The sequence below is a fragment of the Nocardiopsis endophytica genome (assembly GCF_027706725.1).
Taxonomy (GTDB): Bacteria; Actinomycetota; Actinomycetes; order Streptosporangiales; family Streptosporangiaceae; genus Nocardiopsis_A; species Nocardiopsis_A endophytica.
The window spans coordinates 1-54,367 of sequence record NZ_JAQFWQ010000040.1 but is presented as its reverse complement, the minus strand read 5'-3'; the positions used below and the strand labels follow the sequence as shown (position 1 = coordinate 54,367).

General features: G+C 72.6%; 61 protein-coding genes (1 of these 61 cut by a window edge). 38 read left to right on the top strand and 23 right to left on the bottom strand.

Annotated elements, in window-relative coordinates; genetic code table 11:
• The 7 genes from O4J56_RS15520 to O4J56_RS15490 form a co-directional block, all read left to right on the top strand.
• Positions 1-3,210, top strand: the 3' portion of a protein-coding gene (locus O4J56_RS15520) for a multifunctional oxoglutarate decarboxylase/oxoglutarate dehydrogenase thiamine pyrophosphate-binding subunit/dihydrolipoyllysine-residue succinyltransferase subunit (protein ID WP_270686494.1). 453 nt of this gene lie to the left of the window's left edge; 3,210 of the gene's 3,663 nt are visible here — the last part of the coding sequence; its start codon lies beyond the left edge, outside the window; it ends in the stop codon at positions 3,208-3,210.
• A 5-nt stretch (positions 3,211-3,215) separates the two neighbouring features.
• Positions 3,216-3,395 carry a DUF6104 family protein gene (locus O4J56_RS15515; RefSeq protein ID WP_270686493.1) on the top strand — a complete coding sequence of 60 codons (180 nt, stop codon included), beginning with the start codon at positions 3,216-3,218 and terminating at the stop codon, positions 3,393-3,395.
• A gap of 214 nt (positions 3,396-3,609) precedes the next feature.
• The gene (locus O4J56_RS15510; protein WP_270686492.1) at positions 3,610-4,464 is read left to right on the top strand and encodes a DUF4097 family beta strand repeat-containing protein; all 855 of its coding nucleotides are present in this window, start codon (positions 3,610-3,612) and stop codon (positions 4,462-4,464) included.
• Positions 4,461-5,591 carry a PadR family transcriptional regulator gene (locus O4J56_RS15505; protein ID WP_270686491.1) on the top strand — a complete coding sequence of 377 codons (1,131 nt, stop codon included), beginning with the start codon at positions 4,461-4,463 and terminating at the stop codon, positions 5,589-5,591. Before O4J56_RS15510 ends, O4J56_RS15505 begins: the two co-directional genes overlap by 4 nt.
• Positions 5,592-5,693: 102 nt before the next feature.
• The gene (locus O4J56_RS15500; RefSeq protein ID WP_270686490.1) at positions 5,694-5,894 is read left to right on the top strand and encodes a hypothetical protein; all 201 of its coding nucleotides are present in this window, start codon (positions 5,694-5,696) and stop codon (positions 5,892-5,894) included.
• A complete protein-coding gene (locus tag O4J56_RS15495) occupies positions 5,894-6,109 on the top strand; it encodes a type II toxin-antitoxin system HicB family antitoxin (protein WP_270686489.1) in 216 nt (71 codons plus the stop codon). Before O4J56_RS15500 ends, O4J56_RS15495 begins: the two co-directional genes overlap by 1 nt.
• Positions 6,106-6,294 carry a hypothetical protein gene (locus tag O4J56_RS15490; protein ID WP_270686488.1) on the top strand — a complete coding sequence of 63 codons (189 nt, stop codon included), beginning with the start codon at positions 6,106-6,108 and terminating at the stop codon, positions 6,292-6,294. The genes O4J56_RS15495 and O4J56_RS15490 overlap by 4 nt, the downstream gene beginning before the upstream one ends.
• 15 nt (positions 6,295-6,309) lie before the next feature.
• On the opposite strand, the gene O4J56_RS15485 is transcribed toward O4J56_RS15490, so the two are convergent.
• Entirely contained in the window at positions 6,310-7,275 is a 966-nt protein-coding gene (locus O4J56_RS15485; RefSeq protein ID WP_270686487.1) for a zinc-binding dehydrogenase, read from the bottom strand.
• A gap of 10 nt (positions 7,276-7,285) precedes the next feature.
• Positions 7,286-7,798: an ATP-binding protein gene (locus O4J56_RS15480; RefSeq protein WP_270686486.1), complete on the bottom strand. Its 513-nt coding sequence runs from the start codon at positions 7,796-7,798 to the stop codon at positions 7,286-7,288.
• 189 nt (positions 7,799-7,987) lie between these two features.
• On the opposite strand from O4J56_RS15480, the gene O4J56_RS15475 reads away from it, so the two are divergent.
• Both O4J56_RS15475 and O4J56_RS15470 read left to right on the top strand, forming a co-directional pair.
• Positions 7,988-8,881, top strand: a complete 894-nt coding sequence (locus O4J56_RS15475; RefSeq protein WP_270686485.1) for a helix-turn-helix domain-containing protein — start codon at positions 7,988-7,990, stop codon at positions 8,879-8,881.
• A gap of 22 nt (positions 8,882-8,903) precedes the next feature.
• Complete coding sequence (locus O4J56_RS15470; RefSeq protein WP_270686484.1) at positions 8,904-9,113, top strand: DUF397 domain-containing protein; 210 nt, start codon at positions 8,904-8,906, stop codon at positions 9,111-9,113.
• Between the two features lie 324 nt (positions 9,114-9,437).
• Here the strand turns inward: O4J56_RS15470 and O4J56_RS15465 are convergent, their stop codons facing one another.
• On the bottom strand, positions 9,438-10,628 hold the full coding sequence (locus tag O4J56_RS15465; protein WP_270686483.1) for an NAD(P)-dependent malic enzyme: 1,191 nt from the start codon (positions 10,626-10,628) through the stop codon (positions 9,438-9,440).
• Between the two features lie 387 nt (positions 10,629-11,015).
• Here O4J56_RS15465 and O4J56_RS15460 point away from each other — a divergent pair, with 387 nt between their 5' ends.
• The 6 genes from O4J56_RS15460 (at position 11,016) to O4J56_RS15435 (ending at position 15,837) form a co-directional block, all read left to right on the top strand.
• On the top strand, positions 11,016-11,930 hold the full coding sequence (locus O4J56_RS15460; RefSeq protein WP_270686482.1) for an ABC transporter substrate-binding protein: 915 nt from the start codon (positions 11,016-11,018) through the stop codon (positions 11,928-11,930).
• Positions 11,931-11,939: 9 nt separating this feature from the next.
• A complete protein-coding gene (locus O4J56_RS15455) occupies positions 11,940-12,884 on the top strand; it encodes an amino acid ABC transporter permease (RefSeq protein ID WP_270686481.1) in 945 nt (314 codons plus the stop codon).
• Positions 12,885-12,955: 71 nt separating this feature from the next.
• Positions 12,956-13,708, top strand: a complete 753-nt coding sequence (locus O4J56_RS15450; RefSeq protein WP_270686504.1) for an amino acid ABC transporter ATP-binding protein — start codon at positions 12,956-12,958, stop codon at positions 13,706-13,708.
• Between the two features lie 131 nt (positions 13,709-13,839).
• Positions 13,840-14,313, top strand: coding sequence for a GNAT family N-acetyltransferase (locus O4J56_RS15445; RefSeq protein ID WP_270686480.1), 474 nt, complete (start codon positions 13,840-13,842; stop codon positions 14,311-14,313).
• Positions 14,314-14,611: 298 nt separating this feature from the next.
• Positions 14,612-15,037 carry an ATP-binding protein gene (locus tag O4J56_RS15440; protein WP_017626979.1) on the top strand — a complete coding sequence of 142 codons (426 nt, stop codon included), beginning with the start codon at positions 14,612-14,614 and terminating at the stop codon, positions 15,035-15,037.
• A gap of 41 nt (positions 15,038-15,078) precedes the next feature.
• The gene (locus tag O4J56_RS15435) at positions 15,079-15,837 is read left to right on the top strand and encodes an RNA polymerase sigma factor SigF (RefSeq protein ID WP_270686503.1); all 759 of its coding nucleotides are present in this window, start codon (positions 15,079-15,081) and stop codon (positions 15,835-15,837) included.
• Positions 15,838-15,984: 147 nt separating this feature from the next.
• On the opposite strand, the gene O4J56_RS15430 is transcribed toward O4J56_RS15435, so the two are convergent.
• Positions 15,985-16,395 carry a hypothetical protein gene (locus O4J56_RS15430; protein WP_270686479.1) on the bottom strand — a complete coding sequence of 137 codons (411 nt, stop codon included), beginning with the start codon at positions 16,393-16,395 and terminating at the stop codon, positions 15,985-15,987.
• A 243-nt stretch (positions 16,396-16,638) separates the two neighbouring features.
• On the opposite strand from O4J56_RS15430, the gene O4J56_RS15425 reads away from it, so the two are divergent.
• Both O4J56_RS15425 and O4J56_RS15420 read left to right on the top strand, forming a co-directional pair.
• A complete protein-coding gene (locus O4J56_RS15425) occupies positions 16,639-17,574 on the top strand; it encodes a diacylglycerol/lipid kinase family protein (protein WP_270686478.1) in 936 nt (311 codons plus the stop codon).
• Positions 17,575-17,894: 320 nt separating this feature from the next.
• The gene (locus O4J56_RS15420; protein ID WP_017539926.1) at positions 17,895-18,149 is read left to right on the top strand and encodes a WhiB family transcriptional regulator; all 255 of its coding nucleotides are present in this window, start codon (positions 17,895-17,897) and stop codon (positions 18,147-18,149) included.
• A gap of 269 nt (positions 18,150-18,418) precedes the next feature.
• Here the strand turns inward: O4J56_RS15420 and O4J56_RS15415 are convergent, their stop codons facing one another.
• Complete coding sequence (locus O4J56_RS15415; protein ID WP_270686477.1) at positions 18,419-19,969, bottom strand: sensor histidine kinase; 1,551 nt, start codon at positions 19,967-19,969, stop codon at positions 18,419-18,421.
• A gap of 105 nt (positions 19,970-20,074) precedes the next feature.
• Between O4J56_RS15415 and O4J56_RS15410 the strand changes: the two genes are divergently transcribed.
• From O4J56_RS15410 to O4J56_RS15400, 3 genes are all read left to right on the top strand, one after another.
• Positions 20,075-20,818, top strand: a complete 744-nt coding sequence (locus tag O4J56_RS15410; RefSeq protein WP_270686476.1) for a GntR family transcriptional regulator — start codon at positions 20,075-20,077, stop codon at positions 20,816-20,818.
• 144 nt (positions 20,819-20,962) lie between these two features.
• A complete protein-coding gene (locus O4J56_RS15405; RefSeq protein WP_270686475.1) occupies positions 20,963-22,624 on the top strand; it encodes an acetolactate synthase in 1,662 nt (553 codons plus the stop codon).
• Between the two features lie 219 nt (positions 22,625-22,843).
• The gene (locus O4J56_RS15400) at positions 22,844-23,269 is read left to right on the top strand and encodes a thioesterase family protein (RefSeq protein WP_270686474.1); all 426 of its coding nucleotides are present in this window, start codon (positions 22,844-22,846) and stop codon (positions 23,267-23,269) included.
• 104 nt (positions 23,270-23,373) lie between these two features.
• On the opposite strand, the gene O4J56_RS15395 is transcribed toward O4J56_RS15400, so the two are convergent.
• From O4J56_RS15395 to O4J56_RS15380, 4 genes are all read right to left on the bottom strand, one after another.
• Positions 23,374-24,666, bottom strand: coding sequence for an HD-GYP domain-containing protein (locus O4J56_RS15395; RefSeq protein ID WP_408639124.1), 1,293 nt, complete (start codon positions 24,664-24,666; stop codon positions 23,374-23,376).
• A gap of 5 nt (positions 24,667-24,671) precedes the next feature.
• Positions 24,672-26,009 carry an HD-GYP domain-containing protein gene (locus O4J56_RS15390; RefSeq protein ID WP_270686500.1) on the bottom strand — a complete coding sequence of 446 codons (1,338 nt, stop codon included), beginning with the start codon at positions 26,007-26,009 and terminating at the stop codon, positions 24,672-24,674.
• Positions 26,010-26,823: 814 nt separating this feature from the next.
• Positions 26,824-27,108 carry a mycothiol system anti-sigma-R factor gene (gene rsrA / locus O4J56_RS15385; RefSeq protein WP_270686473.1) on the bottom strand — a complete coding sequence of 95 codons (285 nt, stop codon included), beginning with the start codon at positions 27,106-27,108 and terminating at the stop codon, positions 26,824-26,826.
• A complete protein-coding gene (locus tag O4J56_RS15380; RefSeq protein WP_270686472.1) occupies positions 27,105-27,737 on the bottom strand; it encodes a sigma-70 family RNA polymerase sigma factor in 633 nt (210 codons plus the stop codon). The genes rsrA and O4J56_RS15380 overlap by 4 nt, the downstream gene beginning before the upstream one ends.
• 395 nt (positions 27,738-28,132) lie before the next feature.
• Here O4J56_RS15380 and O4J56_RS15375 point away from each other — a divergent pair, with 395 nt between their 5' ends.
• Entirely contained in the window at positions 28,133-29,014 is an 882-nt protein-coding gene (locus tag O4J56_RS15375) for a class I SAM-dependent methyltransferase (RefSeq protein WP_408639122.1), read from the top strand.
• A gap of 19 nt (positions 29,015-29,033) precedes the next feature.
• Here O4J56_RS15375 and O4J56_RS15370 read toward each other — a convergent pair whose 3' ends face one another.
• From O4J56_RS15370 to O4J56_RS15340, 7 genes are all read right to left on the bottom strand, one after another.
• Positions 29,034-30,077 (bottom strand): DUF6891 domain-containing protein, encoded by a 1,044-nt coding sequence (locus tag O4J56_RS15370; protein WP_270686471.1) that lies wholly within the window; start codon positions 30,075-30,077, stop codon positions 29,034-29,036.
• A 181-nt stretch (positions 30,078-30,258) separates the two neighbouring features.
• Positions 30,259-31,869, bottom strand: a complete 1,611-nt coding sequence (gene thiC / locus O4J56_RS15365) for a phosphomethylpyrimidine synthase ThiC (protein WP_270686498.1) — start codon at positions 31,867-31,869, stop codon at positions 30,259-30,261.
• Positions 31,870-32,163: 294 nt separating this feature from the next.
• Positions 32,164-33,027, bottom strand: coding sequence for an SOS response-associated peptidase (locus O4J56_RS15360; RefSeq protein WP_270686470.1), 864 nt, complete (start codon positions 33,025-33,027; stop codon positions 32,164-32,166).
• Between the two features lie 68 nt (positions 33,028-33,095).
• Entirely contained in the window at positions 33,096-33,389 is a 294-nt protein-coding gene (locus O4J56_RS15355; protein WP_270686469.1) for a DUF397 domain-containing protein, read from the bottom strand.
• Positions 33,383-33,565, bottom strand: a complete 183-nt coding sequence (locus tag O4J56_RS15350; RefSeq protein ID WP_270686468.1) for a DUF397 domain-containing protein — start codon at positions 33,563-33,565, stop codon at positions 33,383-33,385. The genes O4J56_RS15355 and O4J56_RS15350 overlap by 7 nt, the downstream gene beginning before the upstream one ends.
• 116 nt (positions 33,566-33,681) lie before the next feature.
• Positions 33,682-33,864 carry a DUF397 domain-containing protein gene (locus tag O4J56_RS15345; RefSeq protein ID WP_270686467.1) on the bottom strand — a complete coding sequence of 61 codons (183 nt, stop codon included), beginning with the start codon at positions 33,862-33,864 and terminating at the stop codon, positions 33,682-33,684.
• Positions 33,857-34,669, bottom strand: a complete 813-nt coding sequence (locus tag O4J56_RS15340; RefSeq protein WP_270686466.1) for a helix-turn-helix domain-containing protein — start codon at positions 34,667-34,669, stop codon at positions 33,857-33,859. Before O4J56_RS15340 ends, O4J56_RS15345 begins: the two co-directional genes overlap by 8 nt.
• A 318-nt stretch (positions 34,670-34,987) precedes the next feature.
• Between O4J56_RS15340 and O4J56_RS15335 the strand changes: the two genes are divergently transcribed.
• From O4J56_RS15335 to O4J56_RS15300, 8 genes are all read left to right on the top strand, one after another.
• Positions 34,988-35,296 (top strand): hypothetical protein, encoded by a 309-nt coding sequence (locus O4J56_RS15335; protein WP_270686465.1) that lies wholly within the window; start codon positions 34,988-34,990, stop codon positions 35,294-35,296.
• Positions 35,297-35,590: 294 nt separating this feature from the next.
• The gene (locus O4J56_RS15330; RefSeq protein ID WP_270686464.1) at positions 35,591-36,247 is read left to right on the top strand and encodes a hypothetical protein; all 657 of its coding nucleotides are present in this window, start codon (positions 35,591-35,593) and stop codon (positions 36,245-36,247) included.
• Positions 36,248-36,262: 15 nt separating this feature from the next.
• A complete protein-coding gene (locus tag O4J56_RS15325) occupies positions 36,263-37,048 on the top strand; it encodes a hypothetical protein (protein ID WP_270686463.1) in 786 nt (261 codons plus the stop codon).
• Between the two features lie 167 nt (positions 37,049-37,215).
• On the top strand, positions 37,216-37,776 hold the full coding sequence (locus O4J56_RS15320; RefSeq protein WP_270686462.1) for an RNA polymerase sigma factor: 561 nt from the start codon (positions 37,216-37,218) through the stop codon (positions 37,774-37,776).
• A gap of 5 nt (positions 37,777-37,781) precedes the next feature.
• The gene (locus tag O4J56_RS15315) at positions 37,782-38,498 is read left to right on the top strand and encodes a hypothetical protein (protein ID WP_270686461.1); all 717 of its coding nucleotides are present in this window, start codon (positions 37,782-37,784) and stop codon (positions 38,496-38,498) included.
• A gap of 298 nt (positions 38,499-38,796) precedes the next feature.
• A complete protein-coding gene (locus tag O4J56_RS15310; RefSeq protein ID WP_270686460.1) occupies positions 38,797-39,792 on the top strand; it encodes an ATP-binding cassette domain-containing protein in 996 nt (331 codons plus the stop codon).
• Positions 39,789-40,604: an ABC transporter permease gene (locus O4J56_RS15305; protein WP_270686459.1), complete on the top strand. Its 816-nt coding sequence runs from the start codon at positions 39,789-39,791 to the stop codon at positions 40,602-40,604. Before O4J56_RS15310 ends, O4J56_RS15305 begins: the two co-directional genes overlap by 4 nt.
• Positions 40,605-40,675: 71 nt before the next feature.
• Entirely contained in the window at positions 40,676-41,092 is a 417-nt protein-coding gene (locus O4J56_RS15300; protein WP_270686458.1) for a TIGR03668 family PPOX class F420-dependent oxidoreductase, read from the top strand.
• An 18-nt stretch (positions 41,093-41,110) separates the two neighbouring features.
• Here O4J56_RS15300 and O4J56_RS15295 read toward each other — a convergent pair whose 3' ends face one another.
• Positions 41,111-41,347 carry a GntR family transcriptional regulator gene (locus O4J56_RS15295; protein ID WP_270686457.1) on the bottom strand — a complete coding sequence of 79 codons (237 nt, stop codon included), beginning with the start codon at positions 41,345-41,347 and terminating at the stop codon, positions 41,111-41,113.
• Between the two features lie 33 nt (positions 41,348-41,380).
• On the bottom strand, positions 41,381-41,650 hold the full coding sequence (locus O4J56_RS15290) for a GntR family transcriptional regulator (RefSeq protein ID WP_270686456.1): 270 nt from the start codon (positions 41,648-41,650) through the stop codon (positions 41,381-41,383).
• 183 nt (positions 41,651-41,833) lie between these two features.
• Here O4J56_RS15290 and O4J56_RS15285 point away from each other — a divergent pair, with 183 nt between their 5' ends.
• Positions 41,834-42,151 carry a hypothetical protein gene (locus O4J56_RS15285; RefSeq protein ID WP_270686455.1) on the top strand — a complete coding sequence of 106 codons (318 nt, stop codon included), beginning with the start codon at positions 41,834-41,836 and terminating at the stop codon, positions 42,149-42,151.
• Between the two features lie 48 nt (positions 42,152-42,199).
• Here the strand turns inward: O4J56_RS15285 and O4J56_RS15280 are convergent, their stop codons facing one another.
• The gene (locus O4J56_RS15280; RefSeq protein ID WP_270686497.1) at positions 42,200-42,940 is read right to left on the bottom strand and encodes a GIDE domain-containing protein; all 741 of its coding nucleotides are present in this window, start codon (positions 42,938-42,940) and stop codon (positions 42,200-42,202) included.
• A gap of 331 nt (positions 42,941-43,271) precedes the next feature.
• Between O4J56_RS15280 and O4J56_RS15275 the strand changes: the two genes are divergently transcribed.
• Positions 43,272-44,039, top strand: a complete 768-nt coding sequence (locus O4J56_RS15275) for a VOC family protein (RefSeq protein ID WP_270686454.1) — start codon at positions 43,272-43,274, stop codon at positions 44,037-44,039.
• A gap of 57 nt (positions 44,040-44,096) precedes the next feature.
• On the opposite strand, the gene O4J56_RS15270 is transcribed toward O4J56_RS15275, so the two are convergent.
• Positions 44,097-44,594: an OsmC family protein gene (locus O4J56_RS15270; RefSeq protein ID WP_270686453.1), complete on the bottom strand. Its 498-nt coding sequence runs from the start codon at positions 44,592-44,594 to the stop codon at positions 44,097-44,099.
• Between the two features lie 157 nt (positions 44,595-44,751).
• On the opposite strand from O4J56_RS15270, the gene aroA reads away from it, so the two are divergent.
• Complete coding sequence (gene aroA / locus O4J56_RS15265; RefSeq protein ID WP_270686452.1) at positions 44,752-46,026, top strand: 3-phosphoshikimate 1-carboxyvinyltransferase; 1,275 nt, start codon at positions 44,752-44,754, stop codon at positions 46,024-46,026.
• On the top strand, positions 46,023-47,012 hold the full coding sequence (rsgA, locus tag O4J56_RS15260) for a ribosome small subunit-dependent GTPase A (protein ID WP_270686451.1): 990 nt from the start codon (positions 46,023-46,025) through the stop codon (positions 47,010-47,012). Before aroA ends, rsgA begins: the two co-directional genes overlap by 4 nt.
• Positions 47,013-47,052: 40 nt before the next feature.
• Here rsgA and O4J56_RS15255 read toward each other — a convergent pair whose 3' ends face one another.
• The 3 genes from O4J56_RS15255 to O4J56_RS15245 all read right to left on the bottom strand — a co-directional run bounded on the left by O4J56_RS15255 (position 47,053) and on the right by O4J56_RS15245 (position 49,068).
• Positions 47,053-47,610 carry a DUF2087 domain-containing protein gene (locus tag O4J56_RS15255; RefSeq protein WP_408639121.1) on the bottom strand — a complete coding sequence of 186 codons (558 nt, stop codon included), beginning with the start codon at positions 47,608-47,610 and terminating at the stop codon, positions 47,053-47,055.
• A gap of 65 nt (positions 47,611-47,675) precedes the next feature.
• The gene (locus O4J56_RS15250) at positions 47,676-48,389 is read right to left on the bottom strand and encodes an HAD family hydrolase (RefSeq protein ID WP_270686450.1); all 714 of its coding nucleotides are present in this window, start codon (positions 48,387-48,389) and stop codon (positions 47,676-47,678) included.
• A gap of 67 nt (positions 48,390-48,456) precedes the next feature.
• Positions 48,457-49,068, bottom strand: coding sequence for a TetR/AcrR family transcriptional regulator (locus O4J56_RS15245; RefSeq protein ID WP_270686449.1), 612 nt, complete (start codon positions 49,066-49,068; stop codon positions 48,457-48,459).
• A 126-nt stretch (positions 49,069-49,194) separates the two neighbouring features.
• On the opposite strand from O4J56_RS15245, the gene hisN reads away from it, so the two are divergent.
• The 5 genes from hisN (at position 49,195) to O4J56_RS15220 (ending at position 54,215) form a co-directional block, all read left to right on the top strand.
• On the top strand, positions 49,195-50,001 hold the full coding sequence (hisN, locus tag O4J56_RS15240; protein ID WP_270686448.1) for a histidinol-phosphatase: 807 nt from the start codon (positions 49,195-49,197) through the stop codon (positions 49,999-50,001).
• 74 nt (positions 50,002-50,075) lie between these two features.
• On the top strand, positions 50,076-50,609 hold the full coding sequence (locus O4J56_RS15235) for a hypothetical protein (RefSeq protein ID WP_270686447.1): 534 nt from the start codon (positions 50,076-50,078) through the stop codon (positions 50,607-50,609).
• Positions 50,610-51,170: 561 nt separating this feature from the next.
• Complete coding sequence (locus tag O4J56_RS15230; RefSeq protein WP_270686446.1) at positions 51,171-52,403, top strand: ABC transporter permease; 1,233 nt, start codon at positions 51,171-51,173, stop codon at positions 52,401-52,403.
• A 58-nt stretch (positions 52,404-52,461) separates the two neighbouring features.
• Entirely contained in the window at positions 52,462-53,526 is a 1,065-nt protein-coding gene (locus tag O4J56_RS15225) for an efflux RND transporter periplasmic adaptor subunit (protein WP_270686445.1), read from the top strand.
• A complete protein-coding gene (locus tag O4J56_RS15220; RefSeq protein ID WP_270686444.1) occupies positions 53,526-54,215 on the top strand; it encodes an ABC transporter ATP-binding protein in 690 nt (229 codons plus the stop codon). The genes O4J56_RS15225 and O4J56_RS15220 overlap by 1 nt, the downstream gene beginning before the upstream one ends.
• Positions 54,216-54,367: the final 152 nt, after the last annotated feature.

Genomic DNA, 54,367 nt, shown 5'->3' with positions numbered 1-54,367 from the left:
CGCGCGCGCGGGGGCAAGGTGTCGTTCACCCACATCATCGGCTACGCCATGGTCAAGGCCCTGGAGTCGATGCCGGAGATGAACCACTCCTACGTCGAGGTCGACGGCAAGCCCGGGGTGGCCAAGCCCGAGCACGTCAATTTCGGCCTCGCGATCGACCTGCAGAAGCCGGACGGCTCCCGGCAGCTCGTCGTGCCCTCGGTCAAGGCCGCCGACACCCTGGACTTCAAGGGGTTCTGGAGCGCCTACGAGGAGCTGGTCCGCAAGGCCCGCAACAACAAGCTGGGCGTGCCCGACTTCCAGGGCACCACGATCAGCCTGACCAACCCGGGCGGCATCGGCACCGTGCACTCGGTGCCGCGGCTGATGCCGGGCCAGGGCACCATCATCGGCGTCGGGTCGATGGAGTACCCGGCCGAGTTCCAGGGCGCCTCCCCCGAGACGCTGAACCGGCTGGCCATCAGCAAGGTCATGACGCTGACCTCCACCTACGACCACCGGATCATCCAGGGCGCGCAGTCCGGGGAGTTCCTGAAGCGCATCCACCAGCTCCTGCTGGGCGAGGACGGCTTCTACGACGAGATCTTCGCCTCCCTGCGGCTCCCCTACGAGCCGGTCCGCTGGACGCAGGACATCTCGGTCGACACCTCCCAGCAGCTGGACAAGACCAGCCGGGTGCAGGAGCTGATCCACGCCTACCGGGTCCGCGGCCACCTCATGGCCGACACCGACCCGCTGGAGTACAAGCAGCGCCGCCACCCCGACCTGGACGTGCTGCAGCACGGGCTGACCCTGTGGGACCTGGAGCGCGAGTTCCCCACCGGCGGCTTCGGCGGCAAGCCGGTGATGAAGCTCCGCGACATCCTGGGCGTGCTGCGCGACACCTACTGCCGCACGGTCGGCATCGAGTACATGCACATCCAGTCCCCCGAAGAGCGGGAGTGGATCCAGGCGCACATCGAGCGCGAGCACGAGAAGCTCGACCGCGACGAGCAGCTGCACATCCTGCGCCGCCTCAACAGCGCCGAGGCCTTCGAGACCTTCCTGCAGACCAAGTACGTCGGGCAGAAGCGGTTCTCGCTGGAGGGCGGCGAGTCGCTCATCCCGCTGCTGGACGGCGTGATCTCCCAGGCGGCCGGCGCCGAGCTGGACGAGGTCGTCATCGGCATGGCCCACCGCGGCCGCCTCAACGTTCTCGCCAACATCTGCGGCAAGTCCTACGGCCAGATCTTCGGCGAGTTCGAGGGCAACCTGGACCCGCGCTCGGCGCACGGCTCCGGCGACGTCAAGTACCACCTGGGCACCGCGGGCACCTTCGAGACCCCCGACGGGCAGAAGATCGCGATCTCCCTGGCGGCCAACCCGAGCCACCTGGAGACGGTCGACCCGGTGCTGGAGGGCATCGTCCGCGCCAAGCAGGACGTGCTCGACAAGGGGCCGCACGGCTTCACGGTGCTGCCGCTGCTCATCCACGGCGACGCCGCGTTCGCCGGGCAGGGCGTGGTGGCCGAGACGCTCAACCTGTCGCAGCTGCGGGGCTACCGCACCGGCGGCACGGTGCACGTCATCGTCAACAACCAGGTCGGGTTCACCACCTCCCCGGCCGACAGCCGCTCCAGCATCTACGCCACCGACGTGGCGCGGATGGTGCAGGCGCCGATCTTCCACGTCAACGGGGACGACCCGGAGGCCGTGGTGCGGGTGGCGCGGCTGGCCTTCGCCTACCGCCAGGCGTTCAACAAGGACGTCGTCGTCGACATGGTGTGCTACCGCCGCCGCGGGCACAACGAGTCGGACAACCCGCACTTCACCCAGCCGCTGATGTACGAGCTGATCGACTCCAAGCGGTCCACCCGCAAGCTCTACACCGAGGCGCTGGTCGGCCGCGGCGACATCACCATGGAGGAGGCCGAGCAGGCGCTGCGCGAGTACCAGCAGGAGCTGGAGCGCGCCTTCTCCGAGACCCGCGAGGCCGACAAGAAGCCGGTCGAGCCCGGCTCGGTCGTCAAGCCGGAGGTCTTCGACGAGGGGCGCCTGGACCACACCCAGGTCCCCACCGCCATCTCCGAGCAGGCGGTCAAGGAGATCATCGCGACCCAGACCGACCTGCCCGAGGGCTTCACCGCCCACCCGCGCCTGCTGCCGCAGCTGCAGCGCCGCGCCAAGGTGGTCGAGGACGGCACCATCGACTGGGCCACCGGCGAGCTGCTCGCCTTCGGCTCGCTGCTGATGGACGAGCACCCGGTGCGCCTGGTGGGCCAGGACAGCCGCCGCGGCACCTTCGGCCAGCGGCACGCCTCCCTGGTGGACAAGGCCACCGGCGAGGTGCACACCCCGCTCAAGCGGTTCGACCGGGGCACCTCCAAGTTCTACGTGCACGACTCGCTGCTCAGCGAGTACGCGGCGCTGGGCTTCGAGTACGGCTACTCGGTGGAGCGCCCGGACGCGCTCGTGTGCTGGGAGGCCCAGTTCGGCGACTTCGTCAACGGCGCGCAGAGCGTCATCGACGAGTACATCTCCTCCAGCGAGCAGAAGTGGGGCCAGCGCTCCAGCGTGACCCTGCTGCTGCCGCACGGCTACGAGGGCCAGGGCCCGGACCACTCCTCGGCCCGGGTCGAGCGGTTCCTGCAGCAGTGCGCGCAGGAGAACATGACCGTGGCGATGCCGACCACCCCGGCCAGCTACTTCCACCTGCTCCGGTGGCAGGGCCTGTCGGGCTACCGGCGCCCGCTGGTGGTGTTCACCCCCAAGTGGATGCTGCGCGCCAAGCAGGCCACCTCCACGGCCGCCGAGTTCACCTCGGGGTCGTTCGAGCCGGTCATCGACGACCGCAAGGTCGACCCGGCCAAGGTGCGCCGGGTGGTGCTGTGCTCCGGCAAGGTCTACTACGACCTGGACGGCGCCCGGGACCGCACCGGCGACGAGCACACCGCGATCATCCGCGTGGAGCGGCTCTACCCGCTCCCCGTGGAGGAGATCCGGCGGCGCCTGGCGGCGTTCCCCAACGCCGGCGAGGTGCTGTGGGTGCAGGAGGAGCCGGCGAACATGGGCCCCTGGCCGTTCGTGGCGCTGGTCTTCTCCGAGCAGCTGGACCGGCCCTTCACCCGGGTCTCGCGCCCGGCCTCCTCCTCGCCGGCGGTCGGCTCGGCCAAGCGGCATGAGGTGGAGCAGCAGGCCGTGGTCAACACGGTGTTCCCGCCGGTCGAGTAGGCGCCATGTACTACACGGACCGCGGGATCGAGGAGCTGGAGCGGCGCCGGGGCGAGGAGGAGGTCTCCTTCGCCTGGCTCTCCGAGCAGCTGCGCACGTTCACCGACCTGAACCCGGAGTTCGAGACGGCCGTCGAGCGGCTCGCCACCTGGCTGGCCCGGCTCGACGACGACGAGGACGAGTGAGGCGGGCCGGGTCCGCGCGCCGGTGATGGGGGACCCCCGACAGCGTCGGGGGTCCCCTGCGGCGTTCGGGGCCGGGGGCGCCGCCCGGGGCCGGCCTCGGGGCCGGACTCGGGGTCTCCCCCGACACGCCCCGGATGTTTCGCGACATATCTTGAAGCGCCCGCGAACGCGACATATCGTGATTGCAGAAGCGTTCGAGTCGAAAGGTGTCGCGATGGCGCGTTGGACCATCGACCAGCCGACGACGCGGGTCCTCGACGGGATCGTGGCGCTGCGCGTCCGTGTCATCGGCGGTCATGTCAACATCCTGCCCACCGACGATCCGGCGACCTTCGAGGTCGCCGACATCAAGGGGGAGCCCGTCCTCGTCACGCACGAGGCCGGGATCCTCACCATCACCTACGAGGACCTGACCGGCGGCGGGCTGCTGGAGCGGCTCAAGCCGGTGCAGCTGTCCGGCTACAAGGACGTGGGGCGCCGCTCGGCCTCGGTCGACCTGCGGGTCCCCCGCGACTGCCCGGTGGAGGTCACCACCCTGTCGGCGCCGATCGTGGCCGCGGGGCTGGCCGGGCGGGTGCAGCTGCGCACCGCCTCGGGCGACGTCACCCTGGACGAGCTGACCGGGGACGTGGAGGTCTCCACGGTCAGCGGCGACCTGGCCGCGCGCGGCCTGCAGGGCGGCCTGTCCTTCAACAGCGTCGGCGGCCAGGCCGCGGTGGCCGGGGGGCGGCTGTCCTCCTTCGCCGCCAAGACCGCCTCGGGCAAGGTCCTGGCCGACGTGGAGCTGGCCGCCTCCGCCAAGGTGCGGCTGGGCTCCATCTCCGGCGGGGTGGCGCTGCGGGTGCCCGCCGAGACCTCCGCCGACGTCGACCTGCGCTCGGCCACCGGCGCCCTGGACTCGGAGTTCGGGCTGGAGCGCAAGGCCCTGCGCGGCCGCTCCCGGCTGGGCGGCACGATCGGGAACGGCCCCGATCCGGCCGCCATCAGCACCACCACGGTCTCGGGGGCGGTCTCCCTGCTGCGCCGCGCCGCCGACGCCCCGGCCGAGATCCCGAGGGGGAACGCATGAGCACCATCTTCGGCCACGGCCGGCTCCGGCTCTACCTGCTGAAGCTGCTGGACGAGAGCCCCAAGCACGGCTACGAGATCATCAGCCTGCTGCGCGACCGGTTCCTGGGGGTGTACTCGCCCTCGCCGGGGACGATCTACCCGCGCCTGGCCCGCCTGGAGGAGGAGGGGCTGGTCACCCATGAGGAGGTCAACGGCCGCAAGGTCTACCGGCTGACCGACAAGGGGCGCGAGGAGCTGAACAGCCGCAGCGCGGACCTGAACGACCTGGAGCGCGAGATCACCGAGTCGGTGCGGGACGTGGCCCGCGCGGTCAAGGAGGACGTGCGCGACACCATCAGCTCACTGCGCGAGGAGCTGAAGTACGCCGCCTCCGGCGGGCGCCGCGCCCGGGAGGCCTCCTCCGGCACGGAGGGCTCGGCCGGTTCCGGCGACACCGCCGACGCCGCCGATGCCGCCGGCGAGGAGGGCGCGGACCGCGAGCGCGCGGGGCAGGGCGCCCAGGGCGGCCACGGCGGCTGGTGGGGGCGCGACTGGGAGCGCCTCGCCAAGGACGTCGGCGAGTCCTGGAAGGGCTCGTGGGGCGGCGCGTGGGGCACCTGGGGGTCGTGGGGCTCCGGCCGCACCGCCGAGGACGAGGAGGCCTCCGGGGCCTCGGGCGAGGGCGACTCCGCGTCCGGCGGGGAGCACCGCGGCGGCCGTTCGGAGTTCGAGCGGACGCTGCACGAGTTCGCCGACCGGGTCCGCGACGTGGTCCGCGAGGGCGGCGCCGTGGGCGAGTCGGCGGCGCGCGACCTCAAGCGGATCCTGGACGACACGCTGGACGTGATCCAGCGCGACATGGCCCACTGGGGCCCCGGCGGCGGGAAGCACCCGTGCGGCCGCCAGGAGTCCTCCGAAGAGGAGGAGGAGACCACCGGCGCCCAGGAGGACCGGGAGGAGCGCGAGGAGCCGAAGGGCCCCTTCGCCCAGCCCCCGGCCGACGAGGACCGCTCCGACCCGTGGTCCACCGCCGTCCACGAGGACCCGTCGCCGAAGGCCCCGCCGGCGGAGCCGGAGGCGCGAGCCGACGGAGACGGCGACGGCCCTGAGGACGCCAAGGGCGACGACAGGCCCGGACCCGCCTGAGGCCACTCGTCCACAGGTACGCGATCACCCTGCATCCGCCGGGGCGGTCGCGTACCTTTCTCATGTCGGGCTCGTCCACACCGCTACGGAGGGCCGCCGAGGATGAACCGCCCCGTCAAGCTCCCCTACACGATGGTCTTCGACGAGGGGGTCTGGTACGCCGGGACCGAACTGCGCGGCCTGAGGGTCGTCGGCGAGGGCCCCACCCCCGCGGCGGCCAAGGACGACCTCGAGGAGACGGTCCTGGCCGTCCTCCGCAAGCGCCGTTCGAGCAATCAGAACATCGAACTCACGGTGCGCTGATGCCCGAGAGCCGAACGACGCGCATGTCCCCCGTCGTGGTCCGGGACGAGGATGGAATGTGGTGCGCCCACGTCTCCCTACGGCCGGGCGTCGGGGCCGTCGGCGAGGGCGGCACGCCGGAGGAGGCACTCGCCGATCTCCAGGAGGCCCTCGCCGGGCTCATCGAGGAGTTCGGGACGCCCCGGCGCCCCGGTGCGGAGCGGGGGGCGCCGTGAGGATCACCCTTGAACAGGACGAGGACGGGGTCTGGAACGGCCACGCGGAGGTCCGCACCGGACACCATGCCTTCGGATACGGCGACGACCCCGCCGACGCGCTGGCCGACCTCATGGAGGGGATCGCCGCCTTGGCCGAATCCGAGGAGGGCGGTCAGGGCCCGGTGACCGGTACCGGGCCCTGACGGTCGTCCCGGGGGTCAGACCGTGAAGACGATCTTGCCGAACTGGTCGCCCGCCGCCATGGCCTCGAAGCCCTCCTTGGCCTGGGTCAGCGGGAGCACGCGGTCGATGGCGGGACGCACGCCGGTGCGGGCCAGCATCTCGGTCAGGTGGGCCAGCTCGCCGCGGGTGCCCATCGTCGAGCCGATCACCTGCAGCTGCAGGAAGAACACCCGGGTCAGCTCGGCCGAAGGGGCGTCGCCGCTGGTGGCGCCGCAGGTGACGATCTTGCCGCCGGGCTTGAGGGAGCGCACCGAGTGCCCCCAGGTCGCCTGGCCGACCGAGTCGAACACCGCGTCCACCTTCTCCGGGAGCCGCTCCCCCGTCGGCACGGCCGCGTGCGCGCCCAGGGCCACGGCCCGGTCGCGCTTGGCCTCGCTGCGGCTGGTGGCGTAGACCCGGTGCCCGGCCTGCGCGGCCAGCGCGATGAGCGCCCCGGCCACGCCGCCGCCCGCGCCCTGCACCAGCAGGGTCGACCCGGGCGCCGGGGCCGCCTTGGTGAACAGCATGCTGTAGGCGGTCAGCCACGCCGTGGGCAGGCAGGCCGCCTCCTCGAAACTCAGCTCGGCGGGCTTGGGCACCAGGTTGCGGCGCGGAACCGCGACCTTCTCGGCGAGCGTGCCGTCGTACACCTCCGACAGCAGGGACCGCTTGGGGTCGTAGGTCTCCCCGCCCGGGACGCCGGGGTCGCCCACCACGGAGTGCACGATCACCTCGTTGCCGTCCTCGTCGACCCCGGCGGCGTCGCAGCCCAGCACCATGGGCAGCTTGTCGGCGCTCAGGCCCACGCCGCGCAGGCTCCACAGGTCGTGGTGGTTGAGGGAGGCCGCCTTCACGTCCACGACGGTCCAGCCGTCGCGGGGGGCGGGATCGGGCCGTTCGCCGGCCTCCAGGCCGGAGACGGGGTCGTCGGGGTCGATGCGCGCGGCGGTGATAGCGAACATGCCCCGAACCCTAGCGATGGGCGGCGGCGCCGTCGGCCCGGGCCCCGGGGTCGAGCGAGAAGGCCACCACACGGCCTCCGGGCATCGGGGAGGTGTGCCACTCGCTGGAGATCGCCTCCACCATCGCCAGCCCGCGGCCGCTCTCGGAGTCGGGCGAGAACCCGCGCACCGCCGGGCGGTCGCCGGGGGTGTCGGGGCGCGGCCCCTCGTCGTGCACGGACACGGTGACCGCCCCGGGGCGGTGCACCACCTCCACGCCGAACCGCCCGCCGGGCTCGCCGCTGCGGGTGTGCCTCACGGCGTTCGCGGCGACCTCGCTGACCAGCAGCATGGCCGCGTCGACCAGGTCGTCCTTCAGGGCGGGGCACAGCGCGAGCGTGGACCGTACGAAGGCGCGCGCCTCGCGCACGTACGGCTCCTCGCCGGGGAATCCGCACCGGGCCATGACCACCGCGCCCGCGCCCCGGGCCCGGGGGACCGCGGGGAACTCCCGGGCAGGCGGTCCCTGAAGTGTCGCGCTCATGGCTGGCTCCCCCCTGGGCGTGGTGGCGCTCCGGCAGACCCGGGTCCGCGCCCGGGTGACCATCCTCCCCTCGCGCCCCGGCCGCTGCAATTGCTTCCCTGATTTTTCCCTACCCGCTTTACCTCCCACTGATGTCCAGTAGCCTCGTTCCGTTCTCCTTTCGGCACTCCCCTCAGCCAGGAGGTCACCATGTCCGCTTCCAACAGCCCCACGGCGCGGCGGCGCCGCCTCGGCGTCGAATTGCGCCGTCTGCGGGAAAACGCCGGAATGACCGGAGAAGAGGCCGCGGAGCGGATGGCCTGGTCCGGCAGCAAGCTGTCGCGGATCGAGCGCGGCCAGGTCGCCACCAACTCCGACGACGTGCGCGACCTGCTCGACCTGTACAAGGTGGAGGACATGGGCCTGCGCACCTCGCTGGTGACGCTGGCCCGCGAGTCTCGGCGGCGCGGCTGGTGGCACGTGTACGGCGACGTCATGCCCGAGCGCTTCGAGGTCTACCTCGGCCTGGAGCCGGAGGCGGCCGTGCTCCGCTTCTACCAGGCGCAGATCGTCCCCGGGCTGTTCCAGACCGAGGCCTACGCCCGCGCGCTCCTGGAGGCGCACCCGGCCTCGGTCGCCCCCGAGGAGGTCGAGCGCCGGGTGGAGCTGCGCATCCGCCGCCGGGAACTGCTGTTCTCGGAGCGCTCGCCGTCCCCGCACGTCTGGGTGGTGCTGGACGAATCGGTCCTGCACCGGCCGGTCGGCGGGCCGCAGGTGATGGCCGACCAGATCGCCTACCTGCTGGAGGCCGGGCGGAGGACGCAGGTCACCGTGCAGGTCGTACCTTTCGGAATCGGGGTGCATTCCGGACTCGACGGGGCGTTCGACATCCTCGAGTTCCCCGAATCCGATATCCACACCCCCAAACTCGTCCATTTGGAGAACCTGACGAGCAGCCTCTATATAGAAAAGGCCAAGGAGGTGCACTTCTACACGGTGGCCTTCGAGCACCTGCGCACCGCCGCGCTGCACCCGGAAAGGACCCGCCAGGTCCTGGCGGAGATGGAGCGCTCCATGCGGGCGCGGGCGCAGGACGACGAGTAATCGCGATACGAGGAGGCGCGGCATGCCCGCGATCGATCCACAGCTCCCCCGGCACCCCCGCTGGCGGACGAGCAGCCACAGCAGCACCGGCGGCGGCCAGTGCGTCGAGGTGGCGGACGTGCCGGAGGGCACGTGGGTGCGCGACTCGCGCGCACCGGAGGGGGCGGTCCTGGCCTTCGGGCACGCCGCCTGGGCGGCCTTCGTCGGGGCCGCGGCCGACCGGCGGCTCTAGGGGGCGTTGAGTGGATCACGGCCTACTGCGCAACGCCCAGGCACGCCCCTCGCTGCGTTCTCATCAGTCGACAGCACGCCCAGGCTGACTCCCCCGATCCCTTGGGAGCACAGTGGCCTTGCGATGGACGCACCTGGACGCCGCTCGCTACGGCCATGACCCACACAACACCCCCTGGCCTCCCCACGCATCGGGCCGGGACCCGCGGGCGGCACACCCCGCGGACGGGAGGGGCCCACACAGAACGGATCCGGAGCCGGTGACCCCGCTCCGGATCCGCTACCGTGTGCCACCGTCCGATCACACGAACGGCGGTCCGGCCCGTCAGGCCCGCGCCACCCCGTCCTTGCGCGCCTGCTCCGCGACGGCGGCCGAGACCGCCGGGACGACCCGCGCGTCGAAGGTGCTCGGGATGATGTAGTCGGCGGCGAGGTCGTCGCCGACCAGGTCGGCCAGCGCGTCGGCGGCCGCGAGCTTCATGCCCTCGGTGATGTCCGAGGCGCCCGCGTCCAGCGCGCCCCGGAAGACGCCCGGGAACGCCAGCACGTTGTTGATCTGGTTCGGGAAGTCGCTGCGCCCGGTGGCCACGACGCTGGCGTACTTGCGCGCCACGTCCGGGTGCACCTCCGGGTTGGGGTTGGCCATCGCGCAGATGATCGCCTGCGGCGCCATCGTCGCCACGACCTCCTCGGGCACCTCCCCCGCGGACAGCCCGATGAACACGTCGGCCCCGGAGAGCGCGTTCTCGATCGAGCCCTCGAGCCCGGCCCGGTTGCTGATCGCCGCCAGCTCCTCCTTGACCGGGGTGAGGCCGTCGCGGCCGGCGTAGATCATGCCCTTGCTGTCGGCCACGGCGATGTCGCCGATGCCGCCGTCGAGCAGCATCTTGGTGACCGCCACCCCGGCCGCGCCCGCGCCCGAGACCACGGCGCGCAGGTCGCCCAGGGTGCGCCCGGTCAGCCGGGCCGCGTTGCGCAGCGCCGCCACGGTGACGATCGCGGTGCCGTGCTGGTCGTCGTGGAAGACCGGGATGTCCAGGCGCTCACGCAGCCGGCGCTCGATCTCGAAGCAGCGCGGCGCGGAGATGTCCTCCAGGTTGATCCCGCCGAAGGAGGGCGCCATCCGGGCGACCGTCTCCACCAGGTCGTCGACGTCGGTGCAGTTCAGCGCGATCGGCACCGAGTCCACGCCGCCGAACTGCTTGAACAGCAGCGACTTGCCCTCCATGACCGGGAGCGAGGCCTCGGGGCCGATGTCGCCCAGGCCCAGCACGGCCGAGCCGTCGGTGACGACCGCGACCAGGTTGGACCTCCAGGTGTAGGCGTCGACGAGCTCGGGGGATTCGGCGATGCCGCTGCACACACGCGCGACACCGGGGGTGTAGGCCAGGGACAGCCCGGCGTGGTCGCTCACGTCGACCGTGGACCGGACCTCCAGCTTGCCGCCCCGGTGCAGGGCGAAGGCCGGATCGGAATCGCGCTCGGTATGCCGCTCGCGCGGCGATTGGGTGGTCAACTCACAAACCCCTCAGTACATCGGTGCCCGCCGGTCGGCCATGACACGGGGGCGGGTGATCAGGTGGACGGCGCGCGGAGGCGAGTGGGTGCTAGGGGACGGCTCCGCTCCCGGCCGGCCAGGGCCGGGGCGTACGAGCCGGCCTCCGCTCGGCCGGTATGCAGGCCAAGCGCCGCCTCGTCCACGGGGGTGACCCGTTACCCAATCATCTCACAACGGTGACCCGAGCAACATGCCGGGTGGACGAGCATGGGACGACCGCGGTACCGGCCGGGTGTCGGCCGATCCCGGCCTCCGGCGCGGACGCGGGCGGACGCAGCCAGTCCGGGCGCCAGCGCGCCCCCGGCCCGAAGGAGACCCACCGTGGCCTCGCCGACGAGCTCCCCCATGACACCCTTCCGCGCCAGAGGCCTGCTCGCCGCCGGAGCCGCGGCCGCCACGCTGGCGGCGACGGCCTGCGGCGGCGGCGCCTCCGAGGAGGACGGCGCCGGCGGGGACGGCGCCCCCGAGGTCCAGGCGGACGAGGAGGTCGCCGCCCTGGTCCCGGACGACGTCGCGGAGCAGGGCTCGGTGACCGTGGGGGTGGACGCCAGCTACGCCCCCGGCGAGTTCCTCGACGCCGACGGCTCCACCGTGATCGGCTTCAACGTCGACCTGTTCGACGCGGTCGCCGCCAAGATGGGCATCGAGGCGAACTGGGAGGCCTCCACCTTCGGCACCATCGTCGAGGGCGTGGACAGCGGCAAGTACGACGTGGGCGTCTCCTCGTTCACGATCAATGCCGAGCGCATGGAGCAGGTGGACATGGTGAGCTACTACACCGTGGGCACCCAGTGGTTCACCGCCGCGGGCAACCCGGAGGGCGTCGACCCGGACGACGCGTGCGGGATGACCGTGGCCGTGCAGGCCAACACCGTCCAGGTCGAGGACATCGAGGCCCGCAGCGAGGCCTGCGAGGAGGCCGGCGACCCGGCGATCCAGATCGACCAGTACGAGCGCCAGGACCAGGCCACGCAGTCGATCGTGTCCGGCAAGAGCGACGCCGGACTGGCCGACATGCCGGTGGCGGTCTACGCCGTCGAGCAGACCGACGGCCAGCTGGAGACGCTCGGCGAGCAGTACGAGGCGGCCCCCTACGGCGCGGTGGTCAACAAGGAGAACGAGGAGCTGACCGAGGCGATCCGGGCCGGCTACCAGTCGATCATCGACGACGGCACCTACGACGAGATCCTGGCCGAGTGGGACCTGGCCGACCAGGGAACCATCGAGAAGGCCGAGATCAACCCCGACGTCGAGGAGTAAGAGGGCCGCGTGAGCACACCGACCCCGACCGAGGGGCGGGCGGCGCCCGAGCCGATCAAGGCCGTGCCCGTCCGCCACCCGGGCCGCTGGATCGCCGCGGCCGTCCTGCTGGTCCTGGCGGCCATGTTCGTCAACATGCTGGTGACGAACGACAAGTTCAACTGGCCGTTCCTGCTGGAGAACATGTTCTCCCCGCCGGTGCTCTACGGCGTGTGGACCACCCTGAAGCTGACCGTGCTCGCCATGGCGGTGGGCATCTCGCTGGGCATCGCCGTCGCGGTGATGCGCCTGTCGGGCAACCCGATCCTGGCGGGCCTGGCCTGGGTGTACACCTGGTTCTTCCGCGCCGTCCCGCGCCTGGTGCTGTGCGTGCTCTTCGGCAACATGGGCATCCTGTACCAGAACCTGGAGCTGGGGCTGCCGTTCGACAACTACTGGATGCCCGCGCTCGGGCTGGACGGCGACGCCCGCTTCTACAGCGTCCCGATGAACGAGGTGCTCACCCCGTTCATGGCGGCGCTGCTGGCGCTGGCGCTGTCCCAGGGCGCCTACATGGCCGAGATCGTGCGCGCCGGCCTGCTGTCGGTGGACAAGGGCCAGACCGAGGCCGCCCAGGCGCTGGGCATGGGCCGCGGGCTGATCCTGCGCCGCATCACCCTGCCGCAGGCGCTGCGGGTGATCGTGCCGCCCACCGGCAACGAGGTCACCGCGATGCTGAAGGACACCTCGCTGGTGTCGGCGATCCCGCTGACCACCGAGCTGTTCTTCCAGCTGCAGGCCATCGGCAACCGCACCTTCGACCTGTTCCCGATGCTGGTGGCGGCGTGCCTGTGGTACCTGGCCATCACCAGCCTGCTGATGGTGGGCCAGTTCTTCCTGGAGCGCTCCTTCACCCGGGGCGACCGCAGCGCACAGGCCGAGGTGACGATCATGCAGAGCAAGGCGGGACATTGAGCGCAACGGCGGGCGGCGAGGACGCGTCCACACGGGCCGGGGACCTGCCGCAGGCCCCCGGCGACGACGTGATGGTCCTGGCCGAGAACGTGCACAAGAGCTTCGGGCGGCTGGAGGTGCTGCGCGGCATCGACCTGGAGGTGCGCCGCGGAGAGGTGATGTGCGTGGTCGGCCCCTCGGGGTCGGGCAAGTCCACCTTCCTTCGGTGCATCAACCACCTGGAGAAGATCAACGGCGGACGGCTGTGGGTGAACGGGCGCCTGATGGGCTACCGGCAGCACGGCGGCCGCCTCTACGAGCTGCGCGACTCCCAGGTGGCCGCGCAGCGCCGGGACATCGGCATGGTGTTCCAGGCGTTCAACCTGTTCCCGCACATGTCGGTGCTGGGCAACGTGGTCGAGGCGCCGGTGCGGGTCAAGCGGGAGCCGCGCGCGGCCGCCCGCGAGACGGCGATGGAGCTGCTGGACAAGGTGGGCCTGGCGGACAAGGCCGCCTCCTTCCCGCGCCAGCTCTCCGGCGGGCAGCAGCAGCGGGTGGCCATCGCCCGCGCCCTGGCCATGCGGCCGGAGCTGATGCTGTTCGACGAGCCGACCAGCGCCCTGGACCCGGAGCTGGTGGGCGAGGTGCTGGACGTGATGAAGGACCTCGCCCGCGAGGGCATGACCATGGTGGTGGTGACCCACGAGATGGGCTTCGCCCGCGAGGTGGGCGACAGCCTGGTGTTCATGGACGGCGGCGTGGTGGTGGAGTCGGGTGCGCCCAAGCGGGTGCTCACCGACCCCCAGCACGAGCGCACCCGGGCGTTCCTGTCCAAGGTGCTCTGACCGGACCCCTCCCCGATGATCTCGACGAGGATGCCGTCATACCGGCGAGTACGACAGCACTTCCGTCGAGATCATCGGGGGTCTCGGCTGGGAGGTAGCGTGGGTCCCCCCTTCCAGTGACGAGGAGTCCCATGATCCGCCGCGCGCGCCCGGACGACGTCCCGGCCATCCTGAAGATGATCCACGAGCTCGCCGAGTACGAGCGCGAGCCGGACGCCGTCGAGGCGACCGAGGCGGACATCGAGCGCGCGCTCTTCGGCGAGGGCGCGGCGGCCTACGCGCACATCGCCGAGGAGGACGGGGAGGCCGTCGGGTTCGCCCTGTGGTTCCTGAACTTCTCCACCTGGACGGGCCGCCACGGCATCTACCTGGAGGACCTGTACGTCCGCCCGGAGATGCGCGGCCGCGGCCTGGGCAAGGCCCTGCTGACCGAACTGGCCCGGGTGTGCACCGAGCGCGGCTACCGGCGCCTGGAGTGGTCGGTGCTGGACTGGAACACGCCCTCCATCGAGTTCTACCGCTCCCTCGGCGCGAAGCCGATGGACGAGTGGACCGTCTTCCGGCTCGACGGAGCGGCCTTGGACGCCCTGGGCGGCAAGGGCTAGGGCCGGGTGGGCCCGGCCGGCCGGGCCGCACCGGGCGGGGCCGTAGGGGCGTGCGGGACGGGGCCGGAAGGGGCCCGGAATCCGCGGCGCCGGATGGGCCCCGGACGAATGCGCGGCCGACCCCGGGATCCTCCGCCGCGTGTGGGGGCCCACACCCTTAACGACCGCCGATCCGTCCGGGTTCGCCCCGGTTCGACCGGACCGCCCGGCGGACACGGACCCGACCGCGTGCCGCCACCCCGGCGGGAAACACGATAGATTGCACTCAAGCGGCACACTCGCTTCCCGGAGGAGGGACGTGACCGAAGAAACCGCCGCGCCCGTCTCGGGCGCCATGGACGTACGCGACGCCGTCACGGTGAAGATGCCGGCCGACAGCGCCTACCTGTCCGTGCTGCGCACCGCGACGGCCGGCCTGGCGGCCCGCCTGGACTTCACCCTCGACGAGATCGAGGACCTGCGCATCGGGGTCGACGAGGCCTGCGCGATGCTGCTCGCCCAGGCCCTCCCCGGCACCGATCTGACCTGCGAATTCGAACTCACCGGCGACGGCATGCGGATCAGCGTCTCGGTGCTGACCGCCGACGGCCGGCTCCCGGCCCGCGACACCTTCGCCTGGACGGTGCTCTCCGCCCTGGCCGGGGAGGTCGACACCGCGGCCGGGCCCGACGACCGCGTCTCCATCGTCCTGCACAAACGGCGCGGCGCGGTGGAGACGGCGTGAGCGAGAGGGGGCCCGCTCTGACGGCGAAGACGGAGCACGCGGTGCCGGACCGGGCCCGCGCACGAGAGTTGTTCGAGCGCCTGAGCGAGCTTCCCGAGGACTCCCCGGAGCGCCAGCGGATCCGCGACGAGCTCGTGGAGCTGCACCTGCCGCTCGTGGAGTACCTCGCCCGGCGCTTCCGCAACCGCGGGGAGTGGCTCGACGACCTGACCCAGGTCGCCACCATCGGGCTGATCAAGTCGATCGACCGGTTCGACCTGGACCGCGGGGTGGAGTTCTCCACCTACGCGACGCCGACCATCGTCGGCGAGATCAAGCGCCACTTCCGCGACAAGGGCTGGGCGGTGCGGGTGCCGCGCCGCCTGCAGGAGCTCAAGCTCTCCCTGACCAAGGCGGTCAGCGACCTGTCGCAGCGGGAGGGCCGCGCGCCCACCGTGCACGAGCTGGCCGAGCACCTCGGCATGACCGAGGAGGAGGTGCTGGAGGGCCTGGAGTCGGCCAACGCCTACTCCACGGTCTCCCTCGACGCGCCCGACAGCGGGGACGAGGACGCCCCGGCCGTCGCCGACTCGCTCGGCATCGTGGACGACTCGCTGGAGGGCGTGGAGTACCGCGAGTCGCTCAAGCCGCTGCTGGAGCAGCTTCCGCCGCGCGAGAAGCGCATCCTGCTGCTGCGCTTCTTCGGCAACATGACCCAGTCGCAGATCGCCCAGGAGCTGGGCATCTCGCAGATGCACGTGTCGCGCCTGCTGGCCCGCACGCTCGCGCAGCTCCGCCAGGCGCTGACCACCGACGAGTGAGGGGTCGGCCCTCAGAGGCACGCAGAGGCACGCAGATGGGCCCCGCGCCGTACGGCGCGGGGCCCGTTCCGTGCCCGGGGCCTCGGCCGCGCGCCGCAGCACGCCGCCGCGCGCGCTCCACGGGCGGCGCTCCGTCCCGACCGCGTCTCAACCGCCGCTCTCGGCACCGCGGCCGCCGGCCTCCTCGGGGAAGAGCACGGCGGTCGTGGAGGGCGCCAGCACCAGGCCGATCGCGGCGACCGCCACGGCGACCATGCCCACGCTGACGGACATCCGGTCGGCCTCGTACATGGAGTAGGCGACGACCAGGATGAAGATCTGGGTGAGCACCACCGGCGTGCGCGCCCAGGGGCGCAGCATCACCAGGCCCCAGGCGACGTACCCGAGCGCCCCGGCCACGGCGAATCCGAAGACGGCCAGCGGCAGGGCGAAGGACGTGTCGGAGACGTCTCCGAGGACGGTGCGGTAGACGAGGGTGCCGCTCTCATAGACCACGACCAAGGCGACGAGTGCCTGGAGGGCGGCGGCGAGCAGAACGGTGACCGGGCGGTTGTACACGTTCCACACTATCGGCCGCCCGGCACGCTCCTCTCCGGGGCCGGTCCGGGCTGGTCCGGGGACCGGCCCCGGACGACCCGACGGTCGGCTCGACGTTCGGCTCAGGGGACGGCCCGACGGACGGCTCGACGTTCGGCTCAGGGAACGGCCCGCGGCGGCATCCCCGTGGACCCCGGTGCGGGCCCATACGGCCCCCGCGAGCCCGGGAACCCCGGCACCGCAAGGCCTCGCTACACTGTCGGCGTGCGCGCGCTCTTCATCGTCAACCCGCAGGCGACCACCACCACGCCGCGCTCGCGGGACGTCATCGTCGGCGCGATCGCCCGCCACGTGGAGCTGCACGTGGCCCAGACCGAATACCGCGACCACGCCGGGGAGATGGCCCGCGACGCCGCCGGCGAGGGATTCGACCTGGTGATCAGCCTGGGCGGGGACGGCACGGTGAACGAGGTCGTCAACGGCCTGCTGCGCACCCCCGAGGGCCTGGACCGGCCGAGCTACGCCGCGCTGCCCGGCGGCAGCGCCAACGTCTTCATCCGCGCGCTCGGCATGCCCAACGACCCCGTCGAGGCCACCGGCGCGGTGCTGGAGGCGCTGCGGTCGGGCTCCTCCCGCGAGGTGGGGCTGGGGCGGATCTCCTCCGGGCGCGACGACCGCTACTTCACCTTCTGCGCCGGGTTCGGCTGGGACGCCGACGTCGTCCACGAGGTCGAGCGGCGCCGGCGGCGGGGGCGGCGCGCCTCCCCCGCGCTGTACACCGGGGTGGCGCTGCAGAAGTTCCTGCGCGGCGAGACCCGGGACCCCTCGCTCCAGGTGCGCACGCCGGGGCGGGGCCCGGTCTCGGGGCTGCACTTCGCGCTGGTCACCAACACCACCCCGTGGACCTTCGCCGGGACGGTTCCGGTGCAGCCGACGCCGCGGTCGCGGTTCCGGCTGGGGCTGGACGCCTTCGGGATGAGCACGCTGAACCCGGCGACGACGGCGCGGCTGCTGGGGAAGATGCTCTCCCCGTCGGGGGTCCCGCCCATGGGGCGCGGCTATACCACGTGGCACGATGTGCCGTCGCTGACGATCTCCTCGGAGCACCCGCGCCCGTTCCAGATCGACGGGGAGTATCTCGGCACGCGGGATCGGATGGATCTCCACTCCGTACCGAAGGCATTACGAATCATCGTTTGAGGGCACGCGCAAGCCCCTTGTGACGCACACGACACCTCGGCCTGCGCCGATCGCCCCCGGGCGGTCTTGCGCGGGTGGTTCAACCCTGACAGGCTCAAAATGTCGCCGCACGTTACGGGCGAGTAAAACGGACGGTTCCGCGGCCGGAACGGGCAGTACCGCTACCCGTGGCCGAGGATCGTACCGAAGCACTGTCCCGTCGGGCGCGTGCCCTACGGACCGGGGCGACAAGGGTGTGCCCCGCGCCCATATCGCCGATCTCGTGAACGCGTTCACGAGCCGCACGCCCCCGCACGCCTCGCTGTGAGGAGTTGATCCGCATGGACTGGCGCCACCACGCCGCCTGCCGTGACGAAGATCCGGAACTGTTCTTCCCCATCGGTGACTCCGGCCCCGCGCTGATCCAGATCGAAGAGGCCAAGTCCGTGTGCGCCGCCTGCCCGGTGTCGAGCGCCTGCCTGCAGTGGGCGCTGGAGACCGGCCAGGACGGCGGCGTCTGGGGCGGGATGAGCGAGGAGGAGCGCCGCTCGCTCCGCCGTCGCCGGGTCCGCCCCGCGGTCCGCGCCGGAGTCTAGTCCCCTCCGCCTCCCTCCCTCACCACCGGGGTGCACCGGCGTGCGCCCCGGGTCGTGCCGGGTCGTGTCCCCGGACACCGGTCGGCCCTCGCCCTCCGGCGTCCTGAGGCCATACTGGCACCCGCCCCCGCGAAGCCGCACCGGGGGTGCCGCTTTCGGGCATGGGCCCGCCCCCGCACCGCCGGCCGCTCGTTGATCTCGGGGGAAAGGACGCTAAAACCGGCGCGGTAGGGGCGTTTTCCCCGAGATCAACGCGGGGGGCGGCCGGGTCAGGGCGTCTGTTCGACGGCCGCGTCGACCGGCAGCTCGATCGCCACCGCCGTGCCCCCGTCGTCGCGCGGCTTGATCTCCAGGTGGCCGCCGAGCTCGGCCACCACCAGGGTGCGCACGATCTGCAGCCCCAGGCTGTTGCTGCCCTCGATGTCGAAGTCGGCGGGCAGCCCCCCGCCGTCGTCGGTGACCTCGATGAACACCCGGCCGGAGGCCTCCTCGGCCCCGGGCGGGGCGTCCTCGCGCCGCACCCGCACCTCGATCGACCCCGGACCGTACCCCAGCCCGTGCTCCACCGCGTTCTGCACCAGCTCGGTCAGCACCATCGACAGCGGGGTGGCCACCAGCGCCGACAGCAGCCCGAAGTGGCCCACCCGGTGCGGGGTCACGTGCGCCTCGGTCGAGGAGACCTCGGCGGCCATCTCGATCACCCGGTCGGCGATATCGTCGAAATCCACGATCTCGTCGGGGGTGTGCGAGAGCATCTCGTGCACGATCGCGATCGAGCCGACCCTGCGCACCGCCTCGTCCAGGGCGGCCTGCCCCTCGGTGCTGTCGAGGCGGCGGGACTGCAGCCGCAGCAGCGCGGCCACCGTCTGCAGGTTGTTCTTCACCCGGTGGTGGATCTCCCGGATGGTGGCGTCCTTGGTCATCAGCTCGCGCTCGCGGCGGCGCAGCTCGGTCACGTCCCGCACCATCACCAGGGCGCCGATGCGCACCCCCTCGGTGATCAGCGGGATGGCGCGCAGCTGCACGGTGGAGCCGCGCGCCTCCACCTCCGACTCCTGCGGCACCCGGCCCCCGGCGGTCCAGGTGAGCGACTCGTCCCGGGCGTCCCCGGCGGCGGCCAGGTCCAGCGTGGTGCGGGCCAGGCGGGCCCCCACCAGGTCGGCGGTGAGCCCCAGCCTGCGGTAGGCCGACAGCGCGTTGGGGCTGGCGTAGACGACCTCCCCGTCCCGGTCGAGGCGGAGCAGGCCGTCGCCGACCCGCGGCGAGCGCACCATGAGCGGCCCCTGGTCGCTGAAGGGGAAGGCGCCCTCGGCGATCATCTGCGCCAGGTCGCTGGCGCTCTGCAGGTAGGTCAGCTCCAGGCGGCTGGGGGTGCGCGCGGAGCTGAGGTTGGTGCTGCGCTGGATCACCCCGATGAGCTTGCCCTGGCGGCGCACCGGGATGGTCTCCTCGCGCACCGGGACCCCGCCCGACCAGTCCGGGTCGCCCTCGCGGCAGATCCGCCCCTCGGACCAGGCGCGGTCGATCAGCGCCAGGCGGGAGGCCATCCGGATGCGCTCGCCCTCGTCGGCCACGCCGCCCACCTCGTCCGGGAGCACCGCCTCCACCAGGTCGTCCTGGAAGGCGGTGGGGCCGGTGGTGGGGCGCATCTGGGAGACGGCGACCCAGCCGGAGCCGTCCCGCAGGCGGACCCAGAGCACCAGGTCGGCGAAGGACAGGTCGGCCAGCAGCTGCCAGTCCGAGACCAGGGAGTGCAGCCACTCCAGGTCCGCGGTCTTGAGCGACGTATAGCGTCGGATGAGGTCGCTGAGGTGAGGCACACACAGATCATCCCACGAGTGCGGGCATACTCGTTGGACGAACTCGACCAGTGGTCCACACCAATGGGGCCAGGCGCACCGCGACGGCGGGTGGAGGAGACGGACGTGACGGGTCAGCGAACGGTCCGGGATGACCCCCGGGTCCCCAAGTACTACCAGGTCAAGAAACAGCTCTTGGAGCTGATCGAGACCATGCCCGCGGGCAACCCGGTGCCGCCCGAGCGCGCGCTGGCCGCGCAGTTCGGCACCTCGCGCACCACGGTGCGCCAGGCGCTGACCGAGATGGTGGTCGAGGGGCGGCTGCTGCGCATCCAGGGCAAGGGGACGTTCGTCGCCAAGCCGAAGGTCGCCCAGATGCTCCGGCTGCAGAGCTACACGCAGGAGATGCGCGCCCACGGCCTGCACCCGGCCACCCGCATCCTGGACGTCAGCTACATCAACGCCGATGAGCAGCTGGCCGAGCTGCTGGCGATCCGCTCCGGCGGGCGGGTGCTGCGCATCGAGCGGCTGCGCCTGGCCAACGGCGAGCCGATGGCGGTGGAGACCGCGCACCTGGCCGCCCGCCGCTTCCCGGGCCTGCGCCGCCAGCTCGACCGGTACGCCTCCCTGTACGAGGCGCTGGCCAGCGCCTACGACGTGCGCCTGGCCGAGGCCGAGGCGACCATCGAGACGGTGCTGGCCACCCCGGACGAGGCGCGGCTGCTCGGCGTGGACGTGGGCCTTCCGCTGGTGCTGCACTGCCAGCACAGCTTCGACAACGAGGGCAACCCGGTGGAGTGGGTGCGCTCGCTGTACCGGGGCGACCGGTACAAGTTCGTCACCCGGCTGCGCCCGCCCGAGGAGTGGTGACCGGGCGCCCGGCGGACCATCCGGCGGGCCGCCCGCCGCGCCCTCTTGTCCCGGTGCGACCGGAATCACTACGGTGCTATTTGACTCGCGAGTAAGTTTCGCGTTCTCCCGACCCCAGCGAGCACCAGGACAGCGAGGCTCCCCATGGAAACGGCCCCCTTCACCGGCCCCGTCGGCGGACACGGCGGCGCGCACGCCGTCGCCGCCGCCCGCCACCACGGCGTGGACACCATGTTCACGCTCAGCGGCGGGCACGTGTTCCCCCTCTACGACGCGGCGGTCAAGCCCGAACCCGTGATGCGGCTGCTGGACGTGCGGCACGAGCAGACCGCCGTGTTCGCCGCCGAAGGGGTCGGCAAGCTCACCCGGCGCGCCGGCCTGGCCGTGGTCACCGCCGGGCCGGGGGTCACCAACGCGGTCAGCGGGGTGGCCACCGCCCGGTTCAGCGGATCACCCCTGGTGCTGGTCGGCGGGCGGGCCCCGGACGCCCGGTGGGGCCAGGGCCTGCTGCAGGAGCTCGACCAGCCGCCGCTCTTCGAGACCGTCACCAAGCGCGCGTGGACCGTGCACGAGACCGGCGCCATCGCCTCGGCCGTGGACGAGGCGTTCACCGCCGCCAACGGCGCCCACCGCGGCCCGGTCTTCCTGGACGTCCCCATGGACAAGCTGTACGACCAGGCCGAGGTCGTGCTGGAGGGCGGGGCGCCGGCGCCCGACCGCTCCCCCGACCCCGGGGAGGTGACGCGGGTGGCGCGGCTGCTGTCGGAGGCCGAGCGCCCGGTCCTGGTGCTCGGCGGCGACGTGTGGCTGGACGGCGCCGAGGCGGCCGCCCTGGAGGCCGCCGAGGAGCTGGGCGTCCCGGTCGTCACCAACGGCCAGGGGCGCGGGCTGCTGCCCGGCGGGCACCGGCTGCTGGCCAACCGCGCGCGCGGGGCGGCGTTCGGCGGCGCCGACCTGGTGGTCGTGGCCGGCACCCCGCTCGACTTCCGGCTGGGGCACGGGCTGTTCGGCGGCAAGGACGGGGCGCCCCTGGCGAAGGTGGTCCACCTGGCCGACTCTGCCGGGCAGGTCGCGGAGCACCTCACCCTCGCCGCCTCCGCCTCCGGTGACCTGGGCGCGCTGCTGCGCGGCATCGCCGCCGAGGCCAAGCCGCGCCCCGAGGCCGCCGAGTGGGCCGAGCGGATCTCCCGCGCCGCCGCGGAGGCCGCCTCCTCCGACACCGAGGTGCTGGCCAGCACGAGCGACCCGATCCACCCGGCGCGCATCTACGGCGAGCTGAACCGGATCCTGGACGACGACGCGGTGGTGATCGGCGACGGCGGGGACTTCGTGTCCTACGCGGGCAAGTACATCGAGCCCAAGCGCCCCGGCAACTGGATGGACCCGGGCCCCTACGGCTGCCTGGGCACCGGCATGGGCTACGCGATCGCCGCCCGCCTGTCCCGGCCCTCCTCGCAGGTGGTGACGCTGTTCGGGGACGGGGCCGCCGGGTTCTCCCTGATGGACGTGGACACCCTGGTCCGGCACCGGCTCCCGGTGGTGATGGTGTGCGGGAACAACGGCATCTGGGGCCTGGAGAAGGCGCCGATGCAGATGCTCTACGGCTACGACGTGGCCGCCGAGCTGTCCCCGCAGACCCGCTACGACGAGGTCGTGCGCGCGCTGGGCGGCGGCGGTGAGCTGGTGACCGACCCCGGGGAGATCGGCCCGGCGCTGCGCCGCGCCTTCGACTCCGGGGTGCCGTACATGGTCAACATCGCCACCGACCCGGACAACGTGTACCCGCGCAAGACGATGGGCGTCTAAGTCCTGCCAGTGGTCCCCGGCCCGGCCCTTCCCCCGTTGATCTCGGGGAAGTCGGGCTTATGAGGGCTCGCTCAAGCCCGACTTCCCCGAGATCAACGGGGATGGAGGTCTCAGCGGCGCCGGAGGGGGAAGGAACCCTGACGGAGGCGCGCCGGGCGCGGGGCCGTTTCGTCCGGCCGGTCCCGCGCCCGGCGCCCCCCCCCGGTAGGTTCGGAGGCCATGAGCGACATCACGGAGCCGCGCCCCGGAGCGCGCGGGCGCGTGGAGACGACCGTCGGACCGGGCGACACCGCCGCCGCGCTGGGCAGCGGGGACGTGCCCGTGCTCGGCACCCCGCGGGTGCTGGCCCTGGCCGAGGAGGCCACCGTGGCGGCCCTGGAGGGCGCCCTGGAGCCGGGCCGCACGACCGTCGGCACCCGGGTGGAGCTGCGCCACACCGCCCCGACCCCGGCCGGGGCCCGGGTGCGCGCCGACGCGGTGCTGACCGAGGCCGACGGCAAGCGGCTGGTGTTCGAGGTGGCCGTGGTCCAGCTCGACCGGAACCCGGCCGGATCCGAGGGCTCGGACGGCCGCGCCGTCGCGGGCGGCACCGTCGAGCGCGTCGTGGTCGACCGCGAGCGCTTCATCGCCTCCGCCGGAGACTGACCCCCGGCCGCGCGCCCCACGTTGATCTCGGGAAAAACGCCCCTACAAGCGCGGTTTTAGCGTCCATTCTCCCGAGATCATCGGCACAGGGGGGGCGTAGGCCCCTACCAGCGGGCCTCGGGGCGGGTGAGGACGCGGGAGGCGGCCTCGACGACCACCGGGTCGTACTCCTCGCCCGCGTCCATGCGCAGCCGCTCCAGGACGGCCTCGGTGCGGTCCGGGTCGCCGGAGTCGCCCACCAGGTCGTCGAAGGCGTTGGCGACCTTGATGATCCTGCTCCCCAGCGGCGGCGGGCCGTCCCCGCCGTCGCCGCGGCAGCCCTCGCACTGGCGCCGCACCAGCTCGGCCACCCCGTCCAGCACCCCGGTCTCGCGGATCACCGCCGAGCCCAGCTCGGCGATGCGCCGCTGCTCGCGGGGGGAGGCCAGCACGGTGGCCCCGCTGGCGATCGGGTCGCGCAGCGAGAGCTGGCCGATGTCGTGCATCAGCGCCGCGTACTCCAGCTCCCGCAGCTCCGACTCGCGCATGCCCAGCTCGCAGCCGACCGCGGAGGCCAGGCGGCTCACCCGGCGCGAGTGGCCGGTCTCCACGTAGCCGCCCACCTCGGTCACCCGGGACAGCGCCCGCACCGTCTGCAGGTAGGTCAGCCGGATGTCGGCGAACCGGCGGAACGCCACCTGGGTCACCAGCAGCGGCGCGGTGAACACCAGCAGCCCCACCAGCCCGGTCACCGTGGTGGCCAGGGTGATCAGGATGCCCGAGGCGCCGATGGCCATGCCGATCCCGAACTGGGCGCGCACCTCGTCGCGCAGCGCCACGGTGAAGCGGGTGCGCAGCCGCTCGGCGCGGATCGCCGCCGCGAGCGCGGCGTCCAGCGTCCACGCGGCGATGACCAGCCCGGCCATCACCGCCAGCACGACGCCCCAGTCGCCGGGGGTCGGCGCGAGCACGTCGGCGAAGGGCCGGAAGACCGCGGCCACCGCCACCGGGGCCAGGAACCGGCGGGACAGGTCGCTCCAGCGCGGGCCGCGCCCCACCGCCAGGTGCGGCAGCTCGCCCACGGCCAGGCCCAGCGCCACCACCGCGCCGACCTGCTGGGCCGGGTGGTGCACCACGGTGCCGCCCACGTCCGACAGCACCGCGTACCCGATGGCCCCGGCCGAGGCGATGGGCGCCACCTCCCGGTGACCGGGCAGGGTGATGCGGGCGATCTCCCCGACCGCGATGAGCACCCCGAAGGCCAGGGCGGAGTGCGGCTCGACGAACCCCTCGGCCAGCGTCCACACCAGGGCGGCGGCTGCGCACACGCACGCCCCGGCGATGAGCCACATCCGGGTGTGGTCGATGCGCGGCGGGACCGTGCCCCGCCCGGCGGAGGCCGCCGAGGCCGTCCCCATGACCGTCACCGCTCCGCCTCCCCGGCCACGCGCAGCGGCACACTCGGGTCGTCGTGGTCCTGCTTGGCCACCTCGGCGACGTCGTCGTCGGGCGGCTCCACCGCGTCGGGCGCCTGCCAGCCGTCCCGGTCGACGGCGGCGATGAGCGCGTCGACCATGCGCGGGTCGAACTGCGGGCCGGCGCAGCGGCGCAGCTCGGCGACGGCCTCGGCGATGGAGCGGGCCTTGCGGTAGGAGCGGGTGGAGGTCATGCAGTCGAAGGCGTCGGCGACCGAGATGATCCGGGCGAACTCGGGGATGTCCTCCCCGGCCAGGCCCATCGGGTAGCCGCGCCCGTCCATCCGCTCGTGGTGGTGCATGATCCCGGCGAGCGCCTCGTCGAGGAAGCCGATCTCGCGGACGATCTCGTAGCCGCGCATGGGGTGCAGCTGGATGGCGGCGAACTCCTCCTCGGTCAGCCGCCCCGACTTCTGCAGCACCTTGGTCGGCACGCCCAGCTTGCCGACGTCGTGCAGCATCCCGGCGTAGCGGATGGTGTGCACCCGCTCGGCGTTGAGCCCCAGCTCCCGGGCGATCATCGCCGACGCCTTGGACACCCGCATGCAGTGGCCGCGGGTGTAGTAGTCCTTGGTCTCCACCGCCTGGGCCAGGGTGGCCAGGGTGGCGTCGTGCGCCCGCTGCTCGGCCATGTACTGGTCGAAGGCCCAGCGGGCGATGAACAGCGGCAGCAGCACCAGCAGCACCGCGAACGGCCCGACCAGCCCCCAGATGGCGGCGATGAGCAGGCCGAGCATGCCGTACCCCAGCGAGGACAGCTCCAGGGTGGCCATCGGGCGCCAGCGCACCCGCTTGGGGCGCTGGATGTCCAGCACGCCCAGGGCGCGCATGAGCCCGACGATCAGCGCCCCGTTGACCGCGTTGTGCACCAGGATCGCGCCGACGTAGGGCAGCACGATCCACGGGAACGACTCACGGGTGGGCACCCCCATCTGCCCGCCGAACAGCAGGAAGGCGTGCCCGGCCGCGTACCCGGCCAGGGCGAACTGGGCGCCGTTGAAGACCCGCTTGACCAGGTTCTGGCGGCGGAAGACGACGAGCATCGAGCACAGCCCGACCACCGCCGCCCCCACCGGGCCGACGAGGACGACGGCGGCCAGGGAGGCCGACGAGCTGGGCGAGATGCCCGCCCGTCCGCCGTCCCCGCCGCTGTCGACCATGGTGCTGATCGACTCGGCGACCACGAAGAGCACCGCCAGCAGGAGCAGCGTGGCCGGGTCGATCCCCCCGTAGGGTCCGGCGACCAGCACCCCGAGGGCGCCCAGGGCGACGAGGCAGACGTACAACCGCGCCGCTACCGGCAGCGACCGCAATTCCCGGTACCTCCCGCCCCATTGCCGACCGAACCGTCATGATTTCATCGTTCCCGTTCTACCACCAGGACCAGCCGTTGACATGGCTGAACAGCCACGTGGCCGCGAGCAGCACCTCGTGCGCGACGGCGAACAGACCCGCCATGGAAATCCCCCTCCTCCTGTGCCCGCAGGCCGCGCCCCGCCCCTCCCCGGCCCCGGGCGCGACCCGGCACGCGAATTCAACCCCTTACGGTCGATATGGCGCCCAGTTTAACGGCCCCCACTCGTGCACCGATTTCCCCGGACCGAACCGTGAGCCAACCGTAAGCATCCGCCGTCGCGCCCGTTTCAGAATGCGAAACTACGAATCCGATTCGGAGAATCCGCGACTACACAAAGTAATTGGGCGCACCGGGCGGAGAACCCGCGACATCCTCGACGTTCAGCGCGCTTCGGACAGCGGTTCCCACTACCTCCGACCAGCAATCACCACGGAGAGTCACGGAGCGTGACGCGGTGCACGGCAATAGGGTCGGACCGGCCCCGTCGGCGCACCGGTGGGAAAATTCGTTCCGCGGTCGGGCGTGTCGCTCCGGGCGGCCTACCATTCTGTACGTATTGCCCCGCATATGCGAAGTTCGTGCGTGATGGCCGAAAACGACATTTCCGTGTCCCCTTCGACCGCATCACCGGACGGTGCGCGAATGGCGGCGGGGCGGGCCGAAAAGCGCGGTGCGGGCACGCGAAAGGGGCGGCGCCCTACGGCACCGCCCCTGATCCCCGCGCTGCGCCGCGGAGGCCGCCGCTACTCGGCGGCGCCCTCCCGGTACTGCATGTCCACCCGGGCCGCCTCGATCCGCGAGAGGACCTTGCCCCGCAGGTCGCCGGGGACGGGGTCGCACCCGCAGTGCTTGGCCACGAGCTTCTTCACGGCCTCCTCCAGGCCGTACTCCTCCAGGCACGGGCGGCACTCGTCCAGGTGCCGCCGGATCTCCTCGCAGCCGGCGTCGGCCAGCTCGCCGTCGATGTAGACGTACAGCCGCTCGAGCACCTCGCTGCACGGCGTCTCGTGCTCTCCACCGCAGCTCATCGCCGCTCCTCCCGCGTCGCCCCGTCACCCTTGGCCCCCGAGGCCACCGCGCCGGAGAGGATGCCCCGGTCGACGGCGTACTCCTCCAGGAGGGTTCTGAGCTGCCTGCGGCCCCGGTGCAGCCGCGACATGACCGTCCCGATGGGGGTGTCCATGATCTCGGCGACCTCCTTGTAGGCGAAGCCCTCCACGTCGGCGAGGTACACCGCGATCCGGAAGTCCTCGGGAAGCTCCTGCAGCGCGCGCTTGACGTCGCTGTCGGGGAGGTGTTCGAGCGCCTCGGCCTCCGCGGACTTCAGCCCGGAGGAGGAGTGCGAGGCCGCCTGCGCGAGCTGCCAGTCCTCCACGTCCTCGGTGCCCGCCTGCTTCGGCTCCCGCTGCTTCTTGCGGTAGGAGTTGATGAAGGTGTTGGTGAGGATGCGGTACAGCCAGGCCTTGAGGTTCGTCCCCTCCTTGAACTGGTGGAACGACCCGAAGGCCTTGGCGAACGTCTCCTGGACGAGGTCCTCGGCGTCCGAAGGGTTGCGGGTCATCCGCAGCGCGGCCGAATAGAGCTGGTCCAAGAACGGGAGCACGTCCCGCTCGAACCGAGCCCCCCGCTCGTCGAGTGTCTCCTGGCCCTGACTCAAGCCCGCCTGCCTCCTTGTACCGGTCCGCCGTGGGGTGACCATCGTCGCCTCACGATACGACGCGGTGGGAGCGGGGCGCACGCTTGGGCCCGCCGGCCGTGTGGCGGTCTCCCGTTCGAGGACGCCGCAGGTGCCCGTTGCCGCCATGAACGCTTCTGACCTCCCTCGTTGCCACCGGACGCTCGGACGGGGGCGCGCCGCGCGCTCCGGGTCGGCGTTCGGCTGCACAGTGCCGGTGCGTGATGGAGGTGCAAACAACGGAAGGGTCCGGCTGATTCCACGGGGCGGAACGGTGCGCGATGGCGCCCGTACCGCCCGCACGGCCCCGCTTCCGCAGGTGATGCGCGCGTCGGCGCGGGTAGGAACCTGTGCAGACGACGTGGGAGAGGAGTGTCGTGCGCCCGTCCTCAGGTTTCGCGGCCCGGACCCCGGCGTCCTCACGGACGGGCGCCCCGACCGGCATCCCGGTCGGCGCCCTCCCTGAGGAGCCTTCGCGATCACCGGCGGAGCAGTTCGCCGGCTCCGATCCGCTCTCGGCGTACTGGCGCTTCTACTGGGCGGTCGCCGGGGCGCAGCTCGCCCGCTGGCTGCCCGCCGAGCGCTCGCGCCTGCTCGACCTGTCCGCGCCCGAGTTCCGCGGGGCCTCCCGGGCCGTGGCCGCCGGGCACGACGTGGTCGCCCTGCTGCCCAGCGCCGAGGACGCCCCCAAGCCCTCGCTGTCGCTGGTCAACGGGCACGCACCGGCCCCCCGGCCGGGCCGTGGCCCCGGGCGGATGCGGCCGGTGGTCGGCGACCCGGCGGCGCTGCTGGGCTTCGCCTCGGAGGGGTTCGACGGGGTCGTCGCCGACGACCGGGTGCTCTCCCGGCAGCTCGCCACCGAGCAGACCCTCGGCGAGATCGCCCGCGTGCTGCGGCCCGGCGGGCGGACCCTGCTGTGCGTGGACTCGGTGGTGCTGGGCATGGCCCTGCTCGCCGAGCAGGACTGCTGGCCCGAGCTGAGCTCGGCGCCGTCGGCCGACGTGCTGCTGGTCCCCTGGCCCGACGGGTCGATCACCCGCTGCTTCACCGCCGAGCAGCTCACCGAGCTGCTGTCGGGCGCGGGGCTGGAGGTCGAGTGGATCCGGCCGCGCACCGTGCTGTCGGCCTCCACGGTCGAGGTGATGCTGGGGCGCGACCCGCGGGCGCTGGGCAGGCTGGTGGAGATGGAACTGCGCGCCGAGGAGTCCGACGACTACGTCGGCGTGCACCTGCTGGCCAGCGCCCGCAAGCCGGAGTAGGGGCGGGCGGGGCGCCGCTTCAGGCGTCCTCGCCCCGCGTCCAGGTCCGGGCGCCCTCGACCCCGGCGAGGGGGATGCGGCCGGTGGCCGCGAACGCGGCGACGACCTCTTCGGCCGTGGCCGGGCTCACGTGGGCGCCGGTCCACACGTCCTGCTGCGCGTGCGGGGACTCCATCCACAGGCGCGGCCCGGCGTCCCAGTACATCTGGACGAAGCGCCTCTCCTCCAGGTCCTGGAAGACGATGAAGGAGCCCTCGGCGGGGGTGAGCCGGTACATCAGCTCGCGCCACATGCGGTCGGAGACGGCCTGGTGCCGCCCGGCCTGCGGCTTCATGCCGGCTTCGGGGTGCGCGTCCCTGTAGAAGGCGCGCAGCACGCCGGGGCCGCCGCCCGCCAGGTCGTCGACGTCCTCCACGGGCGGGTCGGTCTCGATCCCGCTGAACGCGGCCAGCCCGCCGAAGCGCCGCCTGCGGGTGTCGAACCCGCGGAGGTCGATCACCTTGCCGGGGGAGCCGTTCCAGGACACCTCCAGCCCCTCGGCCTCCAGGGCCGCGACCACCTCCCGCCCGATGGCGGCCTGCTCCTCCGGGTCCTGCCGCTGTTCCTCGGTGAACACGCCGAAGCGGATGCCGAAGGGGTCCTCTCCCGCCCAGCAGGCATATCCGCGGGCGTCCGGGAAGTCCCTCCACTCGCCGTACATCAGCATGTGCGCCTCGGCCGCCTCCCAGCCGAGGTCCTCGCGGGCGAGGATGCCCGCCCCGTCCAGGGTGCGGAAGGCGCGGGCGAGCCGCTCGGCGTCGGTCCTCTCCCCGGCGACCGACTCCTGCCACTCGTGGTGCCGCGCGAACGACGCGTTGATGTGGTCCTTCATGACGCCGAGCAGGTCGTCACGGGTGAGCCCCTCCACCGCCTCGCCTCCGGCGTCCAAGGCGAGGTCGACGGCCTCGTCGCCGCGGCGGCGCAGCACTGTGAGCTGGGTCCCCGCCCCGTGGTCGATGTACATGTCGACGCGGTCCACCTCGAACAGCTCGTTCGCGGGCGGCAGGGATCGCGGTTCGGTCATGGGGTCGGTGCCCTTCGGTGTCTGAGGGGTTCGGAACACCCCTCGGACGCCGCCCCTCCCCCGGGCGTTCCGCCCGCCCGGAGGACCGCGGCGGGCGGCGGGGCGGCACCGTGCCCCGCGCGCCCTCCGTGCGCCGTTCACCCCGGTGCGGGGATGAGCCGTCCCCGCACCGGGGCGGCCGTCAGTCGGCCACCGGCAGGTAGACGCGCTTGCCCTGGTCGGCGAACTCCGCGGACTTCTCGGCCATGCCCTGTTCGATGGCCTCCACCGTGGACAGGCCGTTCTCCTCGGCGAAGCGGCGCACGTCCTGGGTGATCTTCATCGAGCAGAACTTCGGCCCGCACATGGAGCAGAAGTGCGCCGTCTTCGCGGGCTCGGCGGGCAGCGTCTCGTCGTGGTAGGCCTGCGCCGTCTCCGGGTCGAGGGCCAGGTTGAACTGGTCCTGCCAGCGGAACTCGAAGCGGGCCTGGGACAGGGCGTCGTCCCACTCCTGCGCCTTGGGGTGCCCCTTGGCGAGGTCGGCCGCGTGCGCGGCCAGCTTGTAGGTGATGACGCCGGTCTTGACGTCGTCCCGGTTGGGCAGGCCCAGGTGCTCCTTCGGCGTGACGTAGCACAGCATCGCGGTGCCGTTCCAGCCGATCTGGGCCGCCCCGATCGCCGAGGTGATGTGGTCGTACCCGGGGGCGATGTCGGTGGTCAGTGGGCCCAGGGTGTAGAACGGCGCCTCGCCGCAGAGCTCCTCCTCCAGGCGCACGTTCTCGGCGATCTTGTGCATCGGCACGTGGCCGGGGCCCTCGATCATCACCTGCACGTCGTGCGCGCGGGCGATGTGCGTCAGCTCGCCGAGGGTGCGCAGCTCGGCGAACTGCGCCTCGTCGTTGGCGTCGGCGATGGAGCCCGGGCGCAGGCCGTCGCCCAGCGAGAAGGTGATGTCGTAGGCCCGCAGGATCTCGCAGAGCTCCTCGTAGTGGGTGTAGAGGAAGCTCTCCTTGTGGTGGGCCAGGCACCAGGCGGCCATGATGGAGCCGCCGCGCGAGACGATGCCGGTGGTGCGGCGGGCCGTGAGCGGGACGTACCGCAGCAGCACCCCGGCGTGCACCGTCATGTAGTCCACGCCCTGCTCGGCCTGCTCGATGACGGTGTCCCGGTAGACCTCCCAGCTCAGCTTGGCCGGGTCGCCGTCGACCTTCTCCAGGGCCTGGTAGATGGGCACGGTGCCGATGGGCACCGGAGAGTTGCGCAGGATGCGCTCGCGGGTCTCGTGGATGCGCTTGCCGGTGGACAGGTCCATGACGGTGTCGGCGCCCCAGCGGGTGGCCCACACCATCTTCTCCACCTCCTCGGCGACCGAGGAGGTGACCGCGGAGTTGCCGATGTTGGCGTTGATCTTGACCAGGAAGTTCTTGCCGATGATCATCGGCTCGGACTCGGGGTGGCAGCGGTTGGCGGGGATGACCGCGCGGCCGATGGCCACCTCGGAGCGGACGAACTCGGGGTCGAGGCCCTCGCGGGCGGCGATGAACCGCATCTCGGGGGTGATGGTCCCGGCCTTGGCGTAGGCCAGCTGGGTGACCGCGCCGCCCACCGGCTCCCGGGCGGCGATCCAGTCGGCGCGCGCCGGGGCGAGCCCGGCGTGCACGTCGATGTCGGCGTCGTCGTCGGTGTAGGGGCCGGAGGTGTCGTACAGGTCGAAGTGGGTGCCGTTGCTGAGACCGACCCTGCGCTGGGGAACGCGCAGCACCGACCCGGAATCGGGGTCGGGGACCTCCCGGTAGACCTTCGTCGAGCCCATGATGGGGCCGGTGGTCACGGAGTGTCGGACGTTGTCGAGCGCCGTCAAGGCACGCCTCCCTACGTCGGAATTACCCGAACAGGTTCTGCGGTCGGCGGCACCGCCGCCTTCTGGAGGCAGCCGCCCTCTCAGCCCGCCATGGCGCGAGCTCCCGCGTGTTTGCGATTGTCGAATCACGCACCGTCGTCACGGTGCGCCGCCGCGCGTCCGTGGCACGGCGGTCATATGACCGGGGCCACCCTAACCGGGCCGTGCCTCCGCGATCCACCCCGGGGCCGGGTGGGGCCGCGGAGGTCAGAAAAGTGTGCCGTCCCCGCCCGAGGGGGTCGGCGCCGGGGGTTCGAGCAGTTCAGGGCCGTTGTTCTTGATGCTGTTGACGGCGGTGGACACCTCCCGGACGGCGAAGGAGTCGACCGGGGTGGAGGCCATGACGCGCTGCACGTCGGCCAGGCCGGAGGCCGGGTCGAGCCAGGCGGCCCATTCGTCGCGGGGGACGACGACGGGCATGCGCTCGTGGATGTCCGCCAGGCCGCCGGTGGCCTGGGTGGTGACGACGGTGCAGCTCCACACCCACGCGGCGGGGTCGTCCTCGGGGGCGTCGGGGTCGCGCCAGCGCTCGAACAGCCCGGCCAGGGCGAGCGGCTCGCCGTCGGGGTAGGAGACGGAGAACGGCTTCTTCTTCGAGGAGGCCTTGCGGCGCTTGTGCCCGGGGTCGGTGGCCGGCGAGGTGCCGGGTTCGGCGGTGCCGGGGGCCGCGTCGGGGAGGAGCTGCCACTCGTAGTAGGCGTCGGCGGGCAGCAGGCAGCGGCGGTGGGCGAGGGCGGCGCGGAAGGCGGGCTTCTCGGCGGCGGTCTCGCCGCGGGCGTTGATCATCTTGAAGCCGACGTTGGCGTCCTTGGCCCAGGAGGGGATGAGGCCCCAGCGGAAGGTGGCCAGGCTGCGGGGGCCGGGCGGGACGCCCCGGGCGGCCTCGTTGGGCGGGGTGCCGAGCACGGCGTGGACGGGTCTGCCGGGGCAGATGTTGTAGTCCGGCTCCAGCTCTTCGAGGGGCGGGCGGGAACGGGGGTCGGCCGCGGCGGAGGGGTCGGGCACCTCGGCGAAGTCGAAGGCGAGCTGGAGCTCGTGGGCGTTCCTGGCCCTGGCGAAACGTCCGCACATGGGAACAAGTCTGGCACTGCCAAGAGAGAAGCGCGCGCGGCCCCGGCACCGACCGGGACCGCAGGGCCTCAGAGACCGTCGGTACAGGCGGCCCGCAGGAAGGCGGCCCACTCGGGGGCGGAGAACCCAAGGTGTCCGAGGTGAGGATGCTGACTGTCACGCATGTCCATGCGGATGGCGTCTCCACGCACCTCTAAGCATTCATTGGCTCCCGTGCTGTGGGTGGATTTGGCCCAGTCAGACGTGGCCGACTCCACCTCGGCCACCTCAACGCAGCTCCCCGACGAGCCGCTATGGCTGCTCTTGTGCCAGGGAGTCTCGTCACTCGCCTTCGCCGTCACGGTCGCGCCCCTTCTCACCATCTACCGCCCCGCAGTGCGGCCAGGAAGGCCACCCATTCGCCGGAAGAGGAACTCAGGTGCCCGAGGTTCCTGTTCTGAGTGTCGCGCACCAGCGCTCTCCCCAGGAACGAACGGCACTCGACACAGTTGTCGGCACCGCCCTTGCTGAAGGTGGACTTCACCCAGTCACTCGTCATCGTCGTCGCACTCTCTCCTGATCCTCACCATCGGTCGGATATCCGGCGGACGAGCCTCCATGTAAACGAGCTGCCCCTGCTTAGGAACGACGAACACATGGAACCTGGACGCCGCGTCACAGTTCGTCGGATCTCGCACCGACCACGAACGCGGCCCACTCGGCTGCTGGGAACTCCAGGTGCCCCTTCTCGCGATTTCGGGTATCCCGCACTGCAGTTGCGACCCCTTCAGCAACCTCGACACAGCTTCCTGTGCTTCCTCCGCTGTAGCTCGACTTGTGCCACCGCTTCTCACTCATCTCGGTAGTCCTTCCTGATCTTCCTGAGCACATGCGCCGACTCCTCCAGGGAAAGTGCCTCGCCTTGTAAAGCTCCGTACAAGGTACGGAGGTGACGCACCCGGTCCGAGTCATGGATGATCTCTTCGCCTGCCAAGTGTTCGACCAACGCCACAGGACTACGGTCCTTGAAGTCGAGAAGCCGTAGCGCACCGCTCATACCAGGGTGATAGACCTTCGGCTGGGGGATCACCTGGAGCCGGATCCTAGCCTCGTCGATCAGACGAGCGACATGGTCCAGCTGTCCGCCCATCGTCTCGCGGCTCTCAACGACCCTCGTGAGCGTGTACTCGTCCACGACGAACCAGAGAAGCACCTCGCCCCGGAGCCGGTTCCACCGTTCCAACCGAGCCTCGACATCCCTCTCGACCGCTTCCTGGGAGTCCCATGGACGACCAGGACGGATCACAGCACGAGCGTAGGCCTCGGTCTGAAGCACTCCAGGGATGATCAGCATCTGGTATTCACGGATCTCCACAGCCTCCCGCTCCAGGAGACCGATATCCCGCCACCAATCGGGCATGAAGGCCGTGTCGTTGACGTCGAGCCAGATCCGGATCAACACCCCCTCAGCAGCGAACACCCGGTCCAATATGTCGGCATGATTGCGCTTCGGGGCGCGTGTCGCATTCTCGATCGACGACAGCATGGACGCGGAGATCCCGGTCTCAGACTGGACCCTGACCTGCGTGAACCCTGACTTCTCCCGGAGCTTCTTGACCTCCGCGCCGAACCTGGTCCACTCGCGCTTCACCTTGGAGGGCATACCACTGTTCTACACTACGCCTTCACATTTCTTCACTGGGTTGACAAAAAATATAGTGATAGCAAACCACTAGCTCCGTGTTCGCTGCGTAGGCATGGTGGAGGCACCAAAGACCCCCGCGACGGTTGCAGCCGTCCGGGGGCGTGGCCACCAGCTACCCAGGAGCTGACGACAGATGAACGATATCCGCCGGAACCGCCCTCCCGCACCCCGTGTTCGCCGCTACGTCCTCACCTGCGAAGTCGACCGCACCATCGCCACCGTCCACCGCTCTCGGGACCTGCACCGGGTCCTGGCCGCCCTCCGGGGAGGCCTCCGATGAGCCGCAAGCGCGACCTCCTCCTCGAACTCCTCCGCGCCTACTACGGCCACCGCTGGTCGATCCGCCGCACCGACGGCCTCTGGATCGCGACGGCCCGCGACCGCGACGCCGATCACGCCCCCACCCTCATCCAGCCCGACGTCACCCGCTTCCTCGCCGAACTCGACGACCCGCCCCCGCGCGCCGCCCGCGCCTACCGCTCGCTCCTCGACACCGACCTCTTCTCCCGCCGCTCCCACGACCTCGCCGACGGCGTCCACCTCTTCACCGACCGCCGCCCCGACGAGGAGCCTCCGGGCCTGTAGGCATTCGGCGCCCGGCTCCGTACACCTGATGGCACCGAAGGGCAACACCCGGTGCCGGTTCCGGACGCGCGGAATGTGGTTCCGATGGCCGACGTCGATTCACTCCCACCTTTCTCCCGGTTAGCCCCCTCCCTCCACCGGACCGCCGCCATCGGCTCTCTCTAGAGAATTGAGCAGGGGCCCTTTTCGTCCCCAAAACATTTATTTAGGCTCGCACCCACGCTCGCCCCGGACTCGAATCCCGGGAGCGATCGTCTTCCCATCGAACTTCGACATCCCCCAAAGGAAATCATGATGGGACCCGAAGAGCGGCCGAGAAAGCGGGCGGCGATGCTGGCCGTCCCCGTCGCGCTCGCCGCCGCGCTCGCCGGAGGCGGCGTGGCCTGGGCCGCGGTCACCGACAACATGTACCCCACGGCAAACACCGACAACCGCTGCAACAACATGACGATCCGCACGGCCGACTTCCCCTGTCGGACCGACAACCGCAACGTCAGCTACTACATGGACAGCCACGAGCGGTTCAAGCTGGAGGCCGGTGACAAGCGCACCGTCCGCGGCGTCATGCGCAACCAGTACGCCCCCACCGATCTGAGGATCTCCTACGATTCGACGCCCACATTCTCCGGCAGCGGAGAAACGGACGTCATCTACCAGGAGGGCCGGGCCGGGCTCCCTTCCGGGGCCGACGGAATCACCTGGTGCAACGACGCGGTGAACGGCGCGCGCTACAAGTGCGACCAGCAGTACATCAGAATTCGCGGGCGCGGCCATTACACGCCGGGGCTGACCTGCCATGAGACCGGTCATGCGGTCGGCCTTCAGCACGGCCGCTATTCCTCACCGCGTCTGAGCGACACCGATTCGCGGCTGGGCTGCATGGTCACCCCGGTCGGCTACAGCGTCGGCCTGGGCGCCAACAACCGGGACAACATCAACGGCACGTACTGAGAGGAGGGCTTTCCCATGGACTTCCGAGCGAAGGCGGCCGCCATCGGTGCGGTGGCGGCCGCGTGCGCGGCGGCCGTGGCGGTGCTCTCCACCGGCACGACCGACAGCGCGTCCGGTTCCGCGCACGGCGGATCCGGCGGCGGGGCCGCCCAGGGGGAGGTCCTCCTGGCGCACGGCTCCGACCACCTGCCCAGCAGGACCGCCTCCGACTGGGTCACCTACGCCGATCACGTCGTCGTGGTCAGCGTGGCCGCCGAGCGGGAGATCCCCCCGAGCGCGGAGGAGGAGGCCCGCGGCGAAGGGCTGGTCGGGCGCGAGCTGACCCTGGACACCGAGCGGGTCCTGTGGTCCCGCGACGGGGCCCCTCCCGCGCCGGACACCTGGGAGTACGCGGCCGCGGGGTACGCCTTCACCGGCGGCACCGACCAGCGGCGGCCCATGGCCCTGGCGGGTCGGCCCCGGATCGAGCAGGGCCACACCTACATCCTGGCGATGGTCTGGGAGGAGGCCCGTTGCGCCCCCGGCGAACCTGCGGCCCCCGCCGAATGGCGCGGCCTCGGGGAGGGCTCCGAGGTGCCCTTCGATGACGGGGTGATCGGCAAGGGCGAGTTCGAGGGTGCGGTGCGCAGCGCCGCCGACGCGCAGAGCGCGGCCTCGGCGCAGGGCTCCGCCGGTTCCCCGGACTCCCTTGAGGACGAACTGGCGGGCGAGGGCGCGGACGCCCTCATCGTCGAGCTGGAGTCGGCCCGCCCCCAGGCGGACGCGGCCGACGCCACCGCCCCCGGCGGCGCGTGCGACTGACCCGAACGCGCGCTTGAGCCGGTCGAGGCACAGGGCGGGCCGGGCCCGAGGGCCCGGCCCGCCCCCCGTCCGTACGCCCATCCCGGGTTCCGCCGCGAATCCCCGCCGGGGCGGCCGAACGTTCCGGTGCACTTCTCCGTCACCACCACAGACGAGAGGACGCGGACATGGCGAGACGCCCCCACACTGACGACAGTGACGCCGACGCCGCCGACACGGACGAGGCCGGAGCGCCCCGGGCGGCCGCCGGGACCGAGGACACGGCGCGGATCCGCGCGGTCCTCGCCCTCGGCGGAATGCCGTGGAGCGAGCTGGACGACGGGGTCCAGGAGGTGCGCCTGCGGCTCCTCCAGCACCGGGCCCGGCCGGAGGGCGCGCCGATCCGCCGCCCCGCCGCGTGGCTGGCGGCCGTCGCCTCGCGCGTCGCCGTCGACTGGCACCGCGACCGGAGCCGGGACGCCGGCCTGCGGGACCGGCTGGCCGCGCGCTGGACCCGGGGCACGGCCCCCGGGCTGGAGGAGGACCGCGTCCTGGCGCTCACCGTGGCCGAGGGGCTGGAGGGGCTCTCCCCGCCCCAGCGCCAGGTCCTGGTGCTGCGCTATTACGCCGACCTGACGGTGCGTGAGATCGCGCAGGCCTTGGACGTCCCGGAAGGCACGGTCAAGAGCAGGCTGCACGCCGCCGCCGGGGCGCTGCGCTCGTCGCTGACGCGCGAAGGGATGGAGTGACGACCATGGGCGAACCGTTCGATGAGCAGGAGGAGCGGCGGCTGCGCCGCGCGCTGGCGGTGATCGGTGAGGAGGCGGGCCGCCCCTCCCCCGCCGGGAACGCGGACCCGGCCCCCTCCCGGACAGGTCCGGCCGCGCGGCGCGCCCGGCTGCGGTGGGCGGCCGTCGGGGGCGGAGCCCTCGTGGCGGCCGCGGCGGCGGGCCTGCTGGCGGTCGCGCCGGAAGGGGCCGGTGGGCCCCGGTCCGAGCCCGCCGCGGGCGGGTCCCCGGGTGCGGGCGGGGCCCCCGGCGCGGGGCCGGAGGGCGGGCAGGGACAGACCCTTCCCGAGTGGATCGCCTGCTCCACGACGATCGTGGAGGGCGAGGTCACCTCGGTCGAAGAGCCCGTCGAACCCGTCGACCCGGCCACCGGCGGGCCGTACGGGCCGGAGCCGCCGACGGTGACGTTCACGCTGGAGGTGAGCGAGTGGATCAAGCCGGCGACGGGCGAGGACACCGTGGAGCTCACCGTGTCCGACCCGGCCTTCGTCGACCCGCGGGAGGCGATCGAACCGGGAGCGCACGTGCTGGTCTCGATACCGCGGACCGGGTGGGGGATCCCCGACGTGTTCGAGGGCGAGCGGCTCACCGACACCAAGGCCGAGATCGAGGCCGCGCTGCCCGAGGCCCGGGGGACGGAGTGCCCCGAGGAGTGGGGCGGGACGGACCACCCCGCCACCTGACCAGGAAGCGCCCCGGCCCCGGTTCCCCGAAAGGGGCCGGGGCCGTCCGCTGTCGGAAGGCCGTTCCCAATGCCTTCCGGGGCTCAAGAAAATTTCTTCGACGCCCCGTTCGCATTTCATCGTTTTCGCAGGTCAGAGCGAACATGAAGACGACGTTCGCGTTTGCTTTTCCCGATTTCCCGGGTAAGAATCTAGGCCCTTCCGAGCCGAGCACCCCCTGAACGGGGGCCTTTGCCGTGCCGAGAAGCGGGCGCGGACCCGCTCGACGTTCCTTACGAGCCACCCCTGAGGAGGGGCCATGATCCATGCCCGGAAACTGTCGAGGACCTTCACACGGAAGCGCGGAAAGGAGCGGGTCGACGCCGTGCGCGGCCTCGACCTGGACGTGGAGGCCGGCACGCTGCTGGCCTTCCTCGGCCCGAACGGCGCCGGGAAATCCACCACCCTGAGGATGCTCACCACCCTTCTCCCCCCGACTTCGGGGACGGCGACCGTCGCCGGGTGCGACATCGCCCGGGATCCGGACGGCGTGCGGCGGCGCATCGGCTACGTGGGCCAGAAGAACTCCGCCTCCGACCACCACCGGGTCCGCGACGAGCTGGTGGCGCAAGGCAGGGCCTACGGGATGACCCGTGCGCGGGCCGGGGAGCGCGCCGACGCCCTCCTGGACCGGCTGGACCTCCAGGAGCTGGCGAACCGGACGCCGACCACGCTGTCGGGCGGACAGCGGCGCCGGGTCGACATCGCCCTGGGGCTGGTGCACGCGCCGGAGCTGCTGTTCCTGGACGAGCCGTCGACCGGCCTGGACCCGCACAGCAGGGCGGAGGTCTGGAACTTCATCCTCCGGCTGCGCGAGGAGAGCGGCATGACGCTGTTCCTCACCACGCACTACCTGGAGGAGGCCGACAGCATGGCCGAGCGGGTGGTGATCGTGGACCGGGGGCGGACGATCGCCGACGGCACCGCCGACGAGCTGAAGTCGGAGCTGGCGGGCGACCGGATCGACCTGGGGCTCCGCGACGCGGCCGACGCGGAGCGCGCGAGAGGCGTCGCCGCCCGCTTCTCCTCCGAGGCAGCCGCCGCGCCGGACCCGTCCCCCGCTCCCGCCGAACCCGCCGACACCACCGTGCGCATCCCCGTCCCGAACGCGGACACGGCCCTGCCCGAGCTGCTCGCCGCGATGGAGGGGGCCGGGATCAAGGTCGCCACCGCACGCGGGGTGCGCCCGACCCTGGACGACGTGTTCCTGGCCCTGACCGGCCGGAGCCTGACCGAAGAGGAGCCCACCGAATGACCGTCCGCACCGAATCCCTCGCGCCCGCCCCGGTTCCCGCCCGTTCGCCGGCGGCGTCCTTCGTCCGCGACGTCGCGACCGTCTTCACCCGCGAGATCACCCCTTCGGTGCGGGACCCGCTGGGGATGCTGCTCACGATGGGGCAGCCGCTGCTGCTCCTCTTCTTCTTCGGCCCGCTGCTGGGAGGGGTCGGCGCCGGAGGAGGCGACGGATCGTGGCAGTGGTTCGTCCCCGGTGTGCTGGTGATGCTGACCCTGTTCGGACCGATGATGGCCGGTTACAACCTGCTGGTGGAGCTGCTGGGCGGCGCGATGGAGCGCATGCTGGTCAGCCCGATGAACCGCACGGCGATGCTGATCGGGAGGGCGCTGAAGGAGTTCGCGGTGCTGCTGGTGCAGGCCGTGCTCATCGTGCTGCTGGCCGTGCCCATGGGATTCGAGCTCTACCCGCTCGGGCTGCTGGCGGGACTGCTCCTGCTCGCCGTGTTCGGCGTGGGGCTGGGTTCGCTGTCGTTCCTGCTGGCCATGAAGTCGGCCCCGAGCGGGGAGCTGTTCTACGGGGTGACGCAGCTGGCGGTGTTCCCGCTGATGCTGCTGTCGGGGGTGCTGCTCCCGATGGACTTCGGTCCGCAGTGGTTGCAGACGGTGGCGACGGTGAACCCGGTGACCCACATCGCCGACGCGATGCGGGCCCTGTTCACCGGTTCGTTCACCGACCCGTCGATCGCCTGGGGAGCCCTGTCCGCGGCGGCCGTCGCCGCAGTGGGCCTGACCCTAGGCACCCGCGCCATGCGCAAGGGCGTGGGCGTGTGACGAGGTGACCGGCAAGCGGCCCCGGCCCCCTCCCCTGGAGCCGGGGCCGCTACGTGTGCCAAGGTCGAACAGTGCGCTGGCCCCCCGAACGAGCCCGGAAAGCCTTCACCGAGAGCAGTGTGGCTCGCTTGTCCACCGTCTCCGAAGAGGGGTGGCCGCACTGCGTGCCGGTGACGTTCGCGGTCGACGGCGACACCGTCGCCATCGCCATCGACCACAAGCCCAAGTCGACCGTGAACGTGAAGCGCCTGGCGAACATCGGGCAGAACCCGAAGGTGTGCCTGCTGGCGGACGTGTACTCGGACGACTGGTCCCAGCTCTGGTGGGCACGGGCGGACGGCACGGCACAGGTCGTCGGCCGAGGGGAGCAGCGCGAACACGCCCTGGACACGTTGCAGGCGAAGTACCCCCAATATGCCGACAGGCGCCCGGAGGGACCGGTCATCCTGGTCCACGTCGTCCGATGGTCGGGCTGGTCCTTCCGCTGACCGGAGCCGACGCCGAGCTCATTCCTCCCCGGCGACGAACGTCCCCTTGCCGTGGACCGTAACGATGAGTCCGCGCTCCCTCAGCTCCTTGTTGGCACGGCGGATGGTCATGTAGGCGACCCCGTACTCCTCAGCCAGCTCGCGCTCAGGAGGTAGCTGCATGTCGGGGCGCAGCTCCCCCGCCTCGATCCGCGCGGCGATATGGTCGGCCACCGCGACGTAGGCAAGCTGCGGCCCTGTCAGGTTGAGGCGCATGCCGCCAAGGTAGCCCGATTCCCGGTCGGCCACTCACCGATTGGCCCGATCGCCCGCCTCGGATTCGGGGCGCGCTTCTGCCACGAAGGTGCCCTTTCCGCGCACCGTCACGGTGAGCCCTCGATCGTTCAGGAGCTTCACGGCCGCTCTCACGGTCGGCCGGGAGACGGAGAACTCCTCACACAGCGCCGCCTCGGACGGGATCCTGCGTCGCGGTTCATATGTCCCCTCCGCGATGCGGGCGCTCAGCATGTCCGCGATCTGCTCGTACAGCGGTTCCGGGCCGTCGAGATCGATCTCCATACAACGACACTATTCGCCCTCAAACGCTGTATTACGTCGCACGACATCATCTGACAGGTCCTTACAAGTAAGGTACTCTGGCGCTCCTCGCAGTCATCCACAGGCTCACGCGATGACCCGCTCGGCACCAGCACCACGGCTAACCTGTGAACACCTGCTTCCCTACTGGAAGGGGACACCCCGATGCGCAAGCTCGAACGGCGGATCACCAACCTCGAGGCCGCCTTCGTCGAACACTCTCTGGACAAGCAGAGGATCCAGGCCTACCAGGCCAACACCGACGACCGGATCAACTCCCTCGCCGATGCCTTCATGGAGCACCGGCGCGAGACCCGAGAGGGGTTCCGGCAGGTCAACCTCCGCTTCGACGCGGTCGAAGGACGCCTCGGTTCTCTCGAAAGCGATGTGGCCACCCTCAAGAGCGACGTGGCCACCCTCAAGACGCAGATGAGCGACACGCAGGACATGGTCGCCCGCATCGTCGCCCACCTGGGTGCCTGACCCGCCCCGGCGGCCCCGTCCTCCCGGCGGGGCCGCCCCGTGGGCCCATCAGGTCAACAGGCCCGCCACCAGCAACGCCACGCCCGCCACCGCGCTCACGCCGGTGCCGATCGCGAACGCCAGGAACTTGTTGTTCTCGCTCTTCCTGATCTCGGCCTCGGACCTGGCCGAGATGATGTACTCGCCGTCCTCCGCCGGTGCGGCGATGGCCAGCCGCCCGTTCTCGTCGGACGCCTCACCGTGCACGAACAGCCGGACACCGGCCCGGACGATCCACTCCTCCTTCTGGTAGCCGAGCGTCCCGCCGCCGCCCCCGTCCAGGGTGATCGGGCCGATCCGCACCCGTCCGCCGCCCTGGTGCGGCTCGAAGGTGTCCAGCGTCTTCTCCGCCCCGTCGACCACCAGGTCCCCGGGGCGGACGACCGCCCGACCCGTGCCGTCCTCCACGAAGAACGCCGTCGAGCTGGTGAAGGAGGACACCACCTGGCTCTTCTTCCGGCGCTTCCGGTTGCCGTCGCTGTCCCGGTAGGTCTCCTCGTACTTGCGGGTGATCCGGTGCCGGTGCCAGACGCACTCCCGCTCCTCCAGCTTGGAGCGCAGAAGCCCGTTCTTGTGCGCCCGCGCGGCGCCGACGATCTCCACCTGCTGACGGAAGTGCCCCGGCCCCGCCGCGTCCGACGCCGCCTTGTGCAGCGCCTTGAGCTCGCTCACCGGCAGCGTCTCCACCCGCTCCACCGACGACACGCGCTTGTTGGTCCTCCAGGTCAGGTAGCCGCAGACGACCGCCACGGCCAAACCGAGAACCCCGATCCACTGCACAGCGTCCTGCCCTTCCCACGGCCTTCCGTGGCTCCCTGCGGCCTCCGACCGCCCGGCCGCCCGACCACCGGACCGCCCGACCTTACCGATTCGACCACATCTCAACGGCCTACGGTCCGACGCTGCGCAGTACCCGCCCGTTCCGACCTGCGGAGAAGTCCCGCGCGGAACGGTCACGCCCATCAGCCGCGCGTCGACCGGAAAACGGCACCGCCTCCGCCTAGCATCCGGGACGTCGGCCGCCGACGGCGGACGTTCAGCGGCCGGAAGCGGACAGCGACAGCGGAACTGGAGACCGGCGATGACGACCGAACCCAAGGTCAACGGACCCTGCTGGGTCGAGCTCGGGGCCAGGGACATCCCCCGCCAGGAGGACTTCTACGGCAAGGTGTTCGGCTGGGACACCGCCACCGACCCCCGCCCCGAGGCCGGCGGGTACACCACCGCCTCGCTCGGCGGCCGCCGCGTCGCCGCCATCACCCCCCTCTACGGGGACGACCAGCCCGTCGCCTGGAACGTCTCCTTCCGGGTGGAGGACGTCGACGCCGCCCTCGACGCGGTCCGCGGGCTCGGCGGCGCGGCCGTGTTCGGCCCCATGGACGTCTTCGACGAGGGGCGCTTCGCCGTCGCCGCCGACCCCGCCGGCGCGGTCTTCCAGCTCTGGCAGGCCAAGGAATTCGCCGGGGCCCAGCTCATGGGTGAGCCCGGTTCGCTGTGCTGGGTCGACCTGCACACCCGCGACGTGGCCGCGGCCTCCGACTTCTACGGCCGCCTCTTCGGCTGGGACCTCGGCGGCGGCACCGGCTACCGCGTCCTCTCCGTGGGCGGCACCCCCTTCGGCGGCGTCTTCGACCAGGGCTCGGACGAGGGCTACCCGAAGGGGATCCCCCCGCACTGGCTCCCCTCGTTCGCGACGGCCGACATCGAGGGCACCGTCGCCAAGGCGGCCGGGGCCGGGGGCACCACCGTCATGCCGCCCATGCGCATGCCCGGCGGCGTCACCGCGGCCGCCCTTACCGACCCCGAGGGCGCCGGCTTCGGCCTGATGCAGACCCCCGGCGGGGAGTGAGGCCGCGGCCGGGTGGCGCGGGCCGGGGCGGCGCGCGGAGCGGCCGCCCCCGCCGTCCTACTCCCCCTGCACCCGGATCTCCGGCTCGTTGCGCACGGGGAAGTTCACCGACCGTGCGATGAAGCACGCCGCGTGCGCCTTCTCGTGCAGGCCCTCGGCCCTCTCCACCATGGAGGCTTCCGCCACCGTCACCACCGGGTGCAGCACCACCTCGGTGAACTCCCCGCTGGAGTCCGCGTGGGTGACCATGGTGCCCGTCGCCCGGTCCTCGTAGGCGACCACGTTCACACCGGCGCCCACCGCCAGCGCGAAGTAGGACAGCATGTGGCACTCGCTCAGCGCCGCCACCAGCATGTCCTCCGGGTTCCAGCGCTCCGGGTCGCCCCGGAACGCCTTGTCGGCCGACCCCTTCAGCAGCGGCCGCCCGTCCGCCTCCACGTCGTGGTCGCGCCCGTAGGCCCGGTAGGACGCCGTGCCCTCGCCCTGGTTGCCCGTCCACCGGACGCGCACCTCGTAGCCGTGCTCCTTGTCCCGGTGCCGTGTCTCCGCCGCCATCGCCCCGCCTTCCGTCGCTCGTACACCCGCGGTCGCCTCTCCGCGCGTCTCCGCGCCCTTATCACGGCTCCCCGCGGATTCCCGCGGCGCCAGCTTCGCACGCGCGCGGCCCGGCGAGCCCGGCAGGCCCCCCGCACCCGGCGGCTAGGCTGGAGGCATGCCTGCTTCCGCACCGCACTGGCCCGCGCCCACCGCCGAACGCCCCGTGGACGCCGAGGTCGCGCTGCCCGGATCGAAGTCGATGACCAACCGAGCCCTCGTGCTCGCCGCGCTCTCCGAGACGCCCGCCACCGTGCGCCGCCCGCTGCGCAGCCGCGACACCCGCCTGATGGCCGACGCCCTGCGCTCCCTGGGTGCGCAGGTCCACGAGGACGGGGAGGACTGGTCCGTCTCCCCCGCCACCCTGCGCGGCCCGGTGCACCTGGACGTGGGCAACGCCGGGACCGTGATGCGGTTCGTCCCCCCGCTCGCCGCCCTCGCCGACGGCGACGTGCGCTTCGACGGCGACCCGCGGGCGCGCGAGCGCCCCGTCGGCCCTCTGCTGGAGGCCCTGCGCGCGCTCGGCGCCGACATCGACGACGGCGGACGCGGCGCCCTGCCCATGACCGTGCACGGCACCGGCTCCCTGCGCGGCGGCCGGGTCGAGCTGGACGCCTCCGGCTCCTCCCAGTTCATCTCCGCACTGCTGCTCAGCGGCGCCCGCTTCACCGAGGGCGTGGAGGTCCGCCACGCCGGGCCGCCGGTCCCCTCCCAGCCGCACCTGGACATGACGGTGGAGATGCTGCGCGAGGCCGGGGTGCAGGTCGACACCTCCGAGCCCGACGTGTGGAGGGTCGCCCCCGGCGCGGTCAAGACCGAGGCCGTCACCGTCGAGCCGGACCTGTCCAACGCCGCCCCGTTCCTCGCCGCCGCCCTGGTCACCGGCGGCCGGGTCACCGTGCGCGACTGGCCGCGCCGCACCACCCAGCCCGGCGACGCGCTGCGCGACCTGTTCACCCGGATGGGCGGCGAGGCCGTGTTCACCGACGCGGGCCTGGAGTTCCGCGGCACCGGCACGGTCCGCGGCATCACCGCCGACCTGCGCGCCGTCGGCGAGCTCACCCCCACCGTCGCCGCCGTGGCCGCCCTGGCCGACTCCCCCTCCCGCCTGACGGGCATCGCCCACCTGCGCCGCCACGAGACCGACCGCATCGCCGCGCTCGTGCGCGAGGTCAACCGCCTGGGCGGGGACGCCGAGGAGCTGCCCGACGGCCTGGTCGTCCGCCCGCGCCCGCTGCACGGCGGCCTGTTCCACAGCTACGAGGACCACCGCATGGCCACCTCCGGCGCCGTCATCGGCCTGGCCGTCCCCGGGGTGGAGGTGGAGGACATCGCCACCACGGGCAAGACACTGCCCGACTTCCCCGAACTGTGGGCGGGGGTCCTGGCGTGAGGGGCGGCGGCCGCCACCTGGACGAGGACGACGTCCGTGTCCGCGCGCGCGGGGGATCGCGCCCGCGCACCCGCAAGCGCCCCAAGCACGAGGACGCCACCGCCGGGATGGTGACCGCCGTGGACCGGGGCCGCTACCGGTGCCTGGTCGACGGCCGGGAGGTCACCGCGATGAAGGCCCGCGAGCTGGGCCGCGGCAGCATCGTGGTGGGCGACCGGGTGGCGCTGGTGGGCGACCTGTCCGGGACACCCGACACCCTGGCCCGCATCGTGCGGGTGGAGGGCCGCGACTCGGTGCTGCGCCGCACCGCCGACGACACCGACCCGGTGGAGCGGGTGATCGTCGCCAACGCCGACCAGCTGGTGGTGGTCTGCTCGCTCGCCGACCCCGACCCGCAGCCGCGGCTGATCGACCGGTGCCTGGTCGCCGCCTACGACGCCGGGCTCGACCCGCTGCTCTGCCTGACCAAGGCCGACCTGGCCCGCCCCGGCGGCCTGCTGGACGGCTACTCCTCGCTGGGCCTGCGCCACGTGGTCACCGACCACGAGGGCGACCTGTCGGACCTGGAGCGCCTGCTCGCCGACCGCACCAGCGTGCTCGTGGGCTCCTCCGGGGTGGGCAAGTCGACGCTGGTCAACCGGCTGGTCCCGGAGGCCGCGCGGGCGGTGGGCCACGTCAACCCGGTGACCGGGCGCGGCCGCCACACCTCGACCTCGGCGGTGGCGCTGCCCTACCGGGACGGCTGGATCATCGACACCCCGGGGGTGCGCAGCTTCGGGCTGGCCCACATCGACCCCGACGACGTGGTGGCGGGCTTCCCCGACCTGGAGGAGGCCGTCGCCGAGTGCCCGCCGGGCTGCCCGCACACGGCCGACGCCCAGGGGTGCGCCCTCGACGCGTGGGCGGCCGGGGGGAGGCTGTCGGAGCTGCGCGTGGCCTCCCTGCGGCGTCTGCTGGCCAGCAGGGCGGGCGAAGAGGGCGCCTGACCACGGCGGCCCGGAGGAGTCGGCCCGGAGGCTCCCCGCCTCACACGTCCACGGTGCCTCCGCACCTCCAGTAGCGCGCGCTGTCGCGGTCCAGGAAGCCCTCGTCGACCAGGGCCCTGCGCAGCGACGCGTGGTCGGAGTGGAACGCCCGCAGCACCGCGTTCACCTCGGGCTCGCTGTAGCGCACCCCGGGCTCGAAGGCGCGGGCCACGTGGTCCAGCACCACCATCCGCTTGGCCCGCTGCACCGGCAGCGCCACGATGCGGCCCTCCCGCAGGAACGACCGCAGGACCTTGGCCTCCTCACGGCCCGCCCCCTCGGCGGCCGGCTCCTCGACGCGGGCCGCCCGGGACTCGGCCGCGCGGGCCACCGCCTCGCGCAGCGCCTCGGGCCGGGGCAGCCACTCCCCCTCCTCGCGCACGGCCACGCCGCCGCGCTCCAGCCTCTCCAGGGCGGCCAGCGCGTCCCTGGCGGGCATCCCGGTGCGGGCGGCGACCTCCTCGCCGGTGCGGGCGCCGAGCACCAGCGCCGACAGCGCGCGCAGCCGGTCCGGGGCGCTGAGCAGGCCCAGCAGGCGCAGGGCGTCAGGGTCGGACATGGCCCCTATGCAAGCAGAGGCCGCGCGGGCCGTCACCCGCTTTTCCGGTCGCCCGCCGCCGCCCGTCACACCGCTTCGTCCCCCGATCGCACGCCCAGCTCGTCGAGGCGCGCCAGCAGGTCCGCCGGGTCGGTGTAGACCCGGTAGGCGCCGGTGCGCTCCAGTTCGTCGCGGCCGTAGCCGCCGGAGAGCAGCCCCACCCCGAGCGCGCCGGCGCGGCGGGCGGCCAGCAGGTCCCACACGCGGTCGCCGACGACCATGGTCTGCCGGGGGTCGGCGCCCAGACGGCCGGCGGCGGCGAGGAACAGGTCCGGGTCGGGCTTGGCGAAGCGCACCTGGTCGCGGGTGACCATGACGGTGTCCTCGGGCAGCCCGAGCAGCTCCAGGGCGTGCCCGGCGGTGCGGCGCTGCCCGCTGGTGGCGATCGCCCAGGGGATGCCCCGGTCGCTCAGGGTGCGCAGCAGCTCCACCGCCCCGGGCAGGGGCACCACCGACGCCCGCTGCTTGAGGTACTCCTCGGCGTGCGCCCGCTGGACCTCCTCCACCTGCTCGGCCGTGAGCTTGAGGCCGGTCTCGCGCATGAGGGCGTTGACGAACAGCCCGCCGCTCATCCCGATGCGCCGGTGGATGCGCCAGACGGCCAGGTCGATCCCGGCCTCGGCGAGCGCGTTCCGCCAGGCGATGACGTGCTGGTACACGCTGTCGATGAGGGTGCCGTCGAGGTCGAACAAAAGTGCGGGCGCCGCGGGCCGGGGCGGCGCGGTCGGTGTCTCGCTCACCCTGCCAGTCTCGTCCCGAACGGGAGAAAAGGGAAACCGCCGCACCGCCCGGACAGGGCCGCCGGCCTCAGGCGTTCTCGCGCACCGGCCCGGTCAGGGCGCGGGCCACCGCCTCCACGCGCGAGGCCGCCACCTCGGGGTCGGTCGGCGACACCACGTAGGACACCATCAGCCGGGCGGAGACCTCCACCAGCACCTCGCCCCGCTCCCCCAGGCGCGGGTGGTGGCGGCGCAGGTAGGCGTTCATCCGCTCCTGCAGCGCCAGGTGCAGCGGCCGGGAGCGGGTGGTCAGCACCGGCAGCAGCTCCCCCTCGCCGGTGATCACCGCCCGCACCAGCGGGTTCTCCGCCGAGGCGCGCAGCGTCCACAGCGCCGCCTCGCGGACCGCCTCGGCCGGGTCGCCCGGGTGGCCGGAGACGATCGCCTCGGTGCGGTCCAGGAACCGGTCGGCCTCCCGGATGACCACCGCCTGCAGCAGCCCCTCCTTGGTGCCGAACTCGTTGTACAGCGTCTGCCGGGACACGCCCGCGTTCGCCGCGATGTCGGCCATCCGCATGCGCGCCCACCCGCCCGCGACCACGGCCGCGTAGGCGGCGTCGAGGAGCCGCTCGCGGACGTCGCCCTGGCGCGGGGCGCCCGGCGCCCGTGGTGCCGCGGGGGAGGATGCTTCGGAGGCCATAGGGCAATGGTGCCATCCCCGGCCCCCGGCAAGAGGGGCCCAGGCCGTGCCCTTCGGCGGGGAATCCCCCGTACGCGGGGGTGCCGGACTGCCGCGGGGCGTGCGGGGACGGTAGCGTTACCGGCCATGGCGTCCTTTGACGATGATCTGCGTCTGGCCCACGTCCTGGCGGACGCGGCCGACGACATCTCTCTGCAGCATTTCCGTTCCCTGGATCTGCAGGTGGAGACCAAGCCGGACCTGACCCCCGTGACCGAGGCCGACCGCGCGGTGGAGGAGACGGTCCGCAGCGTCCTGTCCCGCGCGCGCCCCCGCGACGCCGTGGTGGGCGAGGAGTACGGGAAGACCGGCAACAGCCACCGCGTGTGGGTGGTCGACCCCATCGACGGCACGAAGAACTACGTCCGCGGCGTCCCCGTGTGGGCCACGATGATCGCGCTGCTGGAGCACGACCGGCCGGTGGTGGGCCTGATCTCGGCGCCGGCGCTGTTCCGCCGGTGGTGGGCCACGCTCGGCGGGGGCACCTGGACCGGGCGCAGCCTGACCAAGGCGACCCGCTGCTGGGTGTCCAAGGTCTCCGAGCTGGAGGACGCCTCGCTCTCCTTCTCCGACATGGCCGAGTGGGAGGAGCACGGGCGCCTGGAGGCGTTCCTGGGGCTGACCCGCTCGGTGTGGCGCACCCGCGCCTACGGCGACTTCTGGTCGCACGTGATGGTCGCCGAGGGCGCGGTGGACGTCGCCGCCGAGCCGGAGCTGTCCCTGTGGGACGCCGCGCCGCTGCCGGTCCTGCTGGAGGAGGCCGGGGGGCGCGCCACCGACCTGCGCGGGCAGAACTTCGCCGACGGGGGCGCCCTGGTGTGCACCAACGGCGCCCTGCACGACCGCGTGCTGACCTGGCTGAACGGAGGGCCGACGCCGGTCCGCCCGGTCTGAGCCCAGGCCGGGCCGCGCCCACCGATTCAACGGATCGCAATCGCTCGGACACACTCCGTAGTAGATTTCGGTCCGTGCCCGCAGATCACCGTGACGCCCACCGCCCGCCCCGGACCGCCGCGGCCGCCCTGGCCGCCGCGTGCGCGCTGACCGCCGCCGGGTGCGGGGCGGCGCCCCGCCCGGACACCGCCGAGCTGGAGGCCCGGATCGCCGCCGACCGCGCCGCCGAGGCCTCGGCCGCCCCGGAGCCCGCACCGTCCGAGATGCGCTTCGCCCCCGGCTCCGCCGCGTGCGAGCCGCGCGCGTCGACCGCCGTTCCCGGGGAGTGGGAGACCTCCGCCCCGCGCAAGCCCCTCGACGGCGACCCGGCCCCGCTCGGCCTGCGCGACGCCGCGGGCGGGGCCGACCTGGCGGTCCGCGCCGACGTGGCCGGACCGGACGGCGCCCTCGGGGGCGCCGAGGCGCAGGCCTCCGGCGATTCCTGGGCCGAGCTGGAGTTCCCGGGCGACTTCGTCGCCGCGGACCCGGGGAAGGGCACCTACACGGTGGTCTGGTCGTCCGCCGAGGACGGCGCGTTCATCTCCTGCGACGGCTTCCGCGTGAAGTGACCCGGCGGCCGACCGGTGTAGTCGGGCTCATCGCGTCCGGTCCACCCCCGACTTCCCCGAGATCACCACGCAGGGAGCCGCCCGGACATCACATACCGGGCATACCGGACACCAGGAGAGGGGTCCGGGCATCCTGCGTCGTAAAACCGACGGTTTTAGGCAGATCAGGCGTCGATTTCACCACCCAATCCGCCCCTGCCCCACGGCCGACAGCGCTGCGGCGCGGGCCGCCGGCCTCTCCTCGTCGCCACCCTCCCCCACACCCCAACCCCGCCGACCCACCGCCCGGCCGGATCCGGCCACTCGGCGGCCCTTCCGGGCGGCGCCTGCGCGCCGCCCGCCCCGTCGGCCGGCCGCCGCCGCGGACGCGTCGGTGCAGGCCGTGCCGGACCACTCGGCGCAAACGGTCCGCACGCCTCCCCCGCCCCGATTCGGGCGGTCCGTAAAACAGCCCGAATCGCCCGCCACTGCGGGGAACCGCCGCCCCCCTCCTCCGCGATGATGTCGATGGACCCCATCGGGCCCACCCCACCCCCGACCCGCCGAGGAAGGGCCGTCGGCTTGCTGCGCTCACTCACCTCGGGCCTCGTCCTGGCCTTCGCCGGTTCCCGGGCCAACGTCTCGCGGACCATCCTGTCCTGCGCCGGAATCGTCGTCGGCGTCGCCGCCCTGATCACCGTGGTCACCGCCGGGCACGTCGGCGAGCGCTACGCGATCGCCTACTCCGAGGCCAACTGGGGCGTCGCCGCCACCTACGACGTCACCCTGCCCGGGAACGTCGACGACCCCGCCGCCCTCAAGGAGGACCTGGAGCGCGCCGGCGCCCAGGCCGCCGCGATGAACTTCTCCCCCCAGTCCGGCATACGCCTGCGCCAGGGGGACCAGGAGATCCGGGACGTGCAGTTCACCGTCACCGACCCCGACCTGGACGACATCCGGCGGATGAACCTCACCGAGGGGCGGTGGTTCGAGGAGGGCGACACCGGGTCACTGGCCCCGGTCGTGGTGCTCACCGACGAGCTGGCCGACCAGCTGGAGGCCGACGGCGGGTTCGAGGGCCTGCAGATCGGAAGCCGCCAATGGCGGGACGTACGGGTGGTCGGAGTGGTGGAGTCCACCGCCATGGACTCCTTCGGCGGCGAGGGCGGGACCGCCTACCTGCTCAACTCCCCCGCCTCCGAGGAGATGGCCTTCCCCGAGGGGGTCTCCGAGGCCGCCGGGATGATGGGCGGCCTCCAGTACGCGGTCCGGGTCCCGCCCGAGGGGGCCGACCCCGAGGGGTTCAAGAACCGGCTCGCCGGCGCCGCCTGGCGCTGGGCGCCCGACGCCGACGCGGGCACCATCGACGTCTACCGGATGGACGACGCCGAGGCGATCGACGAGGTCCTGGGCTACCTGTCGCTGGGCCTGCTGGGCATCGCCGCCATCACCCTGACCACCGGCCTACTCGGCGTGCTCAACGTGGGGCTGGTGACCGTCCGCGAGCGCCGCCGCGAGCTGGCCGTCTACCGCGCGATGGGCGCCGACCGGCTGTCCATGTTCGTCGTGGTGGTCGCCGAGGCGGTGGTGGTGGCCATGGTCGCCGGGGTGATCGCGCTGGCGCTGTGCTACGGCGCGGCCGGGGTCGCCCACTCCCTGCTCGCGGACATGCTGCCGGACGGGGTGGTGGTCACCGTCCCGGTGTCCGGCGTCCTGGTGGGTCTGGGAAGCGCGGCCGGGGTGGGGCTGCTCGCGGGGATCATCCCGGCCTGGCGGGCGCTGCGCATCTCAGTCGTGGCGGGGCTGCGGGAATGACGGCCGACCGGAGTGACGAGCGGCCGGGCCGACGGCCGCGCGAAGAGGAGCGGATCACGTGAAGAGATGGATCATCGTCGCGGCGGTCGCCGTCGTGCTGGTCGGCGGAGCGGGCGGCGCCTGGGCCCTGTGGGGCGGCGGCCCCCCGCCGCCCGACGAGGCCGCCGCGGGCGGCGGGCTCACCGAGTCCTCCGCCGTCCCGGTGGAGGTCGGCGACATCACCGACACGGTCGTGCTGGACGCCGTCGTCCAGGAGGACCCCGCCAAGGAGGTCGTCGCCAAGCGCGGGGGCACCGTGACCCGCGTGTGGGTCGGCGAGGGCCAGGAGGTCGCCCAGGGCGCGCCGATCGCCACGGTGCGCGCCCCCGCCGACGCCCCGGCCGACGGCGGCGGGGACGCGGAGGGCGAGGGCGGCGCGGACGGCGGGGACGGCCCGCGGATGCAGGAGCAGAACCTCACCGCGCCGGTCGGCGGGAAGGTCACCGGCCTGGGCGACCTGGAGGCCGGGGACCCGGTGGAGCCCGGCGCGGCCGTCGCCTCGATCAGCGGGGGCCGGTACCGCGCGGTCGCCGAGATCCCGCCCAACGACCTGTACCGCTTCTACGACGACCCCGAGGAGATCACCCTCAAGATCGACAAGGGGCCGCCCGCCGAGGAGTGCGGGCTGATCTCCCTGGGCGCCAAGGACTCCTCCTCCGACAGCGGCTCCGACGACGGGGACGAGGAGATGCCCGACGAGTTCATGATGCCCGAGGCGGACTCCGGGGGCGGGGAGGCCACCGCCCAGCTCACCTGCCGCGTGCCCGACGACATGAAGGTGTTCGCCGGGGTCACCGGCAAGGTCTCGGTCACCACCGGCTCCTCGAAGGGCGCGCTGCTGGTCCCGGCCACCGCCGTGCGCGGCGGCACCGAGGAGGGGCAGGTCGTCGTGGTCGGGCCGGACGGCGCCGAGGAGGAGCGCGACGTGGCCCTCGGGATCACCGACGGCGAGATGATCGAGGTCACCGAGGGGCTGGAGGAGGGCGAGCAGGTGCTCGACCCGGTCCCGCTGTCCGAGGAGTTCGACGTGCCCGGCGGCGGGGACGGCGAGGGGCCCGAGGACGAGCTGGCGGAGGTCGGCTGATGGGCGGATCCGATCCGCTGCTGCGCATCAGCGGCCTGCACAAGTCCTTCACCGTGGACGGCCGGCGCCTGCCGGTCCTGGTCGACTGCGCGCTGGAGGTGGGCCGCGGCGAGGTGGTGGCGATCGTCGGCCGGTCCGGCTCGGGCAAGTCCACGCTGCTCAACATGATCGGGCTGCTGGACCGGGCCGACGGGGGCGAGCACGTCTTCGACGGCGTCGACGTGGCGCGGCTGGGCGAGGGCCGCCGCGCCCGCCTGCGCAACGCCGGCGTCGGGTTCGTCTTCCAGTCCTTCCACCTGCTGGAGCGGCGCACCGCGCTGGCCAACGTGTGCGTGCCGATGGTGCTGGGCGGGGTGCCCGCCGTCCGGCGCCGGGCGCACGGCCGCAGGCTGCTGGAGTCGGTGGGGCTGCGGGACCGGATCACCTCCCGGCCGCACCAGCTCTCCGGCGGTGAGCAGCAGCGTGTGGCCCTGGCACGGGCGCTGAGCATGGACCCGGCCATGGTGCTCGCCGACGAGCCCACGGGCGCCCTGGACGGCGCCACGAGCGAGCAGATCATGGAGCAGCTCCTGGCGCAGGCCCGCACCCGGGGCACGGCGGTCGTCATCGTCACCCACGAGCCGTCGGTGGCCGCGGCCGCCGACCGCAGGATCGCCATCGAGGAGGGGCGCACGCGCCCGGCGGAGTGACCTCGCGCCGCCCCCCTGCGGTGCGCGGGCGCCGCCCCGGGCGGCCCCCTGAGAACGCGGAAGGGACCCAGTACCTCGGTACTGGGCCCCTTCGCCGTGGTAGCGGGGACAGGATTTGACCCTGCGACCTCTGGGTTATGAGCCCAGCGAGC

Excerpts from the sequence above, each read along its gene's own strand:
- O4J56_RS15515 (WP_270686493.1), top strand. The coding sequence starts at position 3,216 with ATGTACTACACGGACCGCGGGATCGAGGAGCTGGAGCGGCGCCGGGGC.
- O4J56_RS15510 (WP_270686492.1), top strand. The coding sequence starts at position 3,610 with ATGGCGCGTTGGACCATCGACCAGCCGACGACGCGGGTCCTCGACGGG.
- O4J56_RS15505 (WP_270686491.1), top strand. The coding sequence starts at position 4,461 with ATGAGCACCATCTTCGGCCACGGCCGGCTCCGGCTCTACCTGCTGAAG.
- O4J56_RS15500 (WP_270686490.1), top strand. The coding sequence starts at position 5,694 with ATGAACCGCCCCGTCAAGCTCCCCTACACGATGGTCTTCGACGAGGGG.
- O4J56_RS15495 (WP_270686489.1), top strand. The coding sequence starts at position 5,894 with ATGCCCGAGAGCCGAACGACGCGCATGTCCCCCGTCGTGGTCCGGGAC.
- O4J56_RS15485 (WP_270686487.1), bottom strand. The coding sequence starts at position 7,275 with ATGTTCGCTATCACCGCCGCGCGCATCGACCCCGACGACCCCGTCTCC.
- O4J56_RS15480 (WP_270686486.1), bottom strand. The coding sequence starts at position 7,798 with ATGAGCGCGACACTTCAGGGACCGCCTGCCCGGGAGTTCCCCGCGGTC.
- O4J56_RS15475 (WP_270686485.1), top strand. The coding sequence starts at position 7,988 with ATGTCCGCTTCCAACAGCCCCACGGCGCGGCGGCGCCGCCTCGGCGTC.
- O4J56_RS15470 (WP_270686484.1), top strand. The coding sequence starts at position 8,904 with ATGCCCGCGATCGATCCACAGCTCCCCCGGCACCCCCGCTGGCGGACG.
- O4J56_RS15460 (WP_270686482.1), top strand. The coding sequence starts at position 11,016 with ATGACACCCTTCCGCGCCAGAGGCCTGCTCGCCGCCGGAGCCGCGGCC.
- O4J56_RS15450 (WP_270686504.1), top strand. The coding sequence starts at position 12,956 with ATGGTCCTGGCCGAGAACGTGCACAAGAGCTTCGGGCGGCTGGAGGTG.
- O4J56_RS15445 (WP_270686480.1), top strand. The coding sequence starts at position 13,840 with ATGATCCGCCGCGCGCGCCCGGACGACGTCCCGGCCATCCTGAAGATG.
- O4J56_RS15420 (WP_017539926.1), top strand. The coding sequence starts at position 17,895 with ATGGACTGGCGCCACCACGCCGCCTGCCGTGACGAAGATCCGGAACTG.
- O4J56_RS15405 (WP_270686475.1), top strand. The coding sequence starts at position 20,963 with ATGGAAACGGCCCCCTTCACCGGCCCCGTCGGCGGACACGGCGGCGCG.
- O4J56_RS15400 (WP_270686474.1), top strand. The coding sequence starts at position 22,844 with ATGAGCGACATCACGGAGCCGCGCCCCGGAGCGCGCGGGCGCGTGGAG.
- O4J56_RS15395 (WP_408639124.1), bottom strand. The coding sequence starts at position 24,666 with ATGGGGACGGCCTCGGCGGCCTCCGCCGGGCGGGGCACGGTCCCGCCG.
- rsrA (WP_270686473.1), bottom strand. The coding sequence starts at position 27,108 with ATGAGCTGCGGTGGAGAGCACGAGACGCCGTGCAGCGAGGTGCTCGAG.
- O4J56_RS15370 (WP_270686471.1), bottom strand. The coding sequence starts at position 30,077 with ATGACCGAACCGCGATCCCTGCCGCCCGCGAACGAGCTGTTCGAGGTG.
- thiC (WP_270686498.1), bottom strand. The coding sequence starts at position 31,869 with ATGGGCTCGACGAAGGTCTACCGGGAGGTCCCCGACCCCGATTCCGGG.
- O4J56_RS15360 (WP_270686470.1), bottom strand. The coding sequence starts at position 33,027 with ATGTGCGGACGTTTCGCCAGGGCCAGGAACGCCCACGAGCTCCAGCTC.
- O4J56_RS15355 (WP_270686469.1), bottom strand. The coding sequence starts at position 33,389 with ATGGTGAGAAGGGGCGCGACCGTGACGGCGAAGGCGAGTGACGAGACT.
- O4J56_RS15350 (WP_270686468.1), bottom strand. The coding sequence starts at position 33,565 with ATGACGAGTGACTGGGTGAAGTCCACCTTCAGCAAGGGCGGTGCCGAC.
- O4J56_RS15345 (WP_270686467.1), bottom strand. The coding sequence starts at position 33,864 with ATGAGTGAGAAGCGGTGGCACAAGTCGAGCTACAGCGGAGGAAGCACA.
- O4J56_RS15340 (WP_270686466.1), bottom strand. The coding sequence starts at position 34,669 with ATGCCCTCCAAGGTGAAGCGCGAGTGGACCAGGTTCGGCGCGGAGGTC.
- O4J56_RS15335 (WP_270686465.1), top strand. The coding sequence starts at position 34,988 with ATGAGCCGCAAGCGCGACCTCCTCCTCGAACTCCTCCGCGCCTACTAC.
- O4J56_RS15330 (WP_270686464.1), top strand. The coding sequence starts at position 35,591 with ATGGGACCCGAAGAGCGGCCGAGAAAGCGGGCGGCGATGCTGGCCGTC.
- O4J56_RS15325 (WP_270686463.1), top strand. The coding sequence starts at position 36,263 with ATGGACTTCCGAGCGAAGGCGGCCGCCATCGGTGCGGTGGCGGCCGCG.
- O4J56_RS15320 (WP_270686462.1), top strand. The coding sequence starts at position 37,216 with ATGGCGAGACGCCCCCACACTGACGACAGTGACGCCGACGCCGCCGAC.
- O4J56_RS15315 (WP_270686461.1), top strand. The coding sequence starts at position 37,782 with ATGGGCGAACCGTTCGATGAGCAGGAGGAGCGGCGGCTGCGCCGCGCG.
- O4J56_RS15310 (WP_270686460.1), top strand. The coding sequence starts at position 38,797 with ATGATCCATGCCCGGAAACTGTCGAGGACCTTCACACGGAAGCGCGGA.
- O4J56_RS15305 (WP_270686459.1), top strand. The coding sequence starts at position 39,789 with ATGACCGTCCGCACCGAATCCCTCGCGCCCGCCCCGGTTCCCGCCCGT.
- O4J56_RS15295 (WP_270686457.1), bottom strand. The coding sequence starts at position 41,347 with ATGCGCCTCAACCTGACAGGGCCGCAGCTTGCCTACGTCGCGGTGGCC.
- O4J56_RS15290 (WP_270686456.1), bottom strand. The coding sequence starts at position 41,650 with ATGGAGATCGATCTCGACGGCCCGGAACCGCTGTACGAGCAGATCGCG.
- O4J56_RS15285 (WP_270686455.1), top strand. The coding sequence starts at position 41,834 with ATGCGCAAGCTCGAACGGCGGATCACCAACCTCGAGGCCGCCTTCGTC.
- O4J56_RS15275 (WP_270686454.1), top strand. The coding sequence starts at position 43,272 with ATGACGACCGAACCCAAGGTCAACGGACCCTGCTGGGTCGAGCTCGGG.
- O4J56_RS15270 (WP_270686453.1), bottom strand. The coding sequence starts at position 44,594 with ATGGCGGCGGAGACACGGCACCGGGACAAGGAGCACGGCTACGAGGTG.
- aroA (WP_270686452.1), top strand. The coding sequence starts at position 44,752 with ATGCCTGCTTCCGCACCGCACTGGCCCGCGCCCACCGCCGAACGCCCC.
- O4J56_RS15255 (WP_408639121.1), bottom strand. The coding sequence starts at position 47,610 with ATGTCCGACCCTGACGCCCTGCGCCTGCTGGGCCTGCTCAGCGCCCCG.
- O4J56_RS15245 (WP_270686449.1), bottom strand. The coding sequence starts at position 49,068 with ATGGCCTCCGAAGCATCCTCCCCCGCGGCACCACGGGCGCCGGGCGCC.
- hisN (WP_270686448.1), top strand. The coding sequence starts at position 49,195 with ATGGCGTCCTTTGACGATGATCTGCGTCTGGCCCACGTCCTGGCGGAC.
- O4J56_RS15220 (WP_270686444.1), top strand. The coding sequence starts at position 53,526 with ATGGGCGGATCCGATCCGCTGCTGCGCATCAGCGGCCTGCACAAGTCC.